Annotated in this window: 50 protein-coding genes (2 of these 50 cut by a window edge); 38 read left to right on the forward strand and 12 right to left on the reverse strand. The window is 62.1% G+C overall.

Annotated elements, in window-relative coordinates:
- From hemA to BTW08_RS04005, 5 genes are all read left to right on the forward strand, one after another.
- On the forward strand, positions 1-468 hold the final stretch of the coding sequence (hemA, locus tag BTW08_RS03985) for a glutamyl-tRNA reductase (protein ID WP_075561229.1). The gene continues 807 nt to the left of window position 1, outside the view; the window shows 468 of its 1275 coding nt (coding positions 808-1275); its start codon lies beyond the left edge, outside the window; it ends in the stop codon at positions 466-468.
- Between the two features lie 16 nt (positions 469-484).
- Positions 485-1570, forward strand: a complete 1086-nt coding sequence (gene prfA, locus BTW08_RS03990; RefSeq protein WP_075561230.1) for a peptide chain release factor 1 — start codon at positions 485-487, stop codon at positions 1568-1570.
- Positions 1570-2403: a peptide chain release factor N(5)-glutamine methyltransferase gene (gene prmC, locus BTW08_RS03995; RefSeq protein ID WP_075561231.1), complete on the forward strand. Its 834-nt coding sequence runs from the start codon at positions 1570-1572 to the stop codon at positions 2401-2403. The genes prfA and prmC overlap by 1 nt, the downstream gene beginning before the upstream one ends.
- A gap of 244 nt (positions 2404-2647) precedes the next feature.
- A complete protein-coding gene (locus tag BTW08_RS04000) occupies positions 2648-3148 on the forward strand; it encodes an Lrp/AsnC ligand binding domain-containing protein (RefSeq protein WP_075561232.1) in 501 nt (166 codons plus the stop codon).
- 51 nt (positions 3149-3199) lie between these two features.
- A complete protein-coding gene (locus tag BTW08_RS04005; protein WP_075561233.1) occupies positions 3200-3946 on the forward strand; it encodes a HesA/MoeB/ThiF family protein in 747 nt (248 codons plus the stop codon).
- A gap of 1135 nt (positions 3947-5081) precedes the next feature.
- Here the strand turns inward: BTW08_RS04005 and BTW08_RS04010 are convergent.
- Positions 5082-5630: a glycine zipper 2TM domain-containing protein gene (locus tag BTW08_RS04010; RefSeq protein ID WP_075561234.1), complete on the reverse strand. Its 549-nt coding sequence runs from the start codon at positions 5628-5630 to the stop codon at positions 5082-5084.
- A gap of 468 nt (positions 5631-6098) precedes the next feature.
- Positions 6099-7358, reverse strand: a complete 1260-nt coding sequence (locus tag BTW08_RS04015; RefSeq protein WP_075561322.1) for a 6-phosphofructokinase — start codon at positions 7356-7358, stop codon at positions 6099-6101.
- Between the two features lie 440 nt (positions 7359-7798).
- On the opposite strand from BTW08_RS04015, the gene mpl reads away from it, so the two are divergent.
- A complete protein-coding gene (gene mpl, locus BTW08_RS04020) occupies positions 7799-9172 on the forward strand; it encodes a UDP-N-acetylmuramate:L-alanyl-gamma-D-glutamyl-meso-diaminopimelate ligase (RefSeq protein ID WP_075561235.1) in 1374 nt (457 codons plus the stop codon).
- Positions 9156-9821 carry a flavin prenyltransferase UbiX gene (locus tag BTW08_RS04025; RefSeq protein WP_083627671.1) on the forward strand — a complete coding sequence of 222 codons (666 nt, stop codon included), beginning with the start codon at positions 9156-9158 and terminating at the stop codon, positions 9819-9821. The genes mpl and BTW08_RS04025 overlap by 17 nt, the downstream gene beginning before the upstream one ends.
- 60 nt (positions 9822-9881) lie before the next feature.
- Here BTW08_RS04025 and BTW08_RS04030 read toward each other — a convergent pair whose 3' ends face one another.
- From BTW08_RS04030 to BTW08_RS04040, 3 genes are read right to left on the reverse strand one after another with little or no spacing between them, the layout of a single operon-like run.
- Entirely contained in the window at positions 9882-11288 is a 1407-nt protein-coding gene (locus BTW08_RS04030) for a bifunctional DedA family/phosphatase PAP2 family protein (protein ID WP_075561236.1), read from the reverse strand.
- Entirely contained in the window at positions 11285-12208 is a 924-nt protein-coding gene (locus tag BTW08_RS04035; protein WP_075561237.1) for a diguanylate cyclase, read from the reverse strand. The genes BTW08_RS04030 and BTW08_RS04035 overlap by 4 nt, the downstream gene beginning before the upstream one ends.
- On the reverse strand, positions 12199-13029 hold the full coding sequence (locus BTW08_RS04040) for a hypothetical protein (RefSeq protein ID WP_139313571.1): 831 nt from the start codon (positions 13027-13029) through the stop codon (positions 12199-12201). Before BTW08_RS04040 ends, BTW08_RS04035 begins: the two co-directional genes overlap by 10 nt.
- A gap of 197 nt (positions 13030-13226) precedes the next feature.
- Between BTW08_RS04040 and BTW08_RS04045 the strand changes: the two genes are divergently transcribed.
- The 13 genes from BTW08_RS04045 (at position 13227) to BTW08_RS04105 (ending at position 25599) form a co-directional block, all read left to right on the forward strand.
- The gene (locus BTW08_RS04045; protein ID WP_075561239.1) at positions 13227-14510 is read left to right on the forward strand and encodes a glutamate-5-semialdehyde dehydrogenase; all 1284 of its coding nucleotides are present in this window, start codon (positions 13227-13229) and stop codon (positions 14508-14510) included.
- On the forward strand, positions 14497-15222 hold the full coding sequence (gene nadD / locus BTW08_RS04050; RefSeq protein WP_246837634.1) for a nicotinate-nucleotide adenylyltransferase: 726 nt from the start codon (positions 14497-14499) through the stop codon (positions 15220-15222). The genes BTW08_RS04045 and nadD overlap by 14 nt, the downstream gene beginning before the upstream one ends.
- A gap of 66 nt (positions 15223-15288) precedes the next feature.
- Complete coding sequence (gene rsfS / locus BTW08_RS04055; protein ID WP_075561240.1) at positions 15289-15663, forward strand: ribosome silencing factor; 375 nt, start codon at positions 15289-15291, stop codon at positions 15661-15663.
- Entirely contained in the window at positions 15660-16127 is a 468-nt protein-coding gene (gene rlmH, locus BTW08_RS04060) for a 23S rRNA (pseudouridine(1915)-N(3))-methyltransferase RlmH (RefSeq protein ID WP_075561241.1), read from the forward strand. The genes rsfS and rlmH overlap by 4 nt, the downstream gene beginning before the upstream one ends.
- 102 nt (positions 16128-16229) lie before the next feature.
- Complete coding sequence (gene mrdA / locus BTW08_RS04065) at positions 16230-18125, forward strand: penicillin-binding protein 2 (RefSeq protein ID WP_075561242.1); 1896 nt, start codon at positions 16230-16232, stop codon at positions 18123-18125.
- Positions 18115-19257: a rod shape-determining protein RodA gene (gene rodA, locus BTW08_RS04070; protein WP_075561243.1), complete on the forward strand. Its 1143-nt coding sequence runs from the start codon at positions 18115-18117 to the stop codon at positions 19255-19257. Before mrdA ends, rodA begins: the two co-directional genes overlap by 11 nt.
- A 35-nt stretch (positions 19258-19292) precedes the next feature.
- Entirely contained in the window at positions 19293-20324 is a 1032-nt protein-coding gene (gene mltB, locus BTW08_RS04075; RefSeq protein WP_075561244.1) for a lytic murein transglycosylase B, read from the forward strand.
- Positions 20321-21385 carry a septal ring lytic transglycosylase RlpA family protein gene (locus tag BTW08_RS04080; protein ID WP_075561245.1) on the forward strand — a complete coding sequence of 355 codons (1065 nt, stop codon included), beginning with the start codon at positions 20321-20323 and terminating at the stop codon, positions 21383-21385. Before mltB ends, BTW08_RS04080 begins: the two co-directional genes overlap by 4 nt.
- A 27-nt stretch (positions 21386-21412) precedes the next feature.
- Positions 21413-22633: a D-alanyl-D-alanine carboxypeptidase family protein gene (locus BTW08_RS04085; protein WP_075561246.1), complete on the forward strand. Its 1221-nt coding sequence runs from the start codon at positions 21413-21415 to the stop codon at positions 22631-22633.
- A 165-nt stretch (positions 22634-22798) separates the two neighbouring features.
- Positions 22799-23125, forward strand: a complete 327-nt coding sequence (locus BTW08_RS04090; protein ID WP_083627672.1) for a DUF493 domain-containing protein — start codon at positions 22799-22801, stop codon at positions 23123-23125.
- A 5-nt stretch (positions 23126-23130) separates the two neighbouring features.
- Positions 23131-23817: a lipoyl(octanoyl) transferase LipB gene (gene lipB / locus BTW08_RS04095; protein WP_083627678.1), complete on the forward strand. Its 687-nt coding sequence runs from the start codon at positions 23131-23133 to the stop codon at positions 23815-23817.
- Positions 23818-23851: 34 nt separating this feature from the next.
- Positions 23852-24841 carry a lipoyl synthase gene (lipA, locus tag BTW08_RS04100; protein WP_210403187.1) on the forward strand — a complete coding sequence of 330 codons (990 nt, stop codon included), beginning with the start codon at positions 23852-23854 and terminating at the stop codon, positions 24839-24841.
- Between the two features lie 221 nt (positions 24842-25062).
- Positions 25063-25599 carry a GAF domain-containing protein gene (locus BTW08_RS04105; protein ID WP_075561247.1) on the forward strand — a complete coding sequence of 179 codons (537 nt, stop codon included), beginning with the start codon at positions 25063-25065 and terminating at the stop codon, positions 25597-25599.
- A 47-nt stretch (positions 25600-25646) separates the two neighbouring features.
- Here the strand turns inward: BTW08_RS04105 and BTW08_RS04110 are convergent, their stop codons facing one another.
- Entirely contained in the window at positions 25647-26633 is a 987-nt protein-coding gene (locus tag BTW08_RS04110; protein WP_075561248.1) for a LysR family transcriptional regulator, read from the reverse strand.
- Positions 26634-26771: 138 nt separating this feature from the next.
- Here BTW08_RS04110 and BTW08_RS04115 point away from each other — a divergent pair, with 138 nt between their 5' ends.
- The gene (locus tag BTW08_RS04115; protein ID WP_075561249.1) at positions 26772-28187 is read left to right on the forward strand and encodes an acetyl-CoA carboxylase biotin carboxylase subunit; all 1416 of its coding nucleotides are present in this window, start codon (positions 26772-26774) and stop codon (positions 28185-28187) included.
- A gap of 70 nt (positions 28188-28257) precedes the next feature.
- The gene (oadA, locus tag BTW08_RS04120) at positions 28258-30078 is read left to right on the forward strand and encodes a sodium-extruding oxaloacetate decarboxylase subunit alpha (protein WP_075561250.1); all 1821 of its coding nucleotides are present in this window, start codon (positions 28258-28260) and stop codon (positions 30076-30078) included.
- Positions 30079-30233: 155 nt separating this feature from the next.
- Here the strand turns inward: oadA and pyk are convergent, their stop codons facing one another.
- Positions 30234-31697 (reverse strand): pyruvate kinase, encoded by a 1464-nt coding sequence (gene pyk / locus BTW08_RS04125; protein ID WP_075561251.1) that lies wholly within the window; start codon positions 31695-31697, stop codon positions 30234-30236.
- A gap of 635 nt (positions 31698-32332) precedes the next feature.
- Between pyk and topA the strand changes: the two genes are divergently transcribed.
- From topA to BTW08_RS04145, 4 genes are all read left to right on the forward strand, one after another.
- On the forward strand, positions 32333-34954 hold the full coding sequence (gene topA, locus BTW08_RS04130; protein WP_075561252.1) for a type I DNA topoisomerase: 2622 nt from the start codon (positions 32333-32335) through the stop codon (positions 34952-34954).
- Positions 34951-35430: a DUF6586 family protein gene (locus BTW08_RS04135; protein ID WP_075561253.1), complete on the forward strand. Its 480-nt coding sequence runs from the start codon at positions 34951-34953 to the stop codon at positions 35428-35430. The genes topA and BTW08_RS04135 overlap by 4 nt, the downstream gene beginning before the upstream one ends.
- 216 nt (positions 35431-35646) lie before the next feature.
- Positions 35647-35889 carry a hypothetical protein gene (locus BTW08_RS04140; protein ID WP_075561254.1) on the forward strand — a complete coding sequence of 81 codons (243 nt, stop codon included), beginning with the start codon at positions 35647-35649 and terminating at the stop codon, positions 35887-35889.
- A 95-nt stretch (positions 35890-35984) separates the two neighbouring features.
- On the forward strand, positions 35985-36824 hold the full coding sequence (locus BTW08_RS04145) for an aldolase (RefSeq protein ID WP_075561255.1): 840 nt from the start codon (positions 35985-35987) through the stop codon (positions 36822-36824).
- A gap of 51 nt (positions 36825-36875) precedes the next feature.
- On the opposite strand, the gene BTW08_RS19105 is transcribed toward BTW08_RS04145, so the two are convergent.
- Positions 36876-37037, reverse strand: coding sequence for a hypothetical protein (locus BTW08_RS19105; protein WP_157957485.1), 162 nt, complete (start codon positions 37035-37037; stop codon positions 36876-36878).
- A gap of 141 nt (positions 37038-37178) precedes the next feature.
- Here BTW08_RS19105 and BTW08_RS04150 point away from each other — a divergent pair, with 141 nt between their 5' ends.
- On the forward strand, positions 37179-38123 hold the full coding sequence (locus BTW08_RS04150; protein WP_075561256.1) for a cation transporter: 945 nt from the start codon (positions 37179-37181) through the stop codon (positions 38121-38123).
- 46 nt (positions 38124-38169) lie between these two features.
- Here the strand turns inward: BTW08_RS04150 and BTW08_RS04155 are convergent, their stop codons facing one another.
- The gene (locus BTW08_RS04155; RefSeq protein ID WP_075561257.1) at positions 38170-39825 is read right to left on the reverse strand and encodes an FMN-binding glutamate synthase family protein; all 1656 of its coding nucleotides are present in this window, start codon (positions 39823-39825) and stop codon (positions 38170-38172) included.
- Between the two features lie 276 nt (positions 39826-40101).
- Between BTW08_RS04155 and BTW08_RS04160 the strand changes: the two genes are divergently transcribed.
- Positions 40102-41223, forward strand: a complete 1122-nt coding sequence (locus BTW08_RS04160; protein WP_210403188.1) for a metallophosphoesterase — start codon at positions 40102-40104, stop codon at positions 41221-41223.
- Between the two features lie 109 nt (positions 41224-41332).
- Here the strand turns inward: BTW08_RS04160 and mfd are convergent, their stop codons facing one another.
- Positions 41333-44782 carry a transcription-repair coupling factor gene (mfd, locus tag BTW08_RS04165; RefSeq protein WP_075561259.1) on the reverse strand — a complete coding sequence of 1150 codons (3450 nt, stop codon included), beginning with the start codon at positions 44780-44782 and terminating at the stop codon, positions 41333-41335.
- 319 nt (positions 44783-45101) lie between these two features.
- Here mfd and BTW08_RS04170 point away from each other — a divergent pair, with 319 nt between their 5' ends.
- The 10 genes from BTW08_RS04170 to sthA all read left to right on the forward strand — a co-directional run bounded on the left by BTW08_RS04170 (position 45102) and on the right by sthA (position 55590).
- Positions 45102-46553, forward strand: a complete 1452-nt coding sequence (locus BTW08_RS04170; protein ID WP_075561260.1) for a glyceraldehyde-3-phosphate dehydrogenase — start codon at positions 45102-45104, stop codon at positions 46551-46553.
- A gap of 304 nt (positions 46554-46857) precedes the next feature.
- Complete coding sequence (locus BTW08_RS04175) at positions 46858-48207, forward strand: Na(+)-translocating NADH-quinone reductase subunit A (protein WP_075561261.1); 1350 nt, start codon at positions 46858-46860, stop codon at positions 48205-48207.
- Positions 48207-49442, forward strand: a complete 1236-nt coding sequence (locus tag BTW08_RS04180; RefSeq protein ID WP_075561262.1) for an NADH:ubiquinone reductase (Na(+)-transporting) subunit B — start codon at positions 48207-48209, stop codon at positions 49440-49442. The genes BTW08_RS04175 and BTW08_RS04180 overlap by 1 nt, the downstream gene beginning before the upstream one ends.
- Entirely contained in the window at positions 49439-50218 is a 780-nt protein-coding gene (locus BTW08_RS04185) for a Na(+)-translocating NADH-quinone reductase subunit C (protein ID WP_110691923.1), read from the forward strand. The genes BTW08_RS04180 and BTW08_RS04185 overlap by 4 nt, the downstream gene beginning before the upstream one ends.
- A gap of 2 nt (positions 50219-50220) precedes the next feature.
- Complete coding sequence (locus BTW08_RS04190; RefSeq protein ID WP_075561264.1) at positions 50221-50901, forward strand: NADH:ubiquinone reductase (Na(+)-transporting) subunit D; 681 nt, start codon at positions 50221-50223, stop codon at positions 50899-50901.
- The gene (nqrE, locus tag BTW08_RS04195) at positions 50894-51514 is read left to right on the forward strand and encodes an NADH:ubiquinone reductase (Na(+)-transporting) subunit E (protein ID WP_075561265.1); all 621 of its coding nucleotides are present in this window, start codon (positions 50894-50896) and stop codon (positions 51512-51514) included. The genes BTW08_RS04190 and nqrE overlap by 8 nt, the downstream gene beginning before the upstream one ends.
- A 62-nt stretch (positions 51515-51576) precedes the next feature.
- The gene (gene nqrF / locus BTW08_RS04200) at positions 51577-52809 is read left to right on the forward strand and encodes an NADH:ubiquinone reductase (Na(+)-transporting) subunit F (protein WP_075561266.1); all 1233 of its coding nucleotides are present in this window, start codon (positions 51577-51579) and stop codon (positions 52807-52809) included.
- Positions 52806-53861, forward strand: coding sequence for an FAD:protein FMN transferase (locus tag BTW08_RS04205; RefSeq protein WP_075561267.1), 1056 nt, complete (start codon positions 52806-52808; stop codon positions 53859-53861). Before nqrF ends, BTW08_RS04205 begins: the two co-directional genes overlap by 4 nt.
- Complete coding sequence (gene nqrM, locus BTW08_RS04210) at positions 53858-54115, forward strand: (Na+)-NQR maturation NqrM (protein ID WP_075561268.1); 258 nt, start codon at positions 53858-53860, stop codon at positions 54113-54115. The genes BTW08_RS04205 and nqrM overlap by 4 nt, the downstream gene beginning before the upstream one ends.
- A gap of 83 nt (positions 54116-54198) precedes the next feature.
- The gene (sthA, locus tag BTW08_RS04215; RefSeq protein WP_075561269.1) at positions 54199-55590 is read left to right on the forward strand and encodes a Si-specific NAD(P)(+) transhydrogenase; all 1392 of its coding nucleotides are present in this window, start codon (positions 54199-54201) and stop codon (positions 55588-55590) included.
- 203 nt (positions 55591-55793) lie between these two features.
- On the opposite strand, the gene BTW08_RS04220 is transcribed toward sthA, so the two are convergent.
- Positions 55794-56714, reverse strand: a complete 921-nt coding sequence (locus tag BTW08_RS04220) for a DNA replication terminus site-binding protein (protein ID WP_075561270.1) — start codon at positions 56712-56714, stop codon at positions 55794-55796.
- Positions 56715-56917: 203 nt separating this feature from the next.
- Positions 56918-57671, reverse strand: partial view of a carbon-nitrogen hydrolase gene (locus BTW08_RS04225; RefSeq protein ID WP_075561271.1) — the 3' portion only. Its footprint extends 146 nt past the window's final position; the window shows 754 of its 900 coding nt (coding positions 147-900); its start codon lies off the right edge, out of view — the gene reads right to left on this strand; it ends in the stop codon at positions 56918-56920.

The following is a 57671-nucleotide window of genomic DNA, read 5'->3' on the forward strand; positions in this document are numbered from 1 at the left end:
CGCCCCATCTTCATGGTCGACATTGCGGTGCCTCGCGATATCGAGCCCGAAGTCGGCGATCTCGATGATGTCTTTCTCTATAGCGTCGACGATCTGCAGCAGGTGATCGCCGAGAACCGGCGCCATCGCGAAGTCGCCGCGCGTCAGGCCGAAGTGCTGATCGAAAGCGGCGTCAACCACTGGCTGCACGAGCGACGGGTGCGCGGCGCCGGCGACCTGATCCGCCGTTATCGCCAGCATGGCGAGACAATGCGGCGCGATTCCGAGTCCGAGGCGCTGGCGCAACTGGCCCGCGGCGAGGATCCCGAAGCGGTCATCAAGCGACTTTCCCATCAGCTCGCCAACAAGCTGATGCACGGTCCGACCCTGCGCCTGCGCGAGGCGTCGGGCCAGTCCCGCCACGATATCATCCAGGCCGCCGATAGTTTGCTCATCGAAGGGCCAGCCACGACACAGGACTCGGTATGAAAACACAGGACTGGGCATGAAAGCGTCTTTACGCGAACGACTCGATGCCTTTCAGGAACGTTTCGAGGAGCTATCGGCGCTACTCTCCGAACCCGAGGTGATCACTGACCAGCCGCGCTTTCGCGATTATTCCCGCGAGTATGCCGAGCTCGAGCCGCTGGTCGCCGCCTGGCTCGATTATCGGCGCACCGAGGGCGATATCGAGGCGGCCGACCAGATGCGCCAGGACAGCGACCCGGACATGCGCGAGCTGGCCGAGGAGGAGTGGCGCGCTTCCCGGGCGCAGCTCGAAGAGCTCGAGGAAGAGGTCAAGCGGCTGCTGGTGCCGAAAGATCCGGATGACAACAACAACGTCTTCCTGGAAGTCCGCGCAGGGACCGGCGGTGACGAAGCCGCGCTGTTCGCCGGCGATCTGTTTCGGATGTACTCGCGCTATGCCGAAAAGAAAGGCTGGGGCGTGGAAGTGGTCAGCGCCAGTCACGGCGAGCAGGGCGGTTACAAGGAGATCATCGCTCGGGTCAAGGGTGATAACGTCTACGCCGCCTTGAAGTTCGAGTCTGGCGCTCACCGCGTGCAGCGGGTGCCGGCGACGGAGTCCCAGGGCCGCATTCACACCTCGGCTTGCACGGTCGCGGTGATGCCGGAAGCGAGCGAAGTCGGCGATGTCGATGTCAATAGCAACGATCTGCGAATCGATACGTTCCGTTCCAGCGGCGCAGGGGGCCAGCACGTAAACACAACGGATTCCGCCATCCGCATCACCCACCTGCCGACCGGGCTGGTGGTGGAGTGCCAGGAAGAGCGTAGTCAGCACAAGAACCGGGCCAAGGCGATGTCGCTGCTGGCGGCGAGATTGAAGCAGGCCGCCGTCGACACGCAGCGCCAGCATCAGGCCGATACGCGGCGTTCGCTGGTGGGGTCGGGCGATCGCAGCGAGCGAATCCGAACCTACAATTTTCCTCAGGGGCGTCTTACCGACCACCGTATCAACCTGACGCTCTACAAACTCGTCGAGATCGTCGCCGGCGATCTCGACGAGGTCATTCGGCCGCTTGTCAACGAATACCAGGCCGATCAGCTGGCGGCGCTGCAGGGCGAGTGATGACGATAGACGATGCCTTGCGTGAGGCGACGGCGCGATTGAGTGCATCGCCGACACCGCGACTAGATGCCGAAGTGCTGTTGGCCCATCTCTGCGAGCGCAGCCGGACCTGGCTCTACACCTGGGGCGATCGTGCCCTGACGGACGATCAGACCGCTCGCTTCGACGCGCTGCTCGAGCGGCGTGGCGAAGGATGTCCGGTGGCCTACTTGACCGGTTCACGCGAATTCTGGGGGCTGGACATTCAGACGTCGCCGGCGACGCTGATCCCGCGCCCCGATACTGAGCGTCTCGTCGAAGTGGCGCTGGAGTCGGCCGCGGCGGCGAACGGCGAGCTGCTCGATCTCGGCACCGGCACGGGGGCGGTGGCACTGGCCTTCGCCAGCGAGCGTCCCGGCTGGCAGGTGACCGGGGTCGACCGGGCCGCTGACGCCGTCAGCCTGGCTCAGTCGAACGCCGAGAGACTGGCGATAGCCAACGTGCGCTGGCTGGAGAGCGACTGGTTCTCCGCGTTGTCCGGGCAACGTTTCGATATCATCGTCGCCAACCCGCCTTACATTGCTGCCGACGATCCCCACCTGACGCGCGACGATGTCCGCTTCGAGCCACGCTCGGCACTGGTGGCCGAAGCCGCCGGCCTTTCCGATCTCGCATGGCTGGCCCGGCACGCCTCCGCCTACCTGAAGCCGGAAGGCTGGCTGTGGATGGAACATGGCCACACGCAGGCCGAGACGGTGCGTAACACGCTGATGCATTTTGGCTTTCTAGGCGTCGTTTCGCGACAGGATCTGGCGGGGCACGAGCGAATAACGGGTGGGCAGGGGCCTCGCTGATGGCGGCGATGCCGTCCCGCTTTCTGTCATGTCGCGCGATTGGCGTTGAACGCTTAGCGTTGAACGATAGTTGCCAGGCCAGTTAGTGAGTCGTAGCCGCTCTGTGATAGTAATAATCCCGCTGCGAGCGACGGGTCGATGAGTGTCTGCTCGTTGATCCTTGCGCCACGCGTTCGGATGGCCCTCGTTCGGCCTCGTGCCATTCACGGAGCGCTTCTATTCACCGGCTGGAACAATTACACCAATGAAAGCCAAGTCTCGATCACTCGATCGAATCGATCTCAACATCCTGCGCTGTCTGCAGGATAACGCCCGTATATCCTACGTGGATCTGGCTTCGCAGGTGGGTCTGTCGACAACGCCTTGCCTGGAGCGGGTCAAACGTCTGGAACGGGCAGGTATCATCCGCGGTTACAAGGCCGTGCTCGACCCGCAGGCCCTGCGCGCCAATCTGCTGGTGTTCGTCGAGATCAGTTTGAACACGCAGTCACCGTCGGTCTTCGATGAGTTCCGCAGGGCGGTCGCCACGTTGCCGCAAATTCAGGAATGCCACCTGGTGTCGGGTCAGTTCGACTATATCCTCAAATGTCGTATTCCCGAGATGTCGGCGTACCGTCAGCTGCTGGGAGACGTGGTGCTGACGTTGCCGGGGGTCAAGGAATCCAAGAGTTACGTCGTGATGGAAGAGGTCAAGGAGGAGTTGGCGTTGCCGATCCCTGATCTCGATCCGGAAGACGCTCGATAACGCCCAGGAGCGAGCGCCGATGACGGCCGTTCCTGCGCTTCAGGAAGGTTCATGAACGACGAAGCACTGCTGCGCTACAGCCGCCATATCATGCTCGAAGAGATCGACATCGCCGGTCAGGAGCGTCTGCTGGCCGCCCGCGTGCTGATTGTCGGTGCCGGTGGCCTGGGGTCGCCGGTGGCGCTCTATCTGGCTGGCGCGGGAGTCGGATGTCTGTCCATTGCCGATGACGATGTCGTCGAGCTGTCGAATCTGCAGCGTCAGATCGCGCACACGGAGGCCTCGCTGGGCCAATCCAAGGCGAGATCGGCTGCTGCCACCGCCGGCGGTCTCAATGCCGGTTGCGAGATTCGTCCGTTGGAGACCCGTCTCGTCGGCGATGCCTTGCTGGCGGAGGTCGATGCTGCGGATGTAGTGCTGGACTGTACCGACCGATTCTCCAGTCGCTTCGCGATCAATCGGGCCTGCGTCGATACTCGCACGCCACTGGTCAGCGGCGCTGCCATTCGTTTTTCGGGTCAGCTCGCGGTATTCGATCCGCGTCAGCCGGCATCCCCCTGTTATGCGTGCCTTTATGGCGAGCACGGAGATGACGACGCGCTGACCTGTGCCGAAAGCGGGGTGGTCTCGCCGCTGGTGGGCGTGATCGGCAGCTTTCAGGCGCTGGAGGCGATGAAGCTGATCAGCGGGGCCGGCCAGCCCCATCGCGGTCTCTCGACCTTCGATGCCTTGACCGGGCAGTGGCGCCATTTTGCGCTTTCGAGAGATCCCGAATGCTCCGTATGCCGTCGTCATTAGGCGATCGTGTCTCCTCAGGGGTTGTCATGATCGAAAGCCCGATCCCTTGGCGGTGAACTCGAGTCGGTAGTTCGGTTTCATCCAGTATTACTAAAGTATGTGAAAATTCGACTTCCGCATTATCCCCAAAGACTGATAATTTAGTAGCCAGAGCAGGAAATTGGACCGGTTTTCTACCAGATATTGATTTTCGCTATGCAATTTTAAGCTGATTGAGCGAAGCGGACATCAGAAGTTTCAAGCGTAGACCTCGCAGCATTGCGCTTGAGACACGACGAATCGGATGAGAGCGCGCCAACGAAGCGTACTTTTAGCCACACAGGTTCATGGTCGCGATTCGCGATCTTTTGGCCCGGCATACTTCACCTTCAGAGCGGTAAAGTATGCCGGGCGTTTTTTTGAAAGACTTGCCAGTTGACAGTCACAGGCCGTTAGACGCCTATCCTGCTATTCCTGAACTTCTCTAAAGATCTCTCTCGACCCTCATTTTAATGAGGAAGGCCCTATCGGCCATTGTTTCTTTGACGACGATTTTCTGAAGTTATTGCCGCTAATTTAGTCTAGGTTAAGTATTCATGGGTAGAAAGCACGCAACATTGTTAAAACGCGTAACATGCTAAGTATTATTAGTTTTGTGCTGACATGGATGCCCCGCCCTCCAAATTCGTGACGATCCTCGGACTGACAATGAAATTGACCGCACGAGACTTTCGGCCCACCCCGTATCAGAAGAAAAGCGAGCCCAACACGGGAACGCTTTCTCAGCGTGCCAAGGCCATTGGCATGCCCGTGGGGACATTGAAAACGCGGATCAAAAAACTGATGGATAGTGGTATCGAACGAGAGCGCGCCATCGAAATTGCGCTGAGTCGGCCCGTTGGCCCTCAAGGGCGACCCCGCAAGCCTACCCATCGCTAGCGTCTATTTTGTCTCGCCGTCCCGGTATTCGTGAGAGGAGAGCTTCGTTTTCCTGGCGGATAACCCGGGTCTTAGATATTCGAGTCGGTATTCAAGCCGATGTTCGAGTCGGTATTCGAGCCGGTGTTCGAGAGGGGGGCGGTGGGTCGTTTGATAGCCCGCGACCCCTAATCAGTGATGAAGGGGTCGCGGAAAAGTCGGCAGGGGCGTCCAACGCTTAAGAAGACTGAGCGTCCCCGTCCCACTGCGGTTTGCCGTCGCGCATCAACACGCGGTCGCTACCGGGTTTGTCGTCCAGCTTGGCTTCGTGCACCTCACCATCGTAGCGGTATCGAACGTCGTAGCCGACGGTCTCATCCTTGCTGTCGTTGACCGTGCTGCAGCGCTTCTCGGTAGTCTGATAGGTATCGCCTTGCTGCATCCGTTCCTGGACCTGATTGCCGGCGACGCCGCCGCCGACAGCGCCTGCCGCCGTCATGATCTTCTTGCCGCTGCCACCGCCAAACTGATTGCCAACCACGCCGCCGACGATGGCGCCGATGGCGGTGCCGGCAATACGATGGTCATCTTCCACCGGGCGCTGATGGGTAACGGTAACGTTCTTGCAGACCTCGCGAGGGGAGTCGGTGGTCTGCACGATCGGGTCGACGCTGACGATATCCGCGTAGCGTGGTCCCTCTTCGGAAGACTGATAGGAACCCACCGCCACACCGCCGGCGATGCCCAGCGCGGCAATGATGCCGCCAATCATGATCGGTTTGTTCATGGTCCTGCTCCTTTTCCGTCCGCATCGATTTCGTGAGTGCGTGCCAGTTCTCGCGAGAGGCTGGCGCCGAAATCTGGCGGTTCGTGAGAATTTTTCTGGTCCAAGACAAGGCTCATCATGCCGCAGCCGACGGTCGATCTTTCGCGATTGACTCAGCCACCGCGACGCTCGTCTCCAGACGCGCCGCTCGTCTCCAGATACATGAAGTATAATCCGTAAAATTCTGTTAATCGCTCGGGAATCGCGTTCTTGAACGCTGTTTCCATATTGAAAAAGTCGTGTATCCAGATAGCGACACACCGTCTATGGGGCGGTTAATGATATGTCTGAATGGCGTGGAACGAGAGGCGGAGACAAGGCGCGAAGACAGGAGGCAACGACAAGAGGTCAAGACAAGAGACAAAGACAAGAAGCGAGCAGCATCTCGACGGTGGGCGCGGTCGAATCCCGCGCCCTGTATCGGAGGGGTTACAGCGTGAATTCGGCCAGCTTGCGTTCGACCCTGGCCTTTTTCAGTTTGGCGACCATGGGCAGGCCATTTTCGAACGGTGGGAAGTCTTCGCCCACGATCAGTGGCGCGAGGTAACGCCGGCCCGCTTCGCTGATGTAGAGGCCGTCTTCACTGATGTAATCCCTGGGCATGAATTTTTCATGATTGGCGATCTCCGCCAGCGGCGCCGGCTCGATCTTCCAGGTGTAAGGCGATTCCGACACTCGCTTGATGGCCGGCATCATCGAATTCTGGCCGCTCAGTGCCAATTCCACTGCAGCTTCACCGACCGCGTAGGCCTGGTCGACGTCGGTCTTGGAGGCGATGTGGCGCGCGGCGCGCTGCAGGTAGTCTGCCACTGCCCAGTGGTATTTGTGGCCCAGATCTTCCTTGACCATCGATGCCAGCGCGGGGGCGACACCGCCGAGCTGCTTGTGGCCGAAGGCATCGACGCTGCCGCCATCGGCAAGAAAGGTGCCGTCGGCATACTGGGCGCCTTCGGAGACCACGATCACACAGAAGCCGTGACGCTTGACGGCCTCGTCGATGCGCGCCATGACGATTTTCCGGTCGAAGGCGATCTCCGGAAAGATGATCACGTGTGGTGCCTCATCAGAAGAGGCACCGGATAGCGCGCCGGCAGCCGCGATCCAGCCTGCATGGCGTCCCATCACCTCGAGGATGAATACCTTGGTGGACGTGGCGCACATCGACTCGATGTCGAGTGCCGCCTCTCGCGTCGAGGTCGCGACGTACTTGGCAACGCTGCCGAAACCCGGCGAGTTATCGGTGATCGGAAGATCGTTGTCGACGGTCTTGGGCACATGGATAGCCGTTAACGGATAGCCCATCGTCTCCGACAGTTGCGAGACCTTGAGGCAGGTGTCCGCGCTATCGCCGCCGCCGTTGTAGAAGAAATAGCGGATGTCGTGCGCCTTGAAGACTTCGATCAGCCGCTCGTATTCGGCGCGGTTGTCTTCGATCGACTTCAGCTTGTAGCGGCAGGAGCCGAAAGCGCCGCCGGGTGTATGGCGCAGGGCGGAGACGGTTTCATCGCTCTCCTGATTGGTATCGATCAGGTCTTCCAGCAAAGCACCGATGATACCGTTATGCCCGGCGTAGAGATGGCCGATGCGGTCTGCATGACGGCGGCAGGCCTCGATCACGCCACAGGCGCTGGCGTTGATGACGGCAGTGACGCCACCGGACTGTGCGTAGAACGCATTGTGCTTGGCCATGTCGGCTTTCATCTCCTGATGTTCGGATTGCTGAGCTCGCGTTTTCGATCCCGCCATGCGCAGCGAAAGAGCGCGAGTCGGATGCGCGCTCAGCATAGCCGAAAGGCGTATGCCTGTTAATACGATAGCCGTGCCGCCACCACGGTCATTTTTCTGCGACTAGAAGATGAGTGACCGACTGATTCCTGTTCTCGATCGTCCGTGCGGCCGCCAGTCATGAGCCGGTTGGGAGGGCGGGCTCAGAACGCCTTCGAAGGCGGGTAGCCGGGGCCAACGTCCATGAACTGGCCATGGCAGGAGCTCGACATGAGCCTGAAATAGGCGCCGGTAGCCCGGTTCAGGAGGCCGTGCTAGGCTCGCCGGTTCATATGGGGAGTGACGGAGAGCGTAGTGAAGAGAGTGGTGGAGAGAGTCGTGGAGAGAGTTGAGAGAGTAGTGGCATGCACGTTCACGTAGTGGGGGTCTGTGGAACCTTCATGGGCAGTCTGGCGCGACTGGCAAAGGCATTGGGGTATCGAGTCACCGGTTCGGATGCCAATGTCTACCCTCCGATGAGTGTTCAGCTCGAGGAGATCGGTATCGAGCTGATGGAAGGCTATCGCGCCGAAAACCTCACCCCGGCTCCCGACCTGGTCATCGTCGGTAACGCGCTCTCGCGAGGTAATCCGGAAATCGAGGCGCTGCTCGATGCCAGGCTTCCCTACCTTTCGGGTCCGCAATGGCTGACGGAGCATGTGCTGGCCGGTCGCAAGGTGCTGGCCGTGGCGGGCACCCATGGCAAGACGACAACGGCAAGCATGCTGGCCTGGATACTCGAAACCGCAGGGCTGAAGCCCGGTTTCCTGATCGGGGGGGTGCTGGGCAACTTCGGCTTATCTTCGCGTCTTGCGGCGCCTGGCGCGCCTTTCGTGGTGGAGGCGGACGAGTACGACACTGCGTTTTTCGACAAACGCTCGAAGTTCGTTCACTACCGCCCGGATGTCGCCGTACTCAACAACCTCGAGTTCGATCACGCGGATATCTTTCCCGATCTGGCCGCTATCGAACGCCAGTTCCATCATTTCGTGCGGACCGTGCCCGGTAACGGCGGGCTGGTGGTCGCCGACGGCGAGCCGGCGCTGGAACGCGTGTTGGCAATGGGCTGCTGGACGCCGGTCGAGCGTTTCGGGGAACGTCCCGACAGTGATTGGCAACTGCTGCTCGATCCTGACGATAGCCGAGCCTTCACGGTTTCGCACCGCGGCGAGCGCCATTCGGTGCGTTGGGGGCTGAGCGGCCGGCACAACGCTGCCAACGGGGTGGCGGCGCTGGCGGCGGCCAATCAGGCGGGAGTGTCGCTGGCCGACGGCTGCCGGGCGTTGACGACGTTCACGGCGCCCAAGCGGCGTCAGGAAGTGCGTGGTGACGTGGCTGGGATCCAGGTGCTGGATGATTTCGCCCATCATCCGACCGCGATTGCACTGACTCTCGAAGGGCTCCACCGGGATCGGCATGGCGGGCGGTTGCTGGCCGTGATCGAGCCGCGCTCCAACACCATGCGCCAGGGCGCCATGAAAACGCGGCTGGCCGACAGCGTGGTAGCGGCCGAGCGCGTCTGGTGGTATCAGCCCGCGGGGCTCGACTGGTCGCTGGCCGAGGTGGTGGCCGCCCATGCTGCCAGCCGCGTCGAGAGCGATCTCGAGATGATGGTGGGTGAGATCGTCGACGCGGCGCTGCCGGGTGACCGCATCGTGGTGATGTCCAACGGCGGATTCGGCGGTATCCACGACAAGCTGCTGCACGCTCTGGAGGTCCGCCATGGCGGTACACACTGAGGTTCCACACACTGAGATTTCATCCCGAGCGCCCTATTTTAAGCCCTATGCCGCGCCGATCGCCGTCGCGATCACCGGCGCTTCCGGCGTGCAGTACGGGCTGCGGTTGATCGAGTGCCTGGTCGCTGCCGGGCACGAAGTCTACGTGATGATCTCGAAGGCGGCCCACCGCGTGATCGCGGTCGAAACCGACATCGAGCTCCCGGCTCAGCCGGATCGGCTGGCGCAGGATCTGACGGCGCGGTTCGGGGCGGGCGAGGAACAGATTCGCTGTTTCGGACGGGAAGACTGGATGGCCCCGGTGGCCTCCGGTTCCGGTAACTGGCAGGCGCTGGTGATCTGCCCGTGCTCGACCGGCACGCTCTCCGCCGTGGCCTGCGGCGCCAGCAACAACCTGATCGAGCGCGCCGCGGATGTCGCGCTCAAGGAGCGTCGACAGCTGATCCTGGTCCCCCGGGAGACACCGCTCTCGGCGGTGCATCTCGACAACATGCTCAAGCTCACGCACATGGGCGCCGTCATGCTACCCGCCGCACCGGGGTTTTATCATCGGCCGGACAGCGTCGAGGCGATGATCGATTTCATCGTCGCCCGTATTCTCAACCAGCTGGGCATTGCTCAGACCCTGATGCCCCGCTGGGGGGATTAAGCCGTCTCCGCGTAGAACGGCAGTCGTGTCCGCATGGACGGCAGTCATGGATAGCGGCAATCAGACGGGGCCAAAGAACACCACGCGCCCGGTTTCCAGTGCCAGCGAGGCGATGCATAGCCAGATCCAGGGCGGCATGTCCCGGCCGGGCTGCTGGAAGTGCTGATAGCTGATGCGAGTCAGCGCGCAGACCGTGAGTCCGAGCAGAGCGCCGCCGACCAGGTCGCTGGCCCAATGCACGCCGATGACCAGCCGGGATAGCGCCATCGGTACGCAGGTGAGGATTCCCAGCCAGTAGGCGTAGCCGCGATAACGTTGCGGCATGACCTGGGCGGCAAAAGCCGCCGTCAACCCAATCACGACGACGATCGTCGATGTGTGAGCGCTGGGGTAAGACATCGAACCGGTCAGGTAGTCCGGTGTGTCTGGCCGTGCCCGGCCGGCGAGATCCTTGAATACCGTATTGCTGACCGCGATGAGACCCAAGGCACCTGCGATATGCAGTAGTCCAGCGAAACGTCTGGCGTAAAGCAACCACAGTAGCCAGGGCGCCATCAGTACGCTGATCCCCAGAGCGTCACCGATCTCGGCCAGCGTTTCGCTGGTCCCGACCAGCCAGCTGCGCTGCAGCAGCTTGGCGAGGGAGTGGATCTGTTGATCCATCGGCAGCGGCCCGTTGTGGGCCAGTACCCACGCCGTCCAGGCGACCAGGGCGATCAGGCTCGTCAGTAGCAGCGACAGTGACGCCAGGGGGAACTCGTTGGCGGGCGCTGGCGAGCAGAGCGATTTCCATCCTCTGGTCAGCGCAGGGCTTCGAGCCATGCGTTCTTCCAGCCAACGGTGCAAGCGACCGTCGCCGCTGAGCTGGTAGCGAATAGTCGAGAACAGCAGCGCCAGCGCCAGTACCGCCAGCGACAGCGTTAGCAGCCAGCGTTCGGCGCCGGGAGGCAGGTGCATCAGTTTTTCCCACGATCGCCCCAGCAGATAGCCGGGCAGCAGATAAACCGGGGCCCAGGCCAGGGCGGAGACGATATTGACCAGCACGAAGCGCTTCGTCGGCATCGACAACATCCCCGCGATCATCGGAATGAACGGACGCACGGGGCCCACGAAACGGCCGATGATCACCGAGAGAATGCCATATCGCTGGAAGAAATCGTTGCCCCGGTCCAGCCATCCGGGATGCTGTTTCAACGGCCACCAGTGGGGTATCCGGCTGCGTTGCGTACGGCCCAGCCAGAAGCTGAGGTTGTCACCGATGAAAGCGCCGACGATACCGGCGATCAGCACCAGCCAGAGCGGGACATCGTCGTGACCGGCGATCGAGGCCGCAGCACCCAGCAGTACGACACCGGGAACCACGATGCCGACGACGGCCAGCGATTCGATCAGCGCCACGACCAGGATGATGATGAGTAGCAGCCCCGGCGGCGGGGCGAGAGAGTAGAGCCAATGGGTGATATTCAAGCTTGAGGTTCCAGCAATTTGTTGGCGGCGGCTTCGAGGCGTTGCATAAAGCGTTCGGCGCTTTCATCGGTCTGCAATGTACACACTCGGCTGTAGCTTTCCAAAGACCCGATCTCGGGATGAGTGACGGCGGTGACCGCGTTCGAGAGCCTTTTGGCAGCGGCGATGGCGCCGGGTTCCGCGGCGTTGGGCAATACCAGCCAGAAAACGTTGGCGCGATACTCGCCGAGAAGATCGCTCTGGCGGCTGTTGTTGGAGACCACGTCGCTGAAACTCGCCGAGAGAATTTCGCGCAAGTGGCCGCCGAACTGATCGCTGGCCTGATCCAGCTGCGGGATATACACGACCAGCACGCTCAGCGGCCGGTCGAGAGCGGCTGCCCTGGCGACTTCGATTTTCAGGTTTTCCCGAATGCAGCTGCCGGAAAGTCGCCTGTCGCGGCGCCACGGCGTCAAGGTGAAAGGTGACGTCTTCGCCGAGTGATCGAGAAGGAGCGTCAAGGTGGCGGCGGCGAGGGTCAGCCACCAGCCTAGCGCCAGATTGAAAAGCGTCATGTACGCGTCGCCGAGCACAACTAGCAGGGCCGGCACGACTGCCAGCGACAGTATCAGCGCGGTTAAGGGAGGCAGCAGCAGGAAGCCTAGGGCGACCGAAAGCCCCAGCCACAGCATCGGCGTTGCGCTGCCCGGTGCCTCTACGGCGCACAGGATCAGACCGCCGGCCAGCAACAGACGGTCGGCCACGGCCGCGCCGAGATGGCCCAGACACTGCAAGGGGATCGCTACCAGCAGCGCGATCGCGAGTAGCGTGGGCGGCAGGATCAGATCGTAGTGGCGCATCAGGTGCTCCCACAGCGCCAAACCAACGAGCAGCCCCAGAATGAGCAGCTGTGCGACCAGCTTGTAGCGACTCAATGCCACGACTGCATCTCCGAAACCGGTGTCGACGGTTTGCTATGGTAGCGGGTGAAGCGGTCGCCGATTTCCGCCAGCGGGGTCGAGGAGATTTCCCGTTGCGGGGCGATGGCGTATCTCAGCTGCTGTCGGCGAAGACTGGCTGCTTCGGCATTGGGCGCAATCAGAATTACCGCGACGCCGTAGTCGTTGAGGCGATAGGCGCGTTCGTAGGGCGCGAGCTGCTGGCGCAGACAGCGACAGAGCTGTTCCATGTCGGCGGTCGTCGACCGGGCGCAGCCATAGAGGGCGACTTCGCTATGCAGTATCTCTCGCTCGGATCGCTTCAGTTCGATCTGGATGTCGGCGTCGAGCTGGGCGGGGGGAAGCAGCCATTCCGGTGTCGTGGGGGGCGTCGCCGTCGAATGCCTTTGCCGCTCCAGGCACAGAAGCCACACGATCGCCAACGAGACGCTGACGACGATGGCGGTCGGCAGCGGCAGCGCCCAGCCGATGTCGGCCACGACCAGCACGTAGGCCGCCACGTTCAGGGCCATTCCGATTCGCCCGGTCATTCGGGACAGGCATAAAGGCAGCAACCACAGCCATAAACTGGCTTCGGTATGGCGCGTCGCGAGCAGGAGACCACATAGCAGGATGACGGCGACCGGAAACCAGCGCGAGAGACGCGGAGATGAGAAGCGGATCAGGAAGAGTGCAAAGATGGCTCCGCTGAGCCAGGCGATCATCCTGACGGTGTCTTCGGCCAGCCAGCCCGTGAGCAGGGCAAGCAGCAAGGTGAACGCCAGAAGAGTTTGAAGGCCGGGGCTTTTGTACTTGCTTTGCATGGTGGCTTATATTGGACCGATTGCGAATGACAGGCGCGGTTATTCATCGACTATCGCATGCGCCCGACTGACCGTATAGCGCCGATGCGTCTGACCTGACCGTTTTTCGCCCTGGCGGGGAAGCGGCAGATTTCGATTCTGAATCGCGCCCGAAGCGAACTGTCACCGAATCATCATCGAGACGGAAAGAGTACACCATGCAGCAGACTGCGACCGCCCGGGTCGAGGACATCGTTCAGTACATGCATCTGTTGGGGCAGCGTGCTCGCACCGCCAGCGCGGCCCTGCGCCGCGTCGACAGCGGGCGCAAGAATGCTGCCCTCGAGGCTATCGTGGCCCGACTGGACGCCGCGCGTCCGGCGTTGGCGGAGGCCAACCAGCAGGATCTGCAGCGCGGTCGCGAAAACGGCCTGAACGAGGCGTTGCTGGACCGCCTGGCACTGACCCCGGAACGAATCGACGCCATGATCGCTGGCGTTCTGCAGGTGGCGGCGCTAGCCGATCCCGTCGGCCAGATCGACGGTCTCGGCTATCGGCCGAGCGGCATTCAGGTAGGTCAGATGCGGGTCCCGTTGGGTGTGATCGGCATCATCTACGAGTCGCGCCCCAACGTGACCGTCGAAGCCGCGAGTCTCTGCCTGAAATCGAGCAATGCCTGCATCCTGCGGGGAGGCTCGGAAGCCGCGGCAAGCAATGCCGCGATCGCCGAATGCATTCGCCTGGGGCTCGAGGACGCCGGCCTGCCGGAGGATGCCGTCCAGGTGGTGGCGACGACGGATCGCGCCGCCGTCGGCACCTTGATCACCATGCCCCAGTTCGTCGACGTCATCGTTCCGCGTGGCGGCAAATCGTTGATCGCCCGCGTCGCCAGTGAAGCGACGGTACCCGTGATCAAGCATCTCGATGGCATCTGTCACGTCTACATCGATGCCGGTGCGGATATCGACAAGGCGGTGGCCATCGCCGACAACGCCAAGACCCAGCGCTATTCGCCCTGCAACACCATGGAGACATTGCTGGTTCACATCGATATCGCTGCGCTGGTACTGCCGCGACTCGCCGCCATCTACCGCGACAAGGGCGTCGAAATGCGCGGATGCTCGCGTACGCTGAGCTGGATCGGCGATGCCGTCGCGGCCACGGAGGCGGACTGGACGACGGAATATCTGGCGCCCATTCTGGCGATCCGGGTCGTCGATGATTTCGATCAGGCCGTCGACCATATCAATACCCACGGCTCTCAGCATACCGATGCGATCGTCACGGAAAACCTGACCCTGTCGCGACGGTTCCTGGCCGAGGTCGATTCCAGCTCGGTCATCGTCAACGCCTCGACACGCTTTGCCGATGGCTTCGAATACGGCCTGGGCGCCGAGATCGGCATTTCGACCAACAAGCTTCATGCCCGCGGCCCGGTCGGACTCGAGGGATTGACCACCCGCAAGTACGTCGTCTTCGGGGACGGCCATGTACGGCGTTGACGTGCAGGACGTCTCCTTTCTCGAGCAGCAAGGCGCGTCCATGCCCCGTATCGCCATGTTGGGGGGGACCTTCGATCCGGTTCACATGGGGCATCTGCGCAGTGCCGTCGAGCTGGGTGAGGTGCTGGCGCTGGACGCAGTCCACATGATTCCGGTGCACGTGCCGCCGCATCGCCAGGCGCCGGGTATCTCTGCCGAGCATCGCCTGGCGATGCTGAAAGCTGGTATCGGTACCACGCCCGGGCTGGTGGCGGACGATCGTGAAGTGCGTCGCTCCGGTCACTCGTACTCCGTCGACACGCTGGCGTCATTGCGTGAAGAGTGGGGCGAACAGGCGCGGCTGGTCATGGCTGTCGGACACGACGCCTTTCTGGGACTCCCCGACTGGCATCAGCGCGAGCGTCTGCTGTCGCTCGCGCATATCGTGGTGATCGACCGGCCCGACCATGACGCGCCGTTGGAGCCAGAGTTGGCGGCATTGATCGAGGGGCGCGAGGTCTCGACGGTGGAGACGATGATGACGGCTCCGGCCGGCAACCTGTTGCGACTGCGACTGCCCAGTCGGATGGCGATTGCCGCGACCGAGGTTCGTCGACGTTTGCAGCAAGGGCTCAGCGTACGCTACCTGATCCCCGAGCCCGTCGAGCGCTATATCGAGAGCCACGGCCTCTATCGGGAGCCCGGGGCTGGCGTTCAGGCGTTATCCGAGTAAAATGCGCGACTCCCGGATTCCGGGAGTCGCGATTCCCCGTTCAAGGGGGTTATATGACGAGGAGCTATGCAGACAGATACGCTTAAATCACTGGTGGTGGAAGCGCTCGAGGAGCTGAAGGCTCGCGATGTCGTCGAGCTGGATGTGGCCGCATTGACCAGCGTCACCGATGTCATGGTGGTCGCGAGCGGAACTTCCTCGCGCCATGTGTCCGCCCTGGCCGACAACGTGGTCGAGAAGGCCAAGGATGCCGGGCTGCGTCCGCTGGGTATCGAGGGGCAGCAGGGCGGCGAGTGGGTGCTGGTCGATCTGGGTGACGTGATCGCGCATGTGATGATGCCGGAAACGCGTCAGCTCTATGATCTCGAGCGGCTCTGGGCCGACCTGCCGACCGATTCGCAGCGCACGGAAACCCCGGACCGGCAAGAACTACGCGGATGAAGATTCGACTGCTTGCCGTTGGCTCGCGCATGCCGGCGTGGGTAGAGGCGGGCGTCGAGGAGTACCGCAAACGGTTGCCGCGTGAAATGCCGTTCGAGATCGTCGAGATTGCCGCGGGCGCCCGCGGCAAGAACGCCGATGTCGCGCGGGCTATCCAGGCCGAAGGCGATCGAATGCTGGAAAAACTGCGCGATCAGGAACATATCGTCGCGCTGGAAGTCGAAGGGGCGTCCTGGTCCACGGAGCAACTGGCCGAACGCCTGGGTATCTGGCGCCAGGAAGGTCAGGATATTGCCCTGGTGGTAGGCGGGCCCGAAGGGCTCGACCCCCGTGTCGTCGCTCGCGCCCGGCAATCCTGGTCGCTCTCTGCGCTGACCCTGCCGCACCCGCTGGTGCGGGTCGTGCTGGCGGAGCAGTTCTACCGCGCCTGGTCATTGCTCTCAGGCCACCCGTACCACCGTTGATTCAGAGAGTCAGTCGCTTGTTCCCACTCGACGCTAACCAAAGCGACGCCCCTGGACGCTGCGCCCGTTCGACGTCGTCCGCACTGAATCGCCGTTCTCGCCATGCGTAAACGTCGGGAAAACGTCAAGAACCACGAGCGCGAAGTGCGTGTCTTTCGTAACCGTTCGCTGGTGGCAGTGCTGATCATCGTGTTGATGGCGGGCGCGCTTTTCTCACGTCTGGTCTATCTCCAGGTCATCGAGCACGACGTCTTCATCACGCGCTCCGACAGCAACCGCATGCGGGTCGAGCCGCTCCCGCCACGGCGAGGGCTGATCTACGACCGTAACGGCAAGCTGCTGGCGGAAAATCGGCCCACCTACAACCTCACCATCGTGCGCGAGCGTGTCGACGATCTCGATACGACGTTGCAGCGGCTGATCGATATTCTCGATCTGCCCGAGAGCGAGGTGGATGCCTTTCGCGCGCGCTCTCTGCAACGCCAGCGGCCCTATCAGCCGGCACTGTTGATGAGCGATCTGAGCGAGGATCAAATCGCGCGCCTGGCAGTGAATCGCTACCTGCTCTCAGGAGTCGAGGTCGAGGCGCAGTTGATGCGCTACTACCCCGACCCGATCGTGATGTCGCACGTGCTGGGCTACGTCGGAAGAATCAACACCGAGGAGCTGGCCGAGCTGGATCCGGGCAACTACGCCGGTACGCACTTCATCGGCAAGACGGGAGTCGAGTCCACCTACGAGGACCAGCTGCATGGCAAGGCCGGTCTGCGCAAGGTCGAGACCAATGCCCGCGGTAGAGTCCTGCGTGAGCTGGATCGGGATCCGGCGGAGCCGGGCAAGGACATCGAACTGACGATCGACAGCCGACTGCAGCACATGGCCTATGACCTGCTGGACGGCCGGCGCGGCGCGATCGTCGCGATTCAGCCCAAGACGGGCGATATTCTGGCGATGGTTTCGGCACCGGGTTTCGATATCAACAAGTTCGTGACCGGCATCTCCTACAAGGATTATCAGGCCCTGCAGAACAATCTCGACCTGCCGCTGTATAACCGCGCGGTACGAGGTCAGTATCCACCGGGGTCCACGGTCAAGCCGTTCGAAGCGTTGGGCGCCCTGCAGAATGGGGTGGTCAAACCCAACGATATCATTTACGACCCCGGCTATTTCCAGCTGCCCAACGATACCCGGCGTTACCATAACTGGTTGCGTTGGGGCCATGGTCGTGTCGACCTCGAACGGGCGCTGGAAGTCTCCAACAACACCTACTTCTATACCATGGCTTATCGGCTGGGCATCGACCGGCTCTCCGAGACCATGCATGAGTTCGGCTTTGGCGAGGTGACGTCGCTGGATGTCCAGGGCGCCTTGCCGGGCCTGATGCCCTCGCGCGAATGGAAGCGCGAGAAGTACAACCAGGCCTGGTACCCCGGTGAAACCCTTTCTGCCGGCATCGGTCAGGGTTACTTCATGGCGACGCCGTTGCAGCTGGCAACGGCCACCGCGACGCTTGCCAACCACGGGCACTGGGTACGGCCGCACCTGGCCAAGCAGGTTGGCGATGAAGCTATCGAGCCACCGTTTGCGGGTACCAAGCCGGATGTCCAGATCGACCACGCGCGCTGGTGGCAGGATGTCTATGAGGGCATGGAGGCGGTGCTTCACGGCTCCGAAGGGACCGCGCGCAAGGTCGGCGCTGGCATGCAGTACGAGATGGCGGCCAAGACCGGTACGGCCCAGGTTTTCTCGCTGGGCCAGAATCAGAAGTACGACGCCGACGAACTGACCGAACGCCTGCGCGATCATGCTCTTTTCATCGGTTTCGCCCCGGTCGACGACCCTCAGATCGCGATCGCCGTGATCGTCGAGAACGCCGGCGGCGGGGTATCCGGGCTCGGTCGTGAGCTGACCGATGCCTGGCTGCTGCCGGACAGCGAGCTGAAGAACCAGCCGGGCACCACTGTCAACGAAGAAGTCGAGAGTATCGATGGCGATTGATTTTCAACGCGTTGCACCGCGAACGCAGCGAGCGCGGGTCGGTCGCAAGCGCTCGCTTTGGCTGCGGCTGCATCTCGATCCGTGGCTGTTGGCGATTCTGCTGCTGCTGATCTCGTTCGGGCTGGTCGTACTGTACAGCGCCAGTGGCATGTCGGCGTCGACGACGATGGCTCAGGCCATTCGCATGGGCGTGGCGCTGGTGGGTGCGGTCGTCATAGCGCAGTTCTCACCCGGCATTCTCTTTCGATGGACGCCGGTGGCCTACGGTGCCGGTCTGTTGATGCTCGTCGCCGTCGAGATCATGGGAGACATCGGCATGGGCGCCCAGCGCTGGCTGGAGATCGGCCCGTTGCGGTTTCAACCCTCTGAATTGATGAAGATCGCCATGCCGATGATGTTGGCGGCCTATCTTCACCGGAGACCGCTGCCGCCGACCTGGCGCGACCTGGTGGTGTGTGCGGTGATCGTTGGTGTTCCGGTACTGCTGATCGCCCGCCAGCCTGACCTGGGGACATCGTTGCTGGTCACCTGCGCTGCGGTCTTCGTGATCCTGCTGGCGGGGCTCTCCTGGAAATTCATTCTCGCCCTGGCAGGTCTGGCGGGAGCGGCGATGCCGATGCTGTGGATCAGCATGCACGACTACCAGCGTCAGCGAGTGTTGACCTTTCTCAATCCCGAAAGCGATCCGCTGGGCGCCGGATGGAACATCATCCAGTCCAAGACGGCGATCGGTAGCGGCGGTATCGAGGGCAAGGGCTGGGGTTTGGGAACGCAATCCCAGCTCGAGTTCCTGCCCGAGCGTCATACCGACTTCATCGTCGCTGTTCTGGGTGAGGAGTTCGGGCTGATCGGCATGAGCACCATTCTGGTGCTCTATCTGTTGCTGGTCTCGCGAGGACTGGTGATGGCCAACAATGCGCAGGATACCTACGGACGCCTGCTGGCCGGCAGCATCGTGTTGACCTTCTTCATCTACGTCTTCGTGAATATCGGCATGGTGACCGGCATTCTTCCCGTGGTCGGGGTTCCATTGCCGCTGGTGAGCTACGGCGGGACCTCCAGCGTGACCTTGATGGCCGGGTTCGGTATTCTCATGTCGATTCATACGCACCGCCGTCTGTTGACACACTGACGGTGGACGAGCCGCAAGCAGGGAGCCAGTCGCGCATGCCGCTGCGTTGTAAGCAGGAACGTCGGTTTCGCATCACGCTGTTGCTGATCGGGCTGTTGTGTTCGATCGGCCCGGCGGCACAGGCGGACGACGACTTCGATCCCGCTACGCACCCCGAGGTGCGAACGATGCTCGATTCGCTCAGCAAGCAGGGTCTGGCGAGTCGCGAGCTGAATGCCGCGATGCAGGCCGCGCAGTATCGCCCGCAAGTGCTGGACGCCATGAGCCACGCCGCAGAGCGGCGGCTGCGCTGGGATGAATATCGCGATATTTTCATACAGCCACAGCGGATTCAGCAGGGTGTGGCGTTCCTGAACGAAAACCGTGACGCCCTGGCGCGGGCCGAGCGGGTTTATGGCGTGCCCCCTGAAGTGATCGTCGCGATTCTGGGTGTCGAGACCCAGTATGGCCGGCACAAGGGCACGCATCGGGTGCTCGACTCGCTGTCGACGCTGGCTTTCCATCATCCGTCCCGTGGGGCGTTCTTTCGCGGCGAGCTGGAAGCATTTCTGGGGATCACCCTGGGCCAGGGTGTCGATCCGACGACACTGCTCGGATCCTACGCAGGGGCGATGGGCTATCCCCAGTTCATTCCGACGAGCTATCGGGCCTACGCGGTCGATTTCGATGGCGATGGCCTGAAGGATCTCTGGAACAATCCGGTCGATGCCATCGGCAGTATCGCCAACTACTTCAGCGAGCATGGCTGGCAGCGCCATCAGCCGGTGCTGGTCGAGGCGAGCGGCCCGGATACGTTGCCGCCCTCCATCGACTTCAACCGCACCGAGCCACCGAATACGTCGCTCGAAGCGCTGAAGCGTGTCGGCATCGAACCGACGGCAGGAAATCTGTCGTCCTCCGACGAGGTGGTTCCACTGGCGCTGGATTTCGCCGACGGTCACGTGCGCTACGTGATGGGTTTGAACAACTTCTACGTGATTACGCGCTACAACCACAGTCATCTCTATGCCATGGCGGTGGCCACGTTGGCTCAGCGCATTCAGACGGCCATGGGTGAGGGCGCGTGACTCTATGGTGCGGCCGGTGGCGGTCGCTCGGTACGACGTTGGTGCTGGCGTTGCTGGTCGGCTGTGCAGGCGGCGGGTCGCAGAATGGTGGCGGCCGTTATGCGATGGATCAGGACGCCTATCCGGATACGCCCGAAGACGTGGCCAATGTGCCGGATGCCGTACCCAGGGTCGAGCCGCGTTCCAGAAGCGGTAACCGTTCGAGCTATTCGGTGTGGGGCAAGACCTATCACGTGCTCAACGACCCCACCGGCTATACCGCTGAAGGCCGCGCTTCCTGGTACGGGACCAAGTTCCAGGGCTACGACACGGCCAACGGCGAGACCTACGACATGTACAAGATGTCGGCGGCGCACCGTTCGCTGCCATTGCCGACCTATGCGCGGGTCACCAATCTCGATAACGGCCGCAAGGTCATCGTGCGGGTGAATGATCGTGGCCCGTTTCACAGCGATCGGCTGATCGATGTTTCCTATGCGGCCGCCGCGCGGCTGGGAATCCTCAAAGGCGGCACCGGTCGAGTCAAGGTCGAGGCGATCGACCCCGTCGCCTGGGCGCGTGATCACGATCGCTCGAACGATGCCGCCGCGCGCGTTGCCCGTAACGACTCCGACTCTCGACCCGCTACCGAACCGTCTCGATCCACCTCCGTTCGGTCGTCGTCCGCGAACGGCGCCGATCTGGACTCTGATCTGAATTACGAGTCGAGTATCGATCCCGTTCTCGCGGCGGCGAACACGAATGAGCCGGTGCAGAGGCAAGCGTCTTCATCGGCCGGCCGTGACGGGTCCTCGATGTCGCCAAAAACGTCGTCAGAAACGCCGTCGACGGCGGGGCAGCGATATGTCCAGGTGGCCGCGCTCGGTTCGCAAACCGGAGCCGAAGCATTGAAAAGCCGACTGCAGGGCTTGCTGTCGCAGCCGGTTCGCATTGACAATGCGTCTCCTCCCTATCGTGTCCAGGTCGGGCCTATCGATGACCTGGCGTCGCTCGAATCCATCAGGGCTACCCTGCGAGACGCCGGCTTCGGCCAAGTGATCTTGGTAGCACCCACTCAGTAACCCTTGTCCAGTGAGAACCCGATTGTCATGAAAGCGTTGTTCACTTCGTCTGTTTCACGCCTGGTCATCTCGGCATCGCTATGCCTGGGCCTGCTTTCATCTCCGGTCAGCGCCCAGCAGCCCACGCCGGACAGCCAGATGTCGCAGACCAATCCGAAAACGGACCAGTTGATCCCGTCGCCGCCCGATCTGGCCGCCTCTTCGTGGGTGCTGATGGATGCGTCCACGGGGCAACTGCTGGTCAATCACAATGGCGATCAGCGCCTGCCTCCGGCGAGCCTGACCAAGATGATGACGGCCTATATCGTCGAGCAATCGATCGATAGTGGCAGTATCGCCGATAGCGACATGGTCAGCGTCAGCGAGAATGCCTGGCGGACAGGCGGTTCGCGCATGTTCATCCAGGAAGGCACCCAGGTCAGCGTCGAAAATCTGCTGCGTGGCGTGGTGGTGCAGTCCGGCAACGATGCCAGTGTGGCGCTATCGGAGTACGTCGCGGGTAGCGAGTCGGCTTTCGCGGATCTGATGAATCAGCAGGCCCAGCGTATGGGCATGCAGAACAGCCATTTCATGAATCCCACCGGGCTGCCGCACGACGACCACTATTCGTCTGCTCATGACCTGGGAATTCTGGCGCGTCATATCATCACGGACTTCCCGGACCACTATCAGGTCTATTCCGAGAAGTATTTCACCTACAACGATATCCGTCAGCCCAACCGTAACCGACTGCTATGGCGCGATCCGGATGTCGACGGGCTGAAGACCGGTCATACCGAAGCCGCCGGCTTCTGTCTGGTGGCGTCCGCCAAAAAGCAGGATACGCGTCTGATTGCCGTGGTCATGGGGACCAACTCCGACGAAGCGCGCGCCGCCGAGACGCAGCGTCTGCTCAACTACGGGTTCCGCTTCTTCCAGACTCGCAAGCTTTACGATGCCGGCTCCGTGCTCAATGAAGCGCGCGTCTGGGGCGGGGACAAAGACACCGTGCGCCTCGGCGTTCAAAACGAAGTGAGCATGACCGTGCCGCGGGGCAGTGCCGACAATCTGACCGCTCGCCTCAATCTGCCGGAAACGCTGCACGCGCCGATCAAGGCAGGGCAGCAGATGGGCACGCTCGAGATCAAATCCGGTGATGAAGTGCTGGGCCAGGAGCCACTGGTGGCGCTCGAGAACGTCGAGGAAGGCAGCATCTTCAAACGCGTGTGGGATTCGATCGTCCTGTTCGTGACCGGGCTGTTCGACTGAGCGCGTCCATCGACGGGTTCGAGCCCTGCAAGCTGAACTGTGGTGCCGCTTGCCGGCGGCGCCCCATTCTCGAGCTTGCCAAAATCCGCCCCGGCTGGCATCAGTTGGTGAGCGGGTTAATGTTGAGTAGAATGGTCGGAAATCGACTGCAGTGCCTGACATCCCATGACTCGGAAATCCAAGATTCAACAGCCTCAGACCCCAAAAGCCCAGACGCCGAATGATGTCGATCTTCCCCGGCCCAAGGTCGAGTTTCCGTGCGACTACCCGATCCGCGTGGTCGGCGATGCGGCCGAAGACTTCGTCGCGGCGGTCAGCAAGGTGATCGAGCGTCACGCGCCGGGATTCGATCCGGCATCGGTCAAGCTGACCGACAGTCGCAATGCGCGTTTCCAGTCGATCCGGGTCGTCATTCATGCCACCGGGGAGGCGCAGCTGGATGCGCTGTTCCAGGATCTGAAAGCCACCGGCCGCGTCCACATGGTGCTGTGACACCGATGTCGTCACTTCCGCTTTATCGCCTCGGGCGTCAGCCCTACCTGCCGGTGTGGCAGGCGATGTCGCGCTTTACCGACGAGCGTACTGGCGAGACGCCGGATCAGCTATGGCTGGTCGAGCACGAGCCGGTCTTCACCCAGGGGCGGGCCGGCAAGCCGGAACATCTGCTGACCCCGGGAGACATCCCCGTTGTTGCCAGTGATCGTGGCGGGCAGGTGACCTATCATGGCCCCGGTCAGGTCGTGCTCTATCCGCTGCTCGATGTGCGGCGGCGGGGATTGGGGGTCCGAGAACTGGTGACGCTGCTCGAGCATGCCGTCATCGATCTGCTGGCGACACATGGGGTCGACGCCCAAGCCAGAGCGGATGCTCCCGGCGTCTATGTCGGGGCGAGAAAGGTCGCCTCTCTGGGGCTGCGTATTCGGCGCGGCTGCAGCTTTCACGGTGTTGCGCTCAACATCGATATGGATTTGTCGCCGTTCGCGCGAATCAATCCATGTGGCTATGCCGGCCTCGCGATGACCCAGTTACGCGATCAGGTGTCGGGGCCACTGTCATTCGCCCGAGAGGCCGATCGACTGGCGGCGTGTTTCGCGCAGCGGCTGTCCGCGACGCTCGATGTTCAGCAACAGTTGCCACGGGCTTTCGAACCGCCACAGGCTTTTGAACCGTTAGCGACTCTCTAGCTAGCGGCGTTCCACGACTATCAGGAAGGGACCTATGACCGAGACGACCGTCATGCCAACGCCCGAAACCAAGAAGCCGGCCCGCACCGAGCGCGGCGTCAAGTTGCGGGGTGCCGACAAGGTATCGCGGATCCCCGTCAAGGTCATTCCGACCGAAACGCTGCCGAAGAAGCCGGATTGGCTGCGCGTCCGAATGCCGGTTTCGCCGCAGGTGACCCATATCAAGCAGACGCTGCGCAAGCACGGGCTGCACACCGTCTGCGAAGAAGCGTCCTGTCCCAATCTTGGCGAATGCTTCAGCGGCGGTACGGCGACCTTCATGATCATGGGTGACATCTGCACCCGGCGCTGCCCGTTCTGTGACGTGGCGCACGGGCGGCCCAACGCGCTCAACGAGAACGAGCCTCGCGAGCTTGCCGAAGCCATTGCCGAAATGCGGCTCAACTACGTGGTGGTGACGTCCGTCGATCGTGACGATATGCGCGATGGCGGGGCACAGCACTTTGCCAACTGCATCCGCGAGATTCGCCGTGACAGTCCGAATATCGAGATCGAAGTGCTGGTGCCCGACTTCCGCGGGCGGATGCAGGTGGCTCTCGACATTCTCGAAGGCGAGGCGCCGGACGTCTTCAACCACAACCTGGAAACCGTCCCTTCGCTTTATCGCAAGGTGCGCCCCGGTGCCGATTATCAGTGGTCGCTGGATCTGTTGAAAGGTTACAAGGCACGTCGTCCGGAAGTGATGACCAAATCGGGTTTGATGCTGGGGGTCGGCGAAACCGACGAGCAGGTCATCGAGGTGATGCGGGATCTGCGTGCCCACGATGTCGACATGCTGACGTTGGGCCAATATATGCAGCCCTCGCGTAACCATCTGGCGGTCGACCGCTGGGTGCATCCCGATACCTTCGACTGGTTCGCCGAACAGGCCAGGGCGCTGGGTTTCAAGCATGTGGCATCGGGCCCGCTGGTACGCTCTTCCTACCACGCCGACAAGCAGGCGCACGGAGTCCAGGTAAAGTAGACGCCGTGGTCCTGTATTGACCGGAAAACGCGACGGGCCTGCCGAATCACGATCGGCAGGCCCGTTTTGCGTTTGATGGTCATGAACGGACTTCTGGCCAATGCGACCAGGAATGCATCCGATAACGCTGCGTCGGCGTATTCATGGAGTCGCTCAGCGAGCGACTCGACGGCTTTTCATTGATCACCCGATGGTTTCCTCGGTTATAAAGAGTTCGCACTATGAATGCACCGGAAATTCCTCGCCAAGAAGCAGAGCGTCTGATCGCCCTGCGGGGTCTGCAGCTGCTCGATTCGAACGCCGACAAGGGGTTCGACCGACTGACGGAGTTGGCGACAAAGATCTTCGATCTACCCATGGCGATGATCACATTGATCGACGAGGATCGTCAGTGGTTCAAGTCACATCAGGGGCTCAAGGTCTGCGAGACGCCGCGGCGGATCTCGTTCTGTGGGCATGTCGTTGCCGATGGTCAGCCAATGGTGATCAACAATGCGCTACGGGATCCCCGGTTCTCGGACAACCCACTGGTCACCGGGTCGCCCTTCATCCGGTTCTACGCGGGATTTCCACTATTCGTGGCTCCGGGAGTCTGTGTAGGGACGTTGTGCCTGATAGGGACGCTGCCGCGGGCCTTCGAGGACGCAGAGATGGATCGACTGAGGCTCCTCGCGGCACAGGCCGAAGAGCTGATTGAATTGCATGTACTGCGCGCCCAGGCGCGCCAGCGCGAGACTCTGGTTGGCTCCACCCACTGACGGCTCTCGCTGGAAGGCGTGCCAACGATTCTCGCTGGCCCGGCTTTTTAACTACCCTCGGCGGGAAGACACAGTAGCGTCGGCGTCTCGATCGGGGCCATCGGTTTGCGGAAATGCGCGTTCAATTCCGGTAGCAGCTCGCGTACGAAGCGCAGGAAAAGCTCCGTCACCGGCGTGGGGTAGCGATCCTTGGGGTAGACCGTGCACCACGAGCGCCTCAGCGGGAAGCCGGGAATGGTCGGACTCGCCAGCAGGCCGGATGCCAGCTCCAGTTGTACTGCCAATCGCGGCAATACGGCCACGCCAAGATGCGCCATCACGCCCTGCTTGATGGCCTCGTTGGTACCCAGCTCGATGGTATGGTGCAGGGAAATGCGTTCCCTCGCGGCAAAATCCTCGAACGCCGTCCGCGCACCGGAACCCGGTTCCCGCATCAACAGATAGTGTCGCGCGAAATCCTCGAGCGTCGCCCGATCGGCCGTCACCAGCGGATGGCCCGGCCAGACGACCGGAATCAGCTCATTGTCCAGGATGGGCATGAATACCAGGTTGGGGTCCTCCGGCACCATGCCCATGATCACCAGATCATCCCTCCTCTCCGCCAGCCGTTCCAGTGCCTGGGCCCGATTGCACACACGTAGCCGAATCTGAACCTCGGGGTAGCGAGCCCGAAAGCGCGCCAGAATATGGGGCACCACATATTGCGCGGTGGAGACGGCCGCCAGGTTGAGCTCGCCGCGAATCGTGCCGGCCAGCTCCGACAATTCCATCTGTAAACTCGAAACCTGTCCGAAGATCGACTGCGTCGACGCCGCCAGCGCGTCGGCGGCCGGCAGAATGTGCAGCGTTTTCCCGGCGTACTTGAACAGCGGCTGGGCGAGTGCCTGCTCGAGCTGTCGAATCTGGGCGCTGACCGCAGGTTGAGTCAGCCCGAGCTGTTCGGCGGCGCGCGAGTAGGATTGCTGACGGTGGACGGCCTGGAAGACCTGGAGCTGACGGAACGTCAGTCGATTGAGCAGATTGGGTCGTGACATTCGGCACGCTCTCAGGGGCAGGTATAAGGTTGAGCTTATAGGTTGGCAAAGAAATATCAATTTTTCTATTGGATCACGGATGGCTAGCGTAGAAGGAGAGACGAACGACCTGTCCACGCGCAATCCGGAGGCCAAACGGTGTTCAAGAAACTGCTTATCGCCAACCGCGGCGAGATCGCCGTGCGTATTGTACGAGCCTGCGCCGAGATGGGCATCCGGTCAGTGGCAATCTACACCGAGCCCGATCGGTTTTCGCTTCACGTCAAAGGCGCGGACGAAGCCTATTTCATGGGTGACGAACCGTTGGCGGGCTATCTCGACCCGCGACGCATCGTCAGCCTGGCGCGGGAAACGGGCTGTGACGCCATTCACCCCGGCTATGGCTTTCTGTCCGAAAGTGCCGAGTTCGCCCGGATCTGCAGTCAGGCGGGCATCGCCTTCGTGGGGCCCAGCGCCGAGGTCATTGCCAAAATGGGTGACAAGACCGCGGCGCGAGCGGCCATGCGCGAGGCGGGCGTGCCGGTCACGCCGGGTTCCGAGGGAAATCTCGCCGATCTCGACGAGGCGCTGACGGTGGCCGAGGAGATCGGGTACCCGATCATGCTCAAGGCAACCTCCGGCGGCGGTGGGCGCGGCATTCGGCGTTGCGACACGCCGGATCAGCTCGGCCAGGCCTGGGATCGGGTGATCTCCGAAGCGACCAAGGCGTTCGGCAGCGCCGAGGTGTTCATGGAAAAGTGCGTGGTCGATCCGCTGCATATTGAAGTTCAGGTGCTGGCGGACAGTCACGGCGGCGTCATTCATCTGTTCGAGCGCGACTGCTCGATCCAGCGGCGCAATCAGAAACTGATCGAAATTGCCCCCAGTCCGCAGCTGACGCCTGAGCAGCGCAGCTACGTCGGCAAGATGGCGGTGCGCGCCGCCCAGGCCGTGAGTTACGAAAACGCCGGCACCGTCGAATTTCTGGTCAAGGACAACGAAGTCTTCTTCATGGAGATGAATACCCGGGTCCAGGTCGAGCACACCATTACCGAAGCGATCACCGGCGTCGATATCGTCCGCGAGCAGCTGCGCGTCGCCGCCGGGGAGCGCCTGGCCTACCGCCAGGAGGACATTCGTCACCAGGGCTATGCCATCCAGTTCCGGATCAACGCCGAGGATCCCAAGAACGACTTTCTGCCGAGTTTCGGGCGCATCACGCGCTATTACGCGCCCGGCGGCCCCGGCGTGAGGACGGATACGGCGATCTATACCGGCTACACGATCCCCCCGTACTTCGATTCGATGTGCCTCAAGCTGATCGTCTGGGGCATGACCTGGGAGGAAACGCTCAATCGCGGTATTCGCGCGCTCAACGATATGCGCCTGCAGGGCGTGAAGACCACGGCACCGTATTATCAGGAAATTCTGCGACATCCCGAATTTCGTGCCGGCCGTTTCGATACCGGTTTCGTTCCCGCCCATCCCGAATTGCTCAACTACTCTGTCAAACGCAATCCGGAAGAGGTCGCATTGGCGATCGCCGCGGCCATCGCCGCCCACGCGGGACTCTGAATCCGTCGAATCATGATAAGCCGAAATCAGAATAGCCGGAATGGACCCGAATCAGGATCAGGAGAAAGACATGAACAACGCCAATGGCTCATCCGTCAGGGTCAGCGACGTCGTCCTGCGCGATGGACATCAGTCTCTGATCGCCACGCGCATGCGAACCGAGGACATGCTGCCGATCTGCGCCAAGCTCGACGCCATCGGCTTTCATTCGCTCGAAGTCTGGGGCGGCGCCACGTTCGACGCCTGCGTGCGCTTCCTCAAGGAGGATCCGTGGGAACGGCTGCAGTCGTTGCGCGAGGCACTGCCCAATACGCCGTTACAGATGCTGCTGCGCGGCCAGAATCTGCTCGGCTACCGCCACTATGCCGATGACGTGGTCGAACGTTTCGTGGCCCGTTCGGCCGACAGCGGGATCGATATCTTCCGGGTATTCGATGCGCTGAACGATCTGCGCAACCTGGAAACCGCGATGAAGGCGGTCAAGGCCAGCGGCAAGCACGCTCAAGGCACGATCTGCTACACCGTCAGCCCGGTCCACACGCGTGACATGTATGTGGAGCAGGCCAAGCGGCTGGTCGATATGGGTGCGGATTCTATCGCGATCAAGGACATGGCCGGCCTGTTGACGCCCTACGCCACCGGAGAGCTGGTGGAAGCCCTGATCGAGGCCGTGGATGTGCCGGTGCATCTGCACGCGCACGCCACGTCCGGCCTCGCGTCGTTGAGCCAGATGAAGGCGGTGGAGGCGGGGTGCCGGCATATCGATACCTGTATCTCGGCCTTTGCCGGCGGTACCAGTCACCCGTCCACCGAAGCCATGGTCGCGGCGTTCCAGGAGACGCCCTACGACACCGGGCTGGATCTGGTCGCGCTCAAGGAAGTCGGTGATTATTTTCGCGAGGTCCGCAAGAAGTACGCGGCTTTCGAGAGCGAGTACACCCGCGAGGATGTCAGCGTGCAGATCTGGCAGGTGCCGGGCGGCATGATGTCGAACCTGGCCAACCAGATGAAGGAGCAGAACGCGCTGGGCCGGATTCAGGACGTCTTCGACGAGATTCCCAAGGTTCGCGCCGATCTCGGTTATCCGCCGCTGGTCACTCCGACCTCGCAGATCGTCGGGACCCAGGCGGCCATGAACGTGCTGACCGGCGAGCGCTACAAATCGATCACCAACGAGGTGAAGCGTTATCTGCTGGGTGGCTACGGTCAGCCGCCGGCCGCGGTGAATGCGGAAGTGCGGCGCAAGGCGATCGGCAACGAACCCGTGGACGAAGGGCGGCCCGCCGATCAGCTCAAGCCGGAGATGACCAAGCTCAAGGCCGATATCGGCGAACTCGCCGGCTGCGAGGAAGACGTGCTGACATTCGCCATGTTCCCGGATCTGGGACGGGAATATCTGCAAGGACGGCGTGACGGCACCCTGGTGCCGGAGGCGATCCCGGCGCCAGAGGCCGCGGGTGGCGCCAGTCGTCCGGTTTCCGAAGGCGTGCCGACCGAGTTCGTCATCGACGTTCACGGAGAATCCTATGAAGTGCAGATTACTGGCGTTGGCAGCAGCAGTGGCAGCAAGCGTCGCGTCTATCTGACTCTCGATGGCATGCCCGAAGAGGTCGTGTTCGAGGCCAAGGACGAGTTCGTTCAGGAGAACAAGAGCGGTGGACGGGCCAAGGCCAGCTCGCCGGGGCACGTCACCACCTCGATGCCGGGCAATATCGTCGACGTGCTGGTGGCCGAGGGTGACAGCGTCAAGGAAGGCCAGGCCGTGCTGATTACCGAAGCCATGAAGATGGAGACGGAAGTTCAGGCGCGAACCGGGGGCACCGTCAAGGCGGTCCACGTGGCCAAGGGCGATCGCGTCACCCCGGGTGAAGTCTTGATCGAGATCGAATAGTTGGGTGAGACCGAATAGTGGGGGGAGACCGAAGTACGGGTCGATTCCCTGTTGAGATCGGCGTCATCAGGACAAAAAAACGCGGAGCCGGGCTCCGCGTTTTTCGTTTCATTTTATCGTTTCATCGAAGGCCGCCACGGCACTTACGCTACGGCTTACTCTTCGACCTGAATGATCTTCAGGGTGTTAGTGCCGCCATGGGCGTTCATGTGATCGCCTCGCGTCAGGATGACATGGTCGCCTTTCTTGGCGAGTCCGAGGCTGACCAGCTCCTTGATCGCGCCGGCGTTGATCTCGGTCAGCGGGAAGCGAGAGCTGTCGAAAACCAGTGATACGACGCCGCGATAGAGTGCCATTCGGCGCTGGACCATGGGAGTTTCGGCCAAGGCGACGATGGGTAGCCCGGAACGGATGCGCGAAGCGATCAACGGGGTATAGCCGGAGGCGGTCAAACAGGCGATCGCGACTACGCCGGAGAGGTGGTTGGCGGCGTACATCGCCGACAGCGCCAGGGTCTCGTCGACGCGGCTGAAGCCTTCGTGGATGCGGTGCTGCGACTGTTGAGCAGCGCGCTCGCGCTCGGCGCCCAGGCACAGCCGATTCATGGCGCGGATGGTTTCGACCGGGTAGTCGCCGGCGGCGGTTTCCGCCGACAGCATGACCGCATCGGTGCCATCGAGAACCGCGTTGGCGACGTCGAACACCTCGGCGCGAGTGGGCAACGGCGACTCGATCATCGACTCCCTCATCTGGGTCGCGGTGATGACTACCTTGTTGAGGCTGCGGGCGCGGGAGATGATGCGCTTCTGCACGCCGATCAACTGGGCATCGCCAATCTCGACGCCGAGATCGCCGCGAGCCACCATTACCGCTTCCGAGGCGCGGATGATGTCGTCCAGCGTTTCCGGGTCGGCAACGGCTTCGGCACGTTCGATCTTGGCGACCAGGCCGATCTCCTGACCCGCCTCGCCGAGCAGCTCGCGAGCGTACTGCATGTCGGCGCCGCTACGCGGGAAGGAGACCGCCAGATAGTCGACACCGATATCGATCGCCGTCTTGAGGTCTTCCTTGTCCTTTTCCGTCAGCGCGGCTGCGGAGAGGCCGCCGCCCTGCTTGTTGATGCCCTTGTTGTTGGTCAGCTTGCCGCCGACCTTGACCTTGGTGAAGATTTTCGGGCCTTCGATGCGCTCGACTTCCAGGACCAGGCGACCGTCATCCAGCAACAGGGTGTCACCGACGGCGACGTCATCGGCCAGCTCGGCATAGTCGCAGCCCACGCGCTCACTGTCGCCGGCATCGCGATCCAGCGATACGTCGATCAGGAAGGGCTGGTTCTTCTCGAGCTTGACACCGCCTTCGGCGGCAAAGCGGGCGATCCGGATCTTGGGACCCTGGAGATCGCCGAGCGCCGCCACCGCACGCCCCTGACGTTCCGCGGCTTCACGTACGGCCATGAGCCGGCGACGATGATCTTCGGGATTGCCGTGGGAGAAGTTCAGACGGACGACGTCGACTCCGGCTTCGATGATGGCGTCCAGTACTCCCTCGCGATCCGTGGCGGGACCCAGCGTAGCGACGATCTTGGTGCGACGAATCGGGCCGTGAAACGCTTGCTGCATAGAGATTCTCCTGGTGGCTGAGTGAGTCATCCGGCGCGCCAAAAAAAGAGAAATGATCCGCGGCGGAAAGAGGTGGTGATTTTACAACATGGCGATCATCTTGTCCGAAGCGTCACGACTGGTGTGACAGCGATGCGACTGTGGCGCGATGCCGAGGCGACTGCGGTAACAGGAGATCCGCTCAGGTCGTCATAGAGTGACCACGTCAGCATGTCATGCTGATGACGTACCGTCAGCGGCGCCAATTTAGCCAAGTGTAGCGCGCCTGGCCACGATGTGACATGAACGCAAGGTCGGAGAGGCCCGGGGCCGAGATGCCTTTCCCGGCTTGGAATCTCGGTACAAAGACCCATTATGAAGAGCCAAGGTCGCGCCGCCGCCAGGATCGGGGGAAGTCAAGCTTCGGCTGGCGCGCCGAGAACGGCTAGGGTAGGGTAGGCGCATTTTCCGGCCAGGCTCCGTTTTCTGTCGCCACTTTCCGTCGCTAAACACGTGCCAGCGGCCACTGGCGCCGCATGCTACGAATTTTCGGCACTCAGTGGAATCTGCCGTGTAGCCTGTAAAAACACAGTACTTGGTAACATTCACCGCACTCTATTTATTTAGCCGCACTCTATAAAAGAAGCAGGAGAGCTATGGGCAAGTCACTGGTTATCGTTGAGTCACCGGCCAAGGCCAAGACCATTAACAAGTATCTCGGCAACGATTTTGTGGTGAAGTCGAGTGTCGGGCATATCCGTGATCTGCCGACCAGTGGTTCTTCCAAGCAGGCCAGCGATCCCAAAGAGCGGGCGAGACAGGCGGCGATCACCCGCAAGATGTCGCCGGACGACAAGGCGATTTACAAGAAGCAGAAGCAGTGGGATCAGTTGATTCGCCGCATGGGGATCGATCCCGAGCATGGCTGGCAGGCCAACTACGAGATCCTGCCGGGCAAGGAAAAGGTGGTCGAAGAGCTCAAGAAGCTCGCTGACAAGAGCGACACCATCTATCTCGCGACCGATTTGGATCGCGAGGGGGAAGCGATCGCCTGGCACCTGAAAGAGACCATCGGCGGCGATGACTCGCGCTACAAGCGTGTCGTGTTCAACGAGATCACCAAGAACGCCATTCAGGAAGCGTTCAAGCAGCCCGGCACGCTCAACATCGCCCGGGTCGAGGCGCAGCAGAGTCGTCGCTTTCTCGATCGCGTGGTCGGCTTCATGGTCTCTCCGCTGCTCTGGAGCAAGGTCGCGCGCGGCCTCTCCGCCGGTCGCGTGCAGTCGGTGGCGGTACGCCTGATCGTCGACCGGGAGCGCGATATCCGCGCGTTCAACCCGGAAGAGTTCTGGGACGTTCATGCCGACATGATCACGCCGGACGGAGAGCCGGTCCGTTTCGAGGTGGCTCGTGAAAAGGGCGAGGCTTTCCGGCCGACCTCCGAGAAGGAAACACTCGAGCGCATCGCGCCGCTGCGTCGGGAAGCATTCGACGTCACCAGCCGCGAAACCAAGCCGACCAGCTCCAAGCCCAACGCCCCGTTCATCACCTCGACCCTGCAACAGGCAGCCAGTGGCCGCCTGGGGTACTCGGTCAAGAAGACGATGACGCTGGCCCAGCGCCTTTACGAAGGCGGCTACATCACCTACATGCGTACCGACTCGACCAACCTGTCCCAGGATGCGGTCGCCGGCGTGCGTGATTACATCCAGGCGGAATTCGGCGAACGTTACCTGCCGGAATCGCCGATTCGCTACTCGAGCAAGCAGAACGCCCAGGAGGCCCACGAGGCCATCCGGCCCTCCAACGTCAAGCAGCGGGCCGACGATCTGCCCGTCGAGCGTGACGCTCAGCGTCTCTATGAACTGATCTGGCGCCAGTTCGTGGCCTGCCAGATGGTGCCGGCCCAGTATCTCGCCACGACGCTGACCATCGAGGCCGAGGGCTTCGAGCTCAAGGCGCGCGGCCGGGTGCTCAAGTTCGACGGCTACACCCGCGTGATGAAGCCGATGGCGAAAAAGGACGAGCAGGCGCAACTGCCGGATATCGAGGAGGGCGCGACGCTGCAGGTCGAGCAGATCGATCCGCAACAGCACTTCACCAAGCCGCCGGCACGCTATACCGAAGCCAGCCTGGTCAAGGAGCTGGAGAAGCGGGGCATTGGCCGGCCGTCGACCTACGCGGCGATCATCTCCACGATCCAGGATCGAGGCTATGCCAAGCTCGACAACCGGCGCTTCTACGCCGAGAAACTCGGCGAGATCGTCACTGATCGTCTGGTGGAGTCGTTCAACGATCTGCTCGACTACGGCTTCACCGCCCGGATGGAGGATCGTCTCGATGAAGTCGCCGAAGGACACGAGCAGTGGCAGCAAGTGCTCGACGCGTTCTACGCCGATTTCAAGCAGAAGCTGGAACGCGCCGAGGGCGACGAGGGCATGCGTCCCAACGATCCGGTCGAGACCGATATCGCTTGCCCGACCTGCGGCCGGCCTATGCAGATTCGCATCGCCTCGACCGGCGTATTCCTGGGCTGCTCCGGCTACAATCTGCCGCCGAAAGAGCGCTGCAAGACCACCATCGACTTGATTCCTGGGGATGAAGCCGTACCGGAGGAGGCCGACGAGGCCGCCGAAACCGACGCGTTGCGCGCCAAGCGGCGCAACCCGAACACCGGTACGGCGATGGATAGCTATCTGATCGACGAGGGTCGCAAGCTCTATCTCAGCAACGATGACGACGGTTATTACGAGATCGAGCAGGGCCGTTTCCGGATCAAGGGCTACGACGGTCCGGTGATCGAGTGCGACAAGTGTGGCTCCGAAATGCAGCTCAAGAGCGGGCGTTTCGGCAAGTACTTTGCCTGCACCAACGAGGCGTGCGGCAATACCCGCAAGCTGCTGAAGAGCGGTGAGGTCGCGCCGCCCAAGATGGATCCGATTCCGATGCCGGAACTGGCTTGTCAGAAAGTCGACGATCATTATGTGCTGCGAGACGGCGCCAGCGGCCTGTTCCTGGCCGCCAGCCAGTTTCCCAAGAACCGGGAAACGCGGCCGCCGCTGGTGAAAGAGCTCAAGGCACATGCCGACGCGCTGCCCGAGAAGTATCACTTTCTGCTCGAGGCGCCCAGCGAGGATCCGGACGGTCGGCCGGCGCAGATTCGGTTTTCGCGCAAGGCCAAGAGCCAGTTCGTGATGACCGACGAAGATGGCAAGGCAACCGGCTGGCGCGCGACATTCGAAGACGGCCGTTGGCAGGTGGAGGATAAGCGCAAGTGACGTCTGTGGCCCGTACCAACCAGCTGCTCTACCAGGCTGAACTATTGCTGGCGCTCGGGGCCGATGCTCGGACCGAGGAGGTGAACCGCGACGAGCATGCGACGGCGCGGCGCATGGCGCTGGAAGAAGCGGCGCTGGGGCAGCTGGAGCTGGCCTTGAATGCGCTGCTTCGCGAAGTGGCCGAGCATACCGATCTGACTCACGATGATTGGCGAGCCTGGCTGCAGGCCACCTCGGTCCCCGTCGCTGAGCTCGAACGCCTACGCTCGTTGGCCGATGACGCCGAGAGCTGGCTGGCCATGTTGCTGGAACGGTTGCGGGCATTGCATGGTGACGAGGGCGCGGCGCGCCGCGAGGCGCCGCGTCGGCTGATCGCCAGCGCCGGAGAGCCGACGCTCGCCGAGACGTTGCGCTGGTGTCACCGAGAGTTCAGGGCGCTGTTGCCATCGCTGCGTGAGGGCAGCAGCGAATGGTGACCGGCGCGGGGCGGTCGTGCTAGTCTGATCGATAGATGATAACGACCGGGGCTCAGGCTCTGGTCGTTTTTTATTGGTCTCGCCTTTTGCCCGATTCGTGACGGCCAATAGATCGGTGTTTGACTGCCAACGCTCGCTGAGCAACGCGCGGACCGAATAGTACGCAGCGAATTTGTCTAGAACGAAACAGCACAGAACGAAAGAGAGAGGTCAGTCGTGTCCGATACCGCGATTCTGGAAATCGTCGAGCTTGCCAATGGGGAAGTGGTGCTGCGGCCGGCGGAAGCGACCGGCGAGCCGCTCGTGTCGATCCGCTTTTCCGAAGAGGCCGTCGAGCTGCTGCGCCGCAATCGCTTCGAGGTGGCCCGCGAAATGCTCGATCATGCGATTACCCGCACTCACCTGTGGGAAGGTGATGAAGAGGAGTCGTCGGAAGCCGAATTGGCGACCGTACACTAGCTTCATGGCATCCGACGGGACCAGCGAGTCCGGTTCCGTCCTCGAGATGATTTCCCTCCGATTGATTCGATCCTACTCCTCCCGGAGACCCTGCGATGGCTCAGCCGTTAACGACGCCGATCCCGGCCGGCATCACGCCGGATGCTTCCGCTAGCACGACGTCGGACGCTTGCGCTAGCAAGACGCTCGATCACCGGTCACTGGATAGTGAAGCGATTCGCGAGGCGCGGCGGGATCTCGCCGCCTGTTTCCGGATGGCTGCTGCCCTGGGCATGGGAGAAGGGATCTGCAATCACTTCTCGGTGATGGTGCCGGGATGGAACGATCGCTTCCTGGTCAATCCCTACGGGCTGGCGTTCGAAGAGATCACGGCTTCGAGTCTGCTGATCTGCGATTTCGCGGGGCGGGTGCTCTCCGGCGAGGGGGCGCCCGAGGCGACAGCGTTCCATATTCACGCGCGGTTGCATCTCAACAAGCCAGGCGCGCGGGCGGCGTTTCACACCCACATGCCCAATGCCACGGCGTTGACCATGACGGCTGGCGAGCCGCTGCTGTGGGCGGGCCAGACTGCACTCAAGTTCTACGGTCGTAGCGTGGTGGACGACCACTATAATGGCCTCGCGCTGGATAGTGCGGAGGGCGATCGAATTGCCGCTGCCATGGGCGATGCCGATGTGGTGTTCCTGCGCCATCATGGCGTGATCGTCACGGCGCCGACGATCGCCGAGGCCTGGGATGATCTCTACTTTCTGGAGCGCGCCGCGGAAGTGCAGCTCAAGGCGATGAGTTCCGGCCGGGAAGTGCTGGCGGTGGATCCGGCCGTCGCGGCCACCACGGCGGCACAGATGCGACTGGAGGACCCCGAAAGTGCCCGGCTTCACCTGGCTAGCGTGCGCCGTCGTCTCGAACGTGTCGCCCCGGATTACGCTGACTGAGCGCCACCCCGCAGCGCCAGACCCGCGCTGCAAAAGGCCAGTCCGGCGATCCTACAGCGCCAGACCTGCGATCAGCGCCGCGATCACCGCGATGACAACCGATGTCAGCGCGATCGTCAGCAGGCCGCGCCGGCGTGTAGCGCTGAAGATGAAGAACGTGGGGAAGGCGATGGTCATCGCGAGCATCGAGATTATCCAGGCAAAGTTGGCCATCGAGCTTGCGGCTCCTGCAGCGAAAGGGTGAGCGTCGTTGGGCGGCATTATACAGATCGCGAGCGCCGCTGCGGGGTTCTAGGTTCATTGACGGTTCGACGGTGCGCGACGTGGGTCGCGGTCAATTCTGGAGGGACACTGATGGCGACTGGCTGGCCGAAGACCGAAAGCGGTGCGCTTCGCCTGTCGATGGCCGTGGCGGCGGCCATTGGCGCGGTGGCGTTGACGGTTTCGGTGCTGTCCGCTTCTCAGGCGATCCTGCTCGATGGCCTGTTCAATGCGATCTACGCCGTGGTCGGGCTGTTCACGCTGCGGGTCGGGCGGCTGGTCATCGCACCGGACGACGACACCTATCCCTTCGGCTACGGCTATTTCGAATCGATGGTCAACGCCTGCAAGGGCCTGCTGATGCTGGGCGTCTCCGCCCTGGCGCTGTTCAATTCCGTCACCGCACTGCTCACCGGCGGCAATACGATCGCCGCGGGTATCTCCATCGTCTACGCCGCTCTGGCCACCGCGGCCTGTACGCTGACGGCTCTCGTGCTGCGTCGAGTCAGTGGTCATGTCCGCAGTCCGTTGCTGGAAGCCGATATCGAGAACTGGCGGGTCAACGCCCTGATCTCGGCGGCGGTGCTGTTGGCTTTCTGCCTGATTCCCGTGGCTCGGGCGCTTGGCTGGCATGCCATCGTGCCCTACGTGGATGCCTGGCTGGTCATCGCCGTCGTGCTGCTGTGCCTGGGGGTACCGGTGCGCGTGGCCAGGACCGCGATTCTGGAGCTGTTGAATCGGTCTCCGCGATCGGCCTTGGTCGATCCCGTGCGGGCGTCGATTCTCGGGGCGTTGGCGCCGCTTCCCACGCGGGCCGTCTATGTCCGCATGGTGCGGCCGGGCAGGCTGCTCTATGTCACCGTGCATGTGGTGCTCGACGAGGCCCACCCGTTGACCATCCGGCAGGCGGACGAGTGGCGGGCCACGCTCGACGCCAGCGTACGTGAAGTGTCGGCACCGGTGATCGTCGAGACGCTGTTCACCGCGGAAGAGCGCTGGGCGGCGCCCAGCGCCGGTCACGGCATTGCCGAATCCTGAGACCCCGTCTCTTCGTCTCTTCGTGTCTTCGCGCCGTACCGCCCGCTCAGCGCAGTTTGGTCAAGCGTAGCTCGGAGAGCTGGGCCGGGGGCAGAAAGGAGTCCGAACGCGCTTCTTCCCAGTAGTTCTGGAACACTGTGTGCTGACTGTTGCCGTTGAGCAGTTCGTCCGGCTGCAGGAAGGTGAACAGCTTGTCGTAGGACTGGATCTCGTCGGCGGAAACGCGGCGAATGATATGCTCCGGGCCCAGTTCCGATGGATGTTGAAGACCTGCCGCGGCCAGCATCTCGGCCAGCCCCTTGAGCGTGTTGTGATGGAAGTTGTAGACCCGCTCTGACTTGTCGGCGACGTCCAGGTGACGACTACGACTGGGATCCTGAGTCGCCACGCCGCTGGGGCACTTGTCGGAGTGGCAGTTGAGTGCCTGGATGCAGCCCAGCGAGAACATGAAGCCGCGTGCGGCGTTGCACCAGTCGGCGCCCAGCGCCATAGTGCGGGCGATGTTGAAGCCGGAGGTGATCTTGCCGGCGACGCCGATCTTGATCTCCTCGCGCAGGCCGGCGCCGACCAGCGTGTTGTGCACCAGCATCAGGGCCTCCGTCAGCGGCACGCCCAGACGGTTGATGAACTCTAGCGGCGCCGCACCCGTACCGCCTTCGCCGCCGTCGACGACGATGAAGTCGGGTCGCTGGCCGGTCTCGCGCATCGCCTTGACCATCGCGAACCACTCCCACGGGTGGCCGATCGACAGCTTGAAGCCCACCGGCTTGCCGCCGGAGAGCTCGCGCAGCCGGCCGATGAATGCCATCAGCTCCAGCGGCGTGGAGAAGGCGCTGTGACCGGCCGGGGAGACCACGTCTTCACCCACCGGCACTTCGCGCGCTTCGGCGATCTCGGCGGTCACCTTGGCGGCGGGCAGGATGCCGCCGTGGCCCGGTTTCGCGCCCTGCGATAGCTTGATCTCGATCATCTTGACCTGTTCGTCGCGGGCGTTGGCGGCGAAGCGCTCTTCGTTGAAGCTGCCGTCGTCATGGCGGCAACCGAAGTAGCCGGAGCCGATCTCCCACACCAGATCTCCGCCGTGAATCCGGTGATAACGGGAGATCGAACCTTCGCCGGTATCATGATAGAACCGGCCTTTGCGGGCGCCGGCGTTGAGCGATTCGATGGCATTGCCGGAAAGCGAGCCGAAACTCATCGCCGAGACATTGAACACGCTGGCGGAGTAGGGCTGGCTGCAAAGGCTGCCACCGATCTGGACGCGGAAGTCGCTGTCGTCGATGTGGGCAGGTCGTAGAGAATGGTTGATCCATTCGTGGCCCGGGGCGTACATGTCTCTCAGTGACCCGAACGGCTTCTTGTCGCTCTCGTTCTTGGCCCGCTGATAGACCACGGCGCGCTGTTCCCGGGAGAACGGGCGCTCGTCGAGATCGGACTGGATAAAGTATTGACGAATTTCGGGGCCGATCGATTCGAGGATGTAGCGGCAGTGGGCCAGAATTGGATAGTTGCGGCTGACGGTGCGGCGTTTCTGACGGGTATCGTGAAACCCGAGCCATGAAAGACCGCCGAAGACGACGATGCCCCACCACCAGTACGATGAAAATGCTAGCCCAATCACGGAAACGACCAGCAGGCAGAGGCTGGCGATGAAAGCGGCGTTGCGTAACGGTAGGCGCGAAAGGCCAGTGGCATAGCTCATGCGGACATCGGCTCCAGGCAGGTGAAATCGCGGTGGCACGGGTCGCCACCGCGGCCATGGAGGATAGCGCAACGCCCGGCGTTGCGGCCAACGCCACCGACGGCTATTTTGGAGAGCCGCTTCGGCCTCGCCGAGACATCGCCTTGCGATCGACGCCGCTCGTCGAATGACTCAGCGCTTTCCTGGTTGAGGCACGGGCCGGCCCAACGGATTCCGGCATGCCTGATTTTTCGCCCTTTTGATACTTTGCCCTTTTGATACAAGGAATGCCTGAGCTTGCGACATCACCGATCCTTTCTGCGGTTGCGACTGCTCCTGCTGGTGCTTCACGGCTACATCGGCTGGCGGTTGCTGCCGGACCTGTCGGCGGGAGTCTGGGGGTGGCTGGTCGGCGGCGGCTATCTGCTGGCCAGCGCCATCATGATTCCGCTGGTGGTGAGAGTGACCTGGCTCAACGGGCGCTGGCTGGCGTGGCCCGTGGCATTGATGGCCGGCGTGTTCTCGTTTCTGCTTCAGCTCACGCTGTTGCGCGACATTCTGCTGGTGGGCTGGAGTCTGGTCGCTGCTTTATCGGCGCTGACGGTTCACGTCAGCGCCTGGATCGTGCTGGCGGCGACGCTTCTGCTCTCCGGCTATGCCCTGTGGCAGGCGAGGCGGGTGCCGCGCACGGTCGAGATATCGGTGCCGCTGGCCGACTTACCGCCCGCGCTGGAGGGATTCGTCATCGTTCAGCTCAGTGACTTGCACGTCGGTCCGACGATCAAGCGCAACCATCTGCAGCGTATCGTCGAACGGGTCAATTCGCTGGCGCCGGATCTGGTCGCGATCACCGGCGATCTGACCGATGGTCGTGTGGCGGAGCTAGAGAATGACGTGGCGCCATTGGCGAGCTTGAACGCGCGGCACGGCACCTTCTGCGTGACCGGCAACCACGAGTACTACAGTGAAGCGGAGGCGTGGATCGCGGCGTTTCGACGGCTGGGAATGCGCGTGCTGATCAACGAATGCGACTATGTCGAGCATGACGGCGCGGCACTAGCCGTCGCCGGCATCACGGATCTGTCGGCGGGTTATTATGTCGCCAGCCATCGAAGTGATCCCGCGGCGGCTGCCCGGGATATTCCCTCGGGCATGACGCGGATATTGCTGGCACACCAGCCCAATTCGGCCCCCCAGGCCGCGGAAGCGGGATTCGATCTCCAGCTTTCCGGTCACACCCATGGCGGTCAGCTGTGGCCGTGGAGCCTGCTGGCCCGACGCGCCAACCGATTCCTGGCGGGGCTGGGCAAGGAGGGGCGGATGTGGGTCTATACCAGCCGCGGCACCGGGTACTGGGGGCCGCCGATGCGCTTTGGCGCGCCAGCGGAGATCACCCGGATTCGGCTGACGGCGGCATAGGCCCGGATTCGGGGCAGGTAGACGAGTCCGGATTTCGGCCGTAAAAGGCCGCGATAAAAAAGCCAGCGATACAATCGCTGGCTTTCTAAGGGTGCCCCGTAGTGACGTTTCAGGCCGCCTTGGCTCTGCGATTGAGGGTTTCCAGCAACCCGTCGATACGCTTGAGGCGATCTTCTGCTTTCTCCATGTCGCCATGGAAGCGTAGCGTGTCGGCGCCGTCGAGCTTGTACTCGCCGGGGTGGCGCTGGATCAGTTCGACCAGCGTCATCGGGTCGACCTGCGGGTCCGGGCCGAAAATCACCCGGCCACGCTCGGCTCCGGCTTCGAGCTTGGCGATGCCGAGCCGTTCGGCACGCTGGCGCAGTCGGGTCTGTCGGAACAGCGTCTTGAGCGGCGGCGGGAGCAGGCCGAAGCGATCGATCATCTCCACCTGCAGCTCCTTGAGCGCGCCTTCGTCGGCCGCACTACTGATGCGCTTGTACATGATCAGGCGCTGCTGGATGTCCGGCAGGTAGTCGTCCGGAATCAGCGCCGGCAGATTGAGGCTGATCTCGGTGCCTTCGTCGAGCGGGGCTTCGATATTGGGCGTCTTGCCGGCCCGGATCGCCTTCACCGCGCGATCGAGCATCTGCATGTAGAGGCTGTAGCCGACGGTTTCCATCTGGCCGCTCTGCTCGTCGCCGAGTAGCTCGCCAGCGCCGCGGATCTCCATGTCGTGACTGGCCAGCGTGAAGCCGGCGCCGAGATCGTCGCTCTGGGTGATGGCTTCGAGTCGCTTGATCGCATCCCGGGTCATGGCCTTGGGCGGCGGGGTCAGCAGATAGGCATAGGCCTGATGGTGGCTGCGCCCGACGCGGCCGCGCAGCTGGTGCAGCTGGGCCAGACCGAACTTGTCGGCCCGCTCGATGATGATGGTATTGGCACTGGGGACGTCGATGCCGGTTTCGATGATGGTCGAACACATCAGCACGTTGAAGCGCTTGTGGTAGAAGTCGGACATCACCCGCTCCAGCGCCCGTTCGGGAAGCTGACCGTGGGCGACGCCGACGCGGGCCTCCGGCACCAGCTCGCGAATCTTTTCGGCGCTGGCCTCGATCGATCTGACCTCGTTGTGCAGGAAGTACACCTGACCGCCACGCAGGATTTCGCGCAGCAGCGCTTCCTTGACCACCGGCTCGTTGCGCTGCTGGACGAACGTCTTGACCGACAGCCGGCGCGCCGGCGGCGTCGCGATGATCGAAAGGTCACGAATGCCGTTCATCGCCATGTTGAGCGTACGCGGGATCGGCGTTGCCGTCAGCGTCAGGATATCCACCTCGGCACGCAGCTGCTTGAGGCGCTCCTTCTGAGCGACACCGAAGCGGTGCTCTTCGTCGATGATCATCAACCCCAGGTTGGAGAGCTTGACCGATCTTGAGAGCAGCTTGTGCGTGCCGATCACGATATCGGCACGACCTTCGGCCATGCGCTTCAGCGCGTCGGTTTCTTCCTTGGCGCCGGTGAAACGAGACAGCATCTCGATCTGCACCGCGGTGTCGGCGAAACGATCGCGGAAGTTGTCGTAGTGCTGCTGGGCCAGCAGGGTGGTGGGGACCAGCACCACCACCTGGCGGCCGGAATTGACCGCGAGGAACGCGGCGCGCATTGCTACTTCGGTCTTGCCGAAGCCGACATCGCCGCAGACGACTCGATCCATCGGCCGCGGCGCGGTCATGTCGTCGATCACCGCCTCGATGGCAGCGTGCTGATCCGGCGTCTCCTCGAACGGAAAGCTGGCGGCGAAGCGCAGATATTCGTCGCCGGGCATATCGCTGGCGAAACCCTCTCTGGCTTCCCGGCGGGCGTAGATATCGAGCAGTTCGGCAGCGGTGTCGCGAATTTTCTCGGCGGCTTTCTTGCGGGCCTTGTCCCAGGTATCCGAGCCCAGTTTATGCAGCGGGGCGAGCTCGTCGCTGGCGCCTGCATAGCGGGAGATGAGCTGCAGATTGTCGACCGGGACGTAGAGCTTGGCGCCGCCGGCGTACTCCAGCGCCAGGAACTCTGCCGCCTGACCGCCGGCAGTGATCATTTCCAGCCCCATGTAGCGGCCGACGCCGTGATGCTGGTGCACCACCGGCGATCCGGGGCGTAATTCGGAGAGATGACGCACGGCCAGCTCGTTGTCGTCGGTGACCTTGGCGCGGCGACGCGTCTGGCGCACTACGTCGCCGTAGAGTTCGGTTTCGGTGACGATCGCGACGTTGGGATCGCCAAGCCACAGCCCTTCGTCCAGGGCGCCCTCGGCAATCGCGAAAGACTGATTGCCGTCCAGAAAATCCTGCCAGCCATCGATATGGGGCATATCCCGATGCAGCGGCGCCAGGGCTTCGTCGAGGGCCTCTCGGCGCCCGCGAGACTCGGCGACGAACAGAACGCGCAGATCGCGGTGGGCGTCGAGGAACGTCTCCAGCGTCGCCAGCGGGCGTTGGGCCCGGGCATTGATCGCCACCGCCGGGGGCGGCTGCGTCGCGCTGGCGACGGCGTGACGCGTTTCCGGATCGGTGACGAATTCGAGACGCGGGTGCTGCTTGATCGCGGCGAACACTTCGGCCGCGGGCACGAACGCCTTCGCCGGCGGCAACAGCGGGCGAGTGGGATCGACGCCAAGGTTCTCGTAGCGACCCTCGATCGAACCCCAGTGGTGCTCGGCGGCTTCGAACACGTCGGGAAGCATGGCGATGCGGGTCTCGCTGCCTAGATGCTCGAACAGCGTGGCGGTCTCCTCGAAGAACAGCGGCAGGTACTGCTCGAGTCCGGGAGAGGGGATGCCCTTGATCGCATCGACATACAGCGGGCACTGCCGCGGATCGACGTCGAACAGCGTCTCGAAACCTTCGCGAAAGCAGGCGATCGCCGAGCGTGATAGCGAGTACTCGTGCGCCGGCAGCAGGTCGATGCGTTCGATCTTGTCCTGGGTGCGCTGGGTGTCCGGGTCGAAGCGCCGGAGCGTGTCGATCTCATCGTCGAACAGGTCGATGCGCAGCGGCGCGCTCGTGCCCATGGGGAAGAGGTCGATCAGCGAGCCCCGCATGGCGTACTCGCCAGGTTCGTAGACAGTTTCCACCGCCCGGTAGCCCGCCCGCGAAAGACGCTCGCGAAAGCTTTCCCGATCGAGTCGATCACCCGTGGCCAGCGTCATCACGCGACCGGCCACGTATTCCCGCGGCGGCAGGCGCTGCATCAGAGTATTGACCGAAACCAGCACGATGCCCTGGGTGCCCTCCTGCAGTTCCCGCAGCGTTCTGAGGCGCTCGGAAACGATGTCCTGGTGGGGCGAGAAGCTGTCGTAGGGCAGCGTCTCCCAGTCAGGGAACGGCATCACCGGCACCCGGGCGAAGAAGCGCAGGTTGCTTTCGAGACGCTGGGCGCTAGCCGTATCCGGGGTGACCACCAGAAGCGGGGCGTCGTCTGCCAGACGTGCCAAGGTCAGCGCGATGGCGCTTCCCTGGGGCAGTTGGCAATAGCGGGTTTCGCGCGTGCCAGTCGGCAGAGGCGGGGTGAGCGGTGTGTAGTGCGACATGAGCCTTTCGAAGAACGAATTTGCGTGAGGGGATGATAGCAGGCTGGGGCTGAGCCGGGGACGTCGCGCCCGATTTCTTGTTGTTGACTCGGCCATTCCGGCTGCCGTCGTGGTTTTCCCGCCGTGGTCGTTCACTTCGACTTTTGTAGTGAAACTACAGCTTCTGCGACTACGGGGAGATTGCGGTGTGTTCTGTAGAGTGCGGATAATAATCGGGTTTTTAGCCAGCTCGACGCTTCCGGCAAGGATTGGTCAACGGCCCGATCGATCAATTCGACCCCCAAATTCGACCCGCCCATTCGACCAGAGAGGCCCGCTTGTGAGTCAGGAACAGCTCGATACCGTCTTCCAGGAGTGGCAGGACAACGAAGCTCGCGCGGAAGAGATGATTCCGCTACTCGGCAAGCTCTATCGTCAGTACAACGTCATTCCTTCGCTATTCGGACGCTCGTTGATCAATCGCTCCGTCACTCGGATCCTCAAGAATCACCGTTATGTCCGCAAGGTCGAGGGGACCGAGCTCTCCATCGCCGAGACGCTGCCGATGGTGCGCGCCATGAGTGAAATGGAGCTGGGGCCGGCGCATATCGATATCGGTCGGTTGGGGGTGGCGTTCAAGAATTCCGATGAAACCGACGTCGTGGCGTTTCTCGAGCGCGAGCTGGCCGATATCGTCGGCGGGCACGACAGCGGCGGCATGGGCGGCGAGCCGCAGGACGTGGTGCTCTACGGCTTCGGACGTATCGGCCGCATTCTGGCCCGGATCATGATCGAGAAGGCCGGCGGCGGAAATCTGCTGCGGCTGCGGGCCATCGTCGTACGCGGCAGCGGCGACGACCTCGAAAAACGGGCCAGCCTGCTGCGCCGCGATTCGGTCCACGGCCCGTTCTCCGGCTCGATCGATATCGATCATGACAACCACGCACTGATCGCCAACGGCCATTATATCCGGATCATCTATGCCGATTCGCCGGCCGAGATCGATTACACCGCCTATGGCATCGACAACGCGATCGTGGTCGACAACACCGGCAAGTGGCGCGACCGGGAAGGGCTGGCACAGCACCTGGAGTGTAAAGGCGTGGCCAAGGTGCTGCTGACGGCACCGGGCAAGGGCGATCTCAAGAACATCGTTCACGGTATCAACCACCAGACCATCGGCGAAGACGACCGCATCGTCTCGGCGGCGTCGTGCACGACCAACGCCATCGTGCCGGTGCTGAAAGCGATCGACGACGAGTTCGGCATCTTGCACGGCCACGTCGAGACCGTGCACTCCTATACCAACGACCAGAACCTGATCGACAATTACCATAAGGGTGATCGTCGCGGCCGCAGTGCGCCTCTCAACATGGTGCTGACCGAGACCGGTGCGGCCAAGGCGGTCGCCAAGGCGTTGCCGGCGCTGGCGGGCAAGTTGACGGGGAACGCGATTCGGGTGCCGACACCCAACGTCTCGATGGCGATTCTGAACCTGTCGCTGGAGAGGGAGACCGACCGCGTGGCGCTCAACGAGTATCTTCGCCAGATGGCGCTGCACTCGCCGATGCACAAGCAGATCGACTACGTCGATTCGCCGGAAGTGGTGTCATCGGACTTTGTCGGCAACCGTCATGCGGGGATCCTGGACGCCAAGGCGACCATCGCCGACGGCAAGCAGGCGGTGCTCTACGTGTGGTATGACAACGAGTTCGGTTACAGCTGCCAGGTGGTGAGGATCCTGCAGTACATGTCGCGCGTCTGCCACCGGTATCTCCCCGCCACGGCTTGACTCGTCCATTAAACTTTAGTCTAAAAAGTCTCGGCGATGTCGAGACTTTTTCGTTATCCGGCAGCCGGGGTGGCATGTGGGCGAGTAGTCTTCCGCGGCCCGGATCATTATACTGGTGCGCGTTTTTCGGCGTGGTCCATCGAGTTCCAGGACCATGGAAGTCACCCTTTCTGATAAGAAAAGTCTTCGGATTCCGTGAGGTCTTCTCCTGTTGCCGCTTCCTTGGGTGCCGCTGAGAGGACATGCTTGACGTCCGTCGAACCTTTTTCCTTATTGCCATCAGATTCGACAACTGGGCGAGACTATGATCGAAGTCAAACGAGGCCTGGACCTTCCCGTCGCCGGGGCGCCCGAACAGCGTCTCGACGAGGGGCGCGCCGTGCGCCACGTCGCGCTGCTCGGGTCCGATTACGTCGGCATGAGGCCGACCATGGAGGTCCGCGAGGGCGATCGCGTAAAGCGGGGCCAGGTGTTGTTCAGCGACAAGAAAGTGGCGGGCGTTCGCTTTACCGCGCCGGGCGCTGGTGAAGTGGTCGCCATCCATCGTGGCGAGAAGCGTCGCCTGTTGTCGGTGGTCATCAAGCTCGACGAGGAAGAGCAGAGCGAGACGTTCACGGCCTACGGGGCGGACGGTTTGTCCTCGCTCTCGAGGCAGCAGGTCGTCGATCAGCTGGTCGAATCCGGCTTCTGGACGGCGCTGCGTACTCGGCCTTTCTCGCGGGTGCCGGCACTCGACGCGGTGCCTGCGGATATCTTCGTGACCGCGATCGACACGCACCCGCTGGCGGCCGATCCCAAGCTGATCATCGATGCCGACAGTGACGCTTTCCGCCACGGACTCGAGGTGATCCGCCATCTGACGCCGGGCAAGGTTTTCGTGACTCGTCGTGGCAACGCTCAACTGCCGGGCGACGATCTGGAAGGGGTGCAGGCCGAGGGCTTCGAAGGGCTGCATCCGGCGGGGCTGGTGGGTACGCATATTCACTATCTGTCGCCGGTCGGTCTGCAGCGTCAGGTGTGGCATCTCGACTGCCAGGACGTGATCGCCATCGGCAAGCTTTTCGCCGAAGGCCGTTTCGATCCGACCCGCGTGATCGCCATCGGCGGGCCGCGAGCTACCAATCCGCGCCTGGTGCGGACGCGTCTGGGCGCCAGCAGCGAAGAGCTGCTCGAAGGCGAGATCGAGAAGCCGGAGGATACGCGCGTCATCTCCGGGTCCATCTTCGGCGGTACCCAGTGCGAGGGCAGTCGCCAGTTTCTGGGCCGTTTCCATCGCCAGTTCTCGCTGCTGGAAGAGGGCAACAAGCGCGCGTTCATGGGCTGGCTGTCGCCAGGTCGCAACCGCCATTCGGTCATGGGAATCTATGTTTCTCAATTCCTGGGCCTGCCCAACTACGCGCCCAATACGTCGACCAACGGCTCCGAGCGTGCGATGGTGCCGATTGGCGCCTACGAGAAGGTGATGCCGCTGGACATCATGCCGACGCAGCTGTTGCGTGCCTTGATCGTCGGCGATATCGAAGCGGCCATGGAGCTCGGCTGCCTGGAGCTGGATGAGGAAGACCTTTCGCTGTGCACCTATGTGTGCCCGGGCAAGTATGAGTACGGTCCCATCCTGCGCGACAACCTGACCATGATCGAGAAAGAGGCCTGATGATGGGGATTCGCAATACGCTCGACAAGCTGGAGCCTCATTTCGAGAAGGGCGGCAAGTACGAGAAGTTCTATGCCCTGTATGAGGCGGTCGATACGATTTTCTATTCGCCGCCCAGCGTCACCAAGAGCATGACCCACGTGCGCGACGGGATCGACCTGAAACGCATCATGATCACGGTCTGGGCCTGCACGTTCCCGGCGATGTTCTTCGGCATGTACAACGCCGGCTATCAGGCCAACCTGGCCATCGCCGACGGCTTCAGCGCGATCGGCGGCTGGCGTGAAGTCCTGACCATGGCGTTGGCGGGAAGCCATGATCCCGGCAGCATCTGGGCCAACTTCGTGCTGGGCGCGACCTACTTCCTGCCGATCTATCTGGTGACCTTCCTGGTGGGCGGTTTCTGGGAAGTGCTGTTCGCCGTCAAGCGTGGCCACGAAGTCAACGAGGGGTTCTTCGTCACCTCGGTACTGTTCGCGCTGACCCTGCCGGCGACGATTCCGCTGTGGCAGGTGGCACTCGGCATCAGCTTCGGTGTGGTGATCGGCAAGGAAATCTTCGGTGGCACCGGCAAGAACTTCCTAAACCCGGCACTGACCGGGCGTGCCTTCCTCTACTTCGCTTATCCGGCGCAGATCTCCGGCGACAGCGTATGGGTGCCTGCCGACGGCTTTACCGGCGCCACGGCACTGTCCAACGCCTCGCTCAACGGTATGGACGGGCTGCATCAGCAGTACAGCTGGTGGGATGCTTTCTTCGGCTTCATCCAGGGCTCCGTGGGGGAAACCTCGACGCTGGCGATCCTGATCGGCGCGGCGGTGCTGCTGCTGACGCGGATCGCGTCCTGGCGCATCATGGCGGGTGTCATGCTCGGCATGATCTTCACTGCCTCGCTGTTCAATCTGGTTGGCTCCGACAGCAATCCGATGTTCGCGATGCCGTGGTACTGGCATCTGGTGCTGGGCGGATTTGCCTTCGGCATGGTGTTCATGGCGACCGATCCGGTGTCGGCGTCGATGACCAATCGTGGCAAGCTGATCTTCGGTGCGCTGATCGGCGTGATGACGATACTGATTCGCGTCGTCAATCCGGCATTCCCCGAGGGCATCATGCTGGCCATCCTGTTTGCCAATCTGTTCGCGCCGCTGATTGATCACATCTTCGTGCAGGCCAACGTCAAGCGTCGTCGCAAACGCCTGGCCGCGCTGGCGCCCGCCGAGAAGGAGGCTGTCTGATGGCGAGCAACAACTCGATCAAGAAGACGCTGATCGTCGCGTTCTCACTCTGTGTGATCTGCTCGGTGGTCGTCTCTTCCGCTGCCGTGGTTCTCAAGCCGAAGCAGGTGCAGAATCAGGAGCTCGATCGCAAGAGCAACATTCTACAGGTGACCCAGCTCTACAAGCCGGGTGACGACGTCGAAGAGAAGTACGCCGAGCTGATCACGCCGCGCGTGGTCAATCTCGAGACCGGCGAATATTCCGAGGATCTGGATCCGGGCAGCTACGATCAGTTCGATGCCGCCAGGGATCCCGCGACCTCGCGCACGCTGTCGGGCGACGACGATATCGCCGGTATCGGCCGTCAGGAGAATTTCTCCACGGTCTATCTGGTCGGTAACCCCGATGACCCGGAGCAGATCGTCATGCCGATCCGCGGCCAGGGGTTGTGGGGGCTGATGGAGGGCTTCTTGTCCGTGCGGGGTGATGGCAATACCATCGTGGGTCTATCCTATTACGACCAGTCGGAGACGCCGGGACTCGGCGGCGAGGTCGACAATCCGCGCTGGAAGGCCAAGTGGGAAGGCAAGAAGATCTACGAGGACGGCGATTTCCAGGATCCTCAGATTCAACTCGTGAAAGGCGGTGCCAGCGGCGAATATGAAGTCGATGCGCTGTCCGGAGCCTCGCTCACCAGTCGAGGTGTCACCAACATGTTGCGGTTCTGGCTGAGCGAAGGCGGCTATGCCCCCTATCTCGCCCGATTCCACGGCGATTCCCAAGGAGGAGCGTGAAGATGGCTACGGACTCCGTAAAAGACATCGTCCTGTCACCGGTCTTCAAGAACAACCCCATTGCCCTGCAGGTGCTGGGGATCTGTTCGGCCCTGGCGGTGACCAACTCGATGAGCGTGTCGCTGGTCATGGGGCTGGCGGTCATCGCCGTGACGGCCTTTTCCAGCATGTTCGTCTCGCTGATCCGCAATCACATTCCCTCGTCGATCCGGATCATCGTGCAGATGACCATCATCGCCTCGCTGGTCATCGTGGTCGATCAGGTCCTGCGGGCCTATGCCTATGACATGTCCAAGCAGCTGTCGGTGTTCGTCGGGTTGATCATCACCAACTGTATCGTCATGGGGCGCGCCGAAGCCTACGCCATGCAGAACGGCCCGGTGATGAGCTTCCTGGACGGTGTCGGCAACGGCCTCGGTTATGCGGTGATTCTGCTGATCGTCGGCTTCATCCGCGAACTGCTGGGTTCCGGTAGCGTGTTCGGTCTGACGATCCTGCCGACCGTCCAGAATGGCGGCTGGTACGTGCCCAACGGGCTGATGCTGCTGCCGCCGTCCGCGTTCTTCGTCATCGGGCTGCTGATCTGGATTTTGCGTTCGCTCAACCCGGAGCAGGTCGAGAAGACCGAGTACCGAATCGTTGCCAACAGCAAGGCCAAGATCAAGGAGACCGCTAATGTTTGAGCACTATCTCAGCCTGTTCGTGAAGGCGGTCTTCGTCGAGAACATGGCGCTGGCGTTCTTCCTGGGCATGTGTACCTTTCTGGCCGTTTCCAAGAAGATATCTTCGGCTATTGGCCTGGGTATCGCGGTCGTGGTGGTGCTGACGATCACCGTGCCGGTCAACAACCTGATTCTGACCTATCTGCTGAAAGCGGGCGCTCTTACCTGGACCGGTCTCGAGGGTGCCGAGAATATCGATCTCAGCTTCCTGGGGCTGTTGAGCTATATCGGTGTCATCGCGGCGATCGTCCAGATTCTGGAGATGTTCCTCGATAAATTCGTGCCCTCGCTCTACAACGCGCTGGGTGTATTCCTGCCGTTGATTACCGTCAACTGCGCGATCATGGGCGCATCGCTGTTCATGGTGCAGCGCGACTACACTTTCGGCGAGTCGGTGGTCTACGGTGCGGGCGCCGGTGCCGGCTGGGCGCTGGCGATCATGGCGTTGGCGGGCATCCGTGAGAAGCTCAAGTACAGCGATGTGCCGGGTAGCCTGCAGGGCCTCGGCATTACCTTCATCACGGCGGGTCTGATGTCGTTGGGCTTCATGTCCTTCTCCGGCATTCAGCTCTGAAGTCAAGGCAGCGCTTGGCTCGGGGCAACGACGTCAACGCAACAAGGAAATAGGAATCCGACATGGTCGATACATCCATCATCGTGCTCGGCGTCGTCATGTTCACCGTGATCGTGCTGGGGTTGGTAGCGGTCATTCTGGCCGCGCGCAGCCGGCTGGTCAGTAGCGGTGACGTGGCGATCGAGATCAACGGCGATCCCGACAATACGGTAACGACTCAGGCCGGAGGCAAGCTGCTCCAGACCTTGGCAGCCAACGGCATCTTTCTCTCGTCGGCATGCGGCGGCGGCGGTTCCTGCGCGCAGTGCAAGTGTCAGGTGAGCGACGGCGGCGGCTCGATTCTGCCGACCGAAGAGTCGCACTTCACGCTGCGCGAGAGAAAGGAAGGATGGCGTCTCTCCTGCCAGGTGCCGGTCAAGCAGGACATGAAGATTCGCGTTCCCGACGAGGTCTTCGGCGTCAAGAAATGGGAGTGCGAGGTTACCGAGAATCCCAATGTCGCCACGTTCATCAAGGAGCTGAATCTCAAGCTTCCGGAAGGTGAAGAAGTGGCTTTCCGTGCCGGTGGCTACGTCCAGCTGGTGGCGCCGCCCTACGACGTCAAGTTCTCCGACTTCGATATCGAGGAGGAGTATCGCGGCGACTGGGAGAAGTTCGGCCTGTTCAATGTCTACCACAAGAGCGACGAAGAGGTGATCCGCGCCTATTCGATGGCGAACTATCCCGAGGAGAAAGGGCTTCTCAAGTTCAATATTCGTATCGCGACGCCACCGCCGAAGTCGAGCCATCCGCCGGGGCTGATGTCGACCTACGTGTTCGGTCTGAAGCCGGGTGACAAGGTCACTGTGATGGGGCCGTTCGGGGAGTTCTTCGCCAAGGATACCGAGGCAGAGATGATCTTCATCGGTGGCGGTGCGGGCATGGCGCCGATGCGCAGCCACATCTTCGACCAGCTCAAGCGGCTTGAGTCTTCGCGCAAGATGTCGTTCTGGTACGGCGCGCGCTCCTGGCGGGAGACGTTCTACAACGAAGAGTACGATCAGCTTGCCGAGGAATTCGAGAACTTCGAATGGCACCTGGCACTGTCGGACCCGCAGCCGGAAGACAACTGGGAAGGCGCTACCGGGTTCATCCACAACGTGCTCTACGAGAACTATCTCAAGGATCACCCGGCTCCCGAAGACTGCGAGTACTACATGTGCGGGCCGCCGATGATGAATGCCTCGGTGATCAAGATGCTGACCGATCTGGGCGTCGAACCCGAAAACATCATGCTGGACGATTTCGGCGGATGATCCCACGGCTCGAGCGCCGAGTAACAGGGCCGATCCTTCTGGGATTGGCCCTGTTGCTATTCGCACTGCTGACCGGGTGCGAGCGCGAACCTCAGTCCTATCGGCTGGAAGGCCCGATCTTCGGCACCGGATTCCATATCACCTTCTACGGTGATTACGACGATGAGCAGCTGGCCCGGATCGAACAGTCGGTCAAGGATGCGCTGCACCATGTCGACCACCTGATGTCGACCTACAAACCCGATTCCGAACTGTCCCGCTTCAATCAGTCGCCGGTGGGGAAGCCTTTCGAACTGTCGCCGCAGACGGCAGAAGTCGTCCGAGAGGCGATTCGCGTGGGCGACATGTCCAATGGCGCCTTCGACGTCACGGTCGGCGCTGCGGTCAATCTGTGGGGTTTCGGGCCGGACCGGCACCCTGATCGAGTGCCCGCCGACGATGATATCGCCAAGGCGTTGAAGGAAGTCGACTACAAGGCGCTCGAACTCGATGGCAATCGGCTGACCAAGACCAAGCCGGTCTACGTCGATCTATCCGGCATCGCCAAGGGCTACGGCGTCGATGCGGCCGCCCGGGCGCTGGACGATCTCGACGTGGATCGTTACCTGGTCGAAGTCGGTGGCGAGATTCGAACGCGCGGCGATAAGCCAGGTAATGAGAAGTGGCGAATCGCAGTGGAAAAACCGGTCTCGAATGAACGTAGCGTGCAGCGTATCATTGAACTTGACGACTCGGCGGTGGCGACCTCGGGCGACTATCGCAACTATTTCGAAAGCGATGGCAAACGCTACTCGCACACCATCGATCCGCGAACCGGGCGGCCGATCACGCACCATCTGGTTTCGGTGACGGTCATCACTTCGGATTGCATGACGGCCGATGCGCTGGCCACGGCAATCGACGTGTTGGGTCCCGATGCGGGCTACGCCCTGGCGGAGCGCGAGAACCTGGCGGTCTATCTCGTCGTCAAGACGGCGGAAGGCTTCGAGACGCGGGTCTCCACGGCGTTTCAAGGTTATTTCAAAGATTCGGACAAGGAGAATCAGTCATGACGATCTGGATTCTGGCCTTTGCCATCATGCTGCTGCTGGTAGCCGGCATGGCGATTGGCGTCATCCTCGGAAACAAGCCCATCGCCGGATCCTGTGGCGGTCTCAATACGCTCGGACTCAAGAGCGGCTGCGAGATCTGCGGCGGTAACGACGAAGTCTGCGAGGAAGAGAGCCGCAAGAATGTCGTCGGCGCTCGTCGCCGCAGCGATGAAAACCGCGGCGCGGACCTGGGCTACAACGCCGTCAAGCGTTGAGCGCCGGAAAGACCGGGGGCGCTTGTTGACGTCACGAGCTCATAAGATCGTACCAGCCATCGGGTAAGGAGTAGGCGAAGCAAATGGCAGTTCACAACTATGACCTCGTGGTCATTGGCTCGGGCCCCGCGGGCGAAAGCGCCGCGATCAATGCGGCGAAGCATGGCAAGCGCGTTGCGATCATCGAAAAGCAGTCTTCGGTCGGCGGTAACTGCACCCACTGGGGCACTATTCCTTCCAAGGCCCTGAGGCATCAGGTCAAGCAGATCATGCAGTTCAACACCAACCGCATGTTCCGCGATATCGGCGAGCCGCGCTGGTTCTCCTTTCCCAAGGTGCTTGAGCGTTCGCGCGTGACGATCGACCAGCAGGTCGAGCTGCGTACCAAGTTCTACGCCCGTAATCGGATCGATCTGTTCTTCGGCGTCGCGCATTTCCGCGACGAGCATACCGTGGTGATCCGGGACAATCATGAGGGATCGGAAGAGCTCAGCGCGCCGCAGTTCGTGATCGCCACCGGTTCGCGGCCGTACCGTCCGGCCGATGTCAATTTTCGCCATCCGCGCATCTACTGCTCGGACACCATTCTGGGGCTGTCGCATACGCCACGCACGCTGATCATCTACGGTGCCGGCGTGATCGGCTCGGAATATGCCTCGATCTTTTCCGGTCTCGGCGTCAAGGTCGATTTGATCGATAATCGCGACCGTCTGCTCTCCTTCCTCGACGACGAAATCAGCGATGCGCTCTCCTATGAGCTGCGCAATTACGGCGTGCTGATTCGCCACAACGAGGAATACCAGAGCGTCGAAGGCGACGAGGCGGGGGTGGTGGTCAACCTCAAGTCGGGCAAGCGCCTGCGTGCCGATGCTTTCCTGTGGGCCAACGGGCGCACCGGCAACACCGATGAACTTGGACTCGAGAATATTGGCCTGGAGGCCAACGGTCGCGGCCAGCTCCAGGTCGACGATCACTATCGCACCTCGATCCCGCATATCTACGCGGTCGGGGACGTGATCGGCTGGCCGAGTCTGGCCAGTGCAGCCTACGATCAGGGTCGCAGCGCCAGCGACGAATTTCTGGGCGAGGACTTTCGGTTCGTCGACGATATTCCCACCGGGATCTACACGATTCCCGAGATCAGCTCCGTGGGCAAGACCGAGCGCGAACTGACCGAGGCCAAAGTGCCTTACGAAGTGGCCCAGGCGTTCTTCAAGGATACCGCGCGGGCGCAGATCACCGGCGATACCGCCGGAATGCTCAAGATTCTGTTCCATCGCGAGACACTGGAAATCCTGGGTATCCACTGTTTCGGCGACCAGGCCTCGGAGATCGTGCATATCGGCCAGGCGATCATGCAGCAGAAGGGCAAGGCCAATACGCTGCGCTACTTCATCAATACGACGTTCAATTACCCCACCATGGCCGAGGCGTACCGAATCGCCGCCCAGAACGGCCTGAATCGCCTGTTCTGAATCGAGCGTTCTGAGTCGAGCGGTTTGAGTCGATTGTTCCAAGTCGAACGCTCTGAGTTAATCTCCCGCCGCCCCCTGAATCGGACGCCTTCACCCAAGCGTTGGATTCAGGGGCTGGATTTCAGAGATCGCACTTCAAAGACCATCACATCGCCGGCGCTCTGTACGTCATGCCCAAGAGGCATCGTTCACGACCGCTGTAGTCATCCCCGATCGATAGCCTCGTCTTTGCGTTGATGGTCGATGGCGATCTGTAGTGCTGGATCGCGGTAGCGATAGACTCGAAGGCTTTTCAGGAAGACATCATCCTCGAGGCGCTGATCGGAGCGTTTGGCGCGGGTCCGGGTGGTCGGCGGCTTGACCGGCGGATCATTGAGATGGGGCAGCTTCAACGCCGGATCCGGAATGAACAGCGGCAGCGGCAGGTTCATGGCCCGCCGCATGCGACCATCTTCCAGCGCCTCACGGAAAAACAGATTGGCTCGCATCACTGGCGCCTGCTGCTGGATCTGGGCTAGAGGCTCGCTGTCCGGGATATCGCCGAGTTTGCGCAGCTGAATCTGGATGTGCGCGGCCGATGTGTCCATCTGTTTGAGCTTGGCCTCTGCTTCGGCAACGCTCAAGCGTTTGATCGAGCGCCCGCTGGTGTACCACGCCAGCCGGACGCGGGAGAGCGGGGCGTCGGCGACCGGAAGCTGGCGCCAGCACTGTTTGAGATGCAGGCGAGCCAGCCCCTGGCCGCGCAGATGATCGTGCAGGACCGGATGCCGGAAGGGCAGCACGGCCTTGATTTCGGGAATCAGTCGGGGCGCGGACTGGCGTATGTGCTTGAGTGTCGCGCCAAAGCGAGCTTTACCGAGATTCACCGCGGCAACGGCTTCCATGAGCGCCGGGCCGGCGGCGATCACGCCGATGTAGTTGCGTGTCTCGCGTCCGTCCTGTCCATCCTGATACCAGAAGTCGGTCAGTGCGCGACGCAACCAGGGTGCATCGACGCTCGACTCGCCCAATGCCCAAGCGGGCGTCGGCCGCTCGGCGTACGTCGTCGCCAGATGCTCGACGGCATCGATCAACCGATCGAAGTCGGACTCCAGCTCGGCCAGCAAGCAATACTGCAGTTCCATGATGCGCCCCTGAAAGTGAACGCCATTTTATACCGTTATCTTGGCTGTTTTGTCCAGTTGGCCCTGGCTAGCTATTTATGCCCGATGCTCGGGGAATCGTTGGGCAGGGGATGCAAAGCGCGCCGACGTCATCCCGGCAGTAGCAGGGACGACGTGGGGCGTTGCCGCCAGTGCGACTCGACCTAGAAGTCGGTATCGCAGGCCTAGCGGTCGCGGTAGCGGCGGGTCAGGTCGCCGTAGGCATCGATGCGGCGATCTCGCAGGTAGGGCCAGATGCGGCGGACGTCTTCGCTGCGTGCCAGATCGACCTCGACGAGCCGGTTTTCACTCGCCTCGCCGGCATGGGCCAGCAGCTCGCCCTGAGGGCCGCAGACGAAACTGCCGCCCCAGAAGTCGATGCCTTCGCCGACGCCGGAGAGATCGGGTTCGTGGCCAGCCCGATTGGCAACGATGACCGGCAGGCCGTTGGCGACACCGTGGGAGCGCTGGATCAGTGTCCAGGCATCTTTCTGGCGCTGTTTTTCGGCCGGCTCGTCGGATGGCGTCCAGCCGATCGCGGTGGGGTACAGCAACAGCTCGGCACCCGCCAACGCCATCAGACGTGCGGCTTCCGGGTACCACTGATCCCAGCACACCAGTACGCCTAGGCGGCCGACGGAGGTATCGATCGGTTCGAATCCCTGTTCGGCATCCTCGTCGCCGGGCGTGAAGTAGAACTTCTCGTAGAAGCCCGGGTCATCGGGGATATGCATCTTTCGGTAATGGCCGACCCGACCCTTGGCACGATCCAGCACGATGGCGGTGTTGTGATAGAGACCGGCAGCGCGACGCTCGAAGATCGAGCCGACGATGACGATATCGAGCTCGCGGGCGAGTCCGGCCAGCTTCTGGCCGGTGGGCCCGTCCAGCGGCTCGGCGAGATCGAAAAGATCGGTGTCTTCGCACTGACAGAAGTAG

The sequence above is a fragment of the Salinicola sp. MH3R3-1 genome (assembly GCF_001937155.1).
Classification (GTDB): Bacteria; Pseudomonadota; Gammaproteobacteria; order Pseudomonadales; family Halomonadaceae; genus Salinicola; species Salinicola halophyticus.

Coding starts and splice junctions, on each gene's coding strand:
- prfA (WP_075561230.1), top strand. CDS start 485: ATGAAAGCGTCTTTACGCGAACGACTCGATGCCTTTCAGGAACGTTTC.
- prmC (WP_075561231.1), top strand. CDS start 1,570: ATGACGATAGACGATGCCTTGCGTGAGGCGACGGCGCGATTGAGTGCA.
- BTW08_RS04000 (WP_075561232.1), top strand. CDS start 2,648: ATGAAAGCCAAGTCTCGATCACTCGATCGAATCGATCTCAACATCCTG.
- BTW08_RS04005 (WP_075561233.1), top strand. CDS start 3,200: ATGAACGACGAAGCACTGCTGCGCTACAGCCGCCATATCATGCTCGAA.
- BTW08_RS04010 (WP_075561234.1), bottom strand. CDS start 5,630: ATGAACAAACCGATCATGATTGGCGGCATCATTGCCGCGCTGGGCATC.
- BTW08_RS04015 (WP_075561322.1), bottom strand. CDS start 7,358: ATGGCCAAGCACAATGCGTTCTACGCACAGTCCGGTGGCGTCACTGCC.
- mpl (WP_075561235.1), top strand. CDS start 7,799: ATGCACGTTCACGTAGTGGGGGTCTGTGGAACCTTCATGGGCAGTCTG.
- BTW08_RS04025 (WP_083627671.1), top strand. CDS start 9,156: ATGGCGGTACACACTGAGGTTCCACACACTGAGATTTCATCCCGAGCG.
- BTW08_RS04040 (WP_139313571.1), bottom strand. CDS start 13,029: ATGCAAAGCAAGTACAAAAGCCCCGGCCTTCAAACTCTTCTGGCGTTC.
- BTW08_RS04045 (WP_075561239.1), top strand. CDS start 13,227: ATGCAGCAGACTGCGACCGCCCGGGTCGAGGACATCGTTCAGTACATG.
- nadD (WP_246837634.1), top strand. CDS start 14,497: ATGTACGGCGTTGACGTGCAGGACGTCTCCTTTCTCGAGCAGCAAGGC.
- rsfS (WP_075561240.1), top strand. CDS start 15,289: ATGCAGACAGATACGCTTAAATCACTGGTGGTGGAAGCGCTCGAGGAG.
- rlmH (WP_075561241.1), top strand. CDS start 15,660: ATGAAGATTCGACTGCTTGCCGTTGGCTCGCGCATGCCGGCGTGGGTA.
- mrdA (WP_075561242.1), top strand. CDS start 16,230: ATGCGTAAACGTCGGGAAAACGTCAAGAACCACGAGCGCGAAGTGCGT.
- rodA (WP_075561243.1), top strand. CDS start 18,115: ATGGCGATTGATTTTCAACGCGTTGCACCGCGAACGCAGCGAGCGCGG.
- mltB (WP_075561244.1), top strand. CDS start 19,293: ATGCCGCTGCGTTGTAAGCAGGAACGTCGGTTTCGCATCACGCTGTTG.
- BTW08_RS04085 (WP_075561246.1), top strand. CDS start 21,413: ATGAAAGCGTTGTTCACTTCGTCTGTTTCACGCCTGGTCATCTCGGCA.
- BTW08_RS04090 (WP_083627672.1), top strand. CDS start 22,799: ATGACTCGGAAATCCAAGATTCAACAGCCTCAGACCCCAAAAGCCCAG.
- lipB (WP_083627678.1), top strand. CDS start 23,131: ATGTCGTCACTTCCGCTTTATCGCCTCGGGCGTCAGCCCTACCTGCCG.
- lipA (WP_210403187.1), top strand. CDS start 23,852: ATGACCGAGACGACCGTCATGCCAACGCCCGAAACCAAGAAGCCGGCC.
- BTW08_RS04105 (WP_075561247.1), top strand. CDS start 25,063: ATGAATGCACCGGAAATTCCTCGCCAAGAAGCAGAGCGTCTGATCGCC.
- BTW08_RS04110 (WP_075561248.1), bottom strand. CDS start 26,633: ATGTCACGACCCAATCTGCTCAATCGACTGACGTTCCGTCAGCTCCAG.
- oadA (WP_075561250.1), top strand. CDS start 28,258: ATGAACAACGCCAATGGCTCATCCGTCAGGGTCAGCGACGTCGTCCTG.
- pyk (WP_075561251.1), bottom strand. CDS start 31,697: ATGCAGCAAGCGTTTCACGGCCCGATTCGTCGCACCAAGATCGTCGCT.
- topA (WP_075561252.1), top strand. CDS start 32,333: ATGGGCAAGTCACTGGTTATCGTTGAGTCACCGGCCAAGGCCAAGACC.
- BTW08_RS04145 (WP_075561255.1), top strand. CDS start 35,985: ATGGCTCAGCCGTTAACGACGCCGATCCCGGCCGGCATCACGCCGGAT.
- BTW08_RS19105 (WP_157957485.1), bottom strand. CDS start 37,037: ATGGCCAACTTTGCCTGGATAATCTCGATGCTCGCGATGACCATCGCC.
- BTW08_RS04150 (WP_075561256.1), top strand. CDS start 37,179: ATGGCGACTGGCTGGCCGAAGACCGAAAGCGGTGCGCTTCGCCTGTCG.
- BTW08_RS04155 (WP_075561257.1), bottom strand. CDS start 39,825: ATGAGCTATGCCACTGGCCTTTCGCGCCTACCGTTACGCAACGCCGCT.
- mfd (WP_075561259.1), bottom strand. CDS start 44,782: ATGTCGCACTACACACCGCTCACCCCGCCTCTGCCGACTGGCACGCGC.
- BTW08_RS04175 (WP_075561261.1), top strand. CDS start 46,858: ATGATCGAAGTCAAACGAGGCCTGGACCTTCCCGTCGCCGGGGCGCCC.
- BTW08_RS04180 (WP_075561262.1), top strand. CDS start 48,207: ATGATGGGGATTCGCAATACGCTCGACAAGCTGGAGCCTCATTTCGAG.
- BTW08_RS04190 (WP_075561264.1), top strand. CDS start 50,221: ATGGCTACGGACTCCGTAAAAGACATCGTCCTGTCACCGGTCTTCAAG.
- nqrE (WP_075561265.1), top strand. CDS start 50,894: ATGTTTGAGCACTATCTCAGCCTGTTCGTGAAGGCGGTCTTCGTCGAG.
- nqrF (WP_075561266.1), top strand. CDS start 51,577: ATGGTCGATACATCCATCATCGTGCTCGGCGTCGTCATGTTCACCGTG.
- BTW08_RS04205 (WP_075561267.1), top strand. CDS start 52,806: ATGATCCCACGGCTCGAGCGCCGAGTAACAGGGCCGATCCTTCTGGGA.
- nqrM (WP_075561268.1), top strand. CDS start 53,858: ATGACGATCTGGATTCTGGCCTTTGCCATCATGCTGCTGCTGGTAGCC.
- sthA (WP_075561269.1), top strand. CDS start 54,199: ATGGCAGTTCACAACTATGACCTCGTGGTCATTGGCTCGGGCCCCGCG.
- BTW08_RS04220 (WP_075561270.1), bottom strand. CDS start 56,714: ATGGAACTGCAGTATTGCTTGCTGGCCGAGCTGGAGTCCGACTTCGAT.